General features: G+C 64.2%; 51 protein-coding genes and 1 riboswitch (1 of these 52 cut by a window edge). Of the genes, 26 read left to right on the top strand and 25 right to left on the bottom strand.

Going from position 1 to position 55,696, the window contains the following annotated elements; translation table 11 throughout:
* The 5 genes from WH303_RS04580 to WH303_RS04560 all read left to right on the top strand — a co-directional run.
* Positions 1–44 carry the final stretch of a DoxX family protein gene (locus WH303_RS04580; protein WP_312988189.1) on the top strand. Its footprint begins 421 nt before the window's first position, so the window shows 44 of its 465 coding nt (coding positions 422–465); its start codon lies beyond the left edge, outside the window; its stop codon occupies positions 42–44.
* 12 nt (positions 45–56) lie between these two features.
* Positions 57–626: a sigma-70 family RNA polymerase sigma factor gene (locus tag WH303_RS04575; RefSeq protein WP_339517187.1), complete on the top strand. Its 570-nt coding sequence runs from the start codon at positions 57–59 to the stop codon at positions 624–626.
* Complete coding sequence (locus WH303_RS04570; protein WP_021028913.1) at positions 623–838, top strand: hypothetical protein; 216 nt, start codon at positions 623–625, stop codon at positions 836–838. Before WH303_RS04575 ends, WH303_RS04570 begins: the two co-directional genes overlap by 4 nt.
* A gap of 136 nt (positions 839–974) precedes the next feature.
* Entirely contained in the window at positions 975–1,376 is a 402-nt protein-coding gene (locus WH303_RS04565) for a DUF3224 domain-containing protein (RefSeq protein ID WP_339517186.1), read from the top strand.
* Positions 1,377–1,565: 189 nt separating this feature from the next.
* Entirely contained in the window at positions 1,566–2,051 is a 486-nt protein-coding gene (locus WH303_RS04560; protein ID WP_339517185.1) for a hypothetical protein, read from the top strand.
* Positions 2,052–2,178: 127 nt separating this feature from the next.
* Here the strand turns inward: WH303_RS04560 and WH303_RS04555 are convergent, their stop codons facing one another.
* Positions 2,179–4,503 carry a TonB-dependent siderophore receptor gene (locus WH303_RS04555; RefSeq protein ID WP_339517184.1) on the bottom strand — a complete coding sequence of 775 codons (2,325 nt, stop codon included), beginning with the start codon at positions 4,501–4,503 and terminating at the stop codon, positions 2,179–2,181.
* A gap of 132 nt (positions 4,504–4,635) precedes the next feature.
* Here WH303_RS04555 and WH303_RS04550 point away from each other — a divergent pair, with 132 nt between their 5' ends.
* Both WH303_RS04550 and WH303_RS04545 read left to right on the top strand, forming a co-directional pair.
* Positions 4,636–5,379: a response regulator gene (locus WH303_RS04550; RefSeq protein ID WP_339517183.1), complete on the top strand. Its 744-nt coding sequence runs from the start codon at positions 4,636–4,638 to the stop codon at positions 5,377–5,379.
* Positions 5,369–6,829: an ATP-binding protein gene (locus WH303_RS04545; RefSeq protein WP_339517182.1), complete on the top strand. Its 1,461-nt coding sequence runs from the start codon at positions 5,369–5,371 to the stop codon at positions 6,827–6,829. The genes WH303_RS04550 and WH303_RS04545 overlap by 11 nt, the downstream gene beginning before the upstream one ends.
* Before the next feature lie 84 nt (positions 6,830–6,913).
* Here WH303_RS04545 and WH303_RS04540 read toward each other — a convergent pair whose 3' ends face one another.
* Together WH303_RS04540 and WH303_RS04535 are read right to left on the bottom strand one after the other, a co-directional pair.
* On the bottom strand, positions 6,914–7,321 hold the full coding sequence (locus tag WH303_RS04540; RefSeq protein ID WP_339517181.1) for a BLUF domain-containing protein: 408 nt from the start codon (positions 7,319–7,321) through the stop codon (positions 6,914–6,916).
* Positions 7,322–7,525: 204 nt separating this feature from the next.
* Positions 7,526–8,092, bottom strand: a complete 567-nt coding sequence (locus WH303_RS04535) for a hypothetical protein (RefSeq protein ID WP_021028906.1) — start codon at positions 8,090–8,092, stop codon at positions 7,526–7,528.
* Positions 8,093–8,453: 361 nt separating this feature from the next.
* On the opposite strand from WH303_RS04535, the gene WH303_RS04530 reads away from it, so the two are divergent.
* Entirely contained in the window at positions 8,454–8,960 is a 507-nt protein-coding gene (locus tag WH303_RS04530) for a DUF6314 family protein (protein ID WP_339517180.1), read from the top strand.
* Positions 8,961–9,327: 367 nt separating this feature from the next.
* Here WH303_RS04530 and WH303_RS04525 read toward each other — a convergent pair whose 3' ends face one another.
* Positions 9,328–9,873 (bottom strand): MarR family winged helix-turn-helix transcriptional regulator, encoded by a 546-nt coding sequence (locus WH303_RS04525; protein WP_339517179.1) that lies wholly within the window; start codon positions 9,871–9,873, stop codon positions 9,328–9,330.
* Between the two features lie 64 nt (positions 9,874–9,937).
* Here WH303_RS04525 and WH303_RS04520 point away from each other — a divergent pair, with 64 nt between their 5' ends.
* Entirely contained in the window at positions 9,938–10,810 is an 873-nt protein-coding gene (locus tag WH303_RS04520; RefSeq protein ID WP_312990105.1) for an EamA family transporter, read from the top strand.
* A gap of 45 nt (positions 10,811–10,855) precedes the next feature.
* A complete protein-coding gene (locus WH303_RS04515) occupies positions 10,856–11,473 on the top strand; it encodes a nitroreductase family protein (protein WP_339517178.1) in 618 nt (205 codons plus the stop codon).
* 92 nt (positions 11,474–11,565) lie between these two features.
* On the opposite strand, the gene WH303_RS04510 is transcribed toward WH303_RS04515, so the two are convergent.
* The 6 genes from WH303_RS04510 to WH303_RS04485 form a co-directional block, all read right to left on the bottom strand.
* The gene (locus tag WH303_RS04510; RefSeq protein ID WP_339517177.1) at positions 11,566–17,319 is read right to left on the bottom strand and encodes a PilC/PilY family type IV pilus protein; all 5,754 of its coding nucleotides are present in this window, start codon (positions 17,317–17,319) and stop codon (positions 11,566–11,568) included.
* A gap of 80 nt (positions 17,320–17,399) precedes the next feature.
* Positions 17,400–17,960 carry a pilus assembly PilX family protein gene (locus tag WH303_RS04505; protein ID WP_339517176.1) on the bottom strand — a complete coding sequence of 187 codons (561 nt, stop codon included), beginning with the start codon at positions 17,958–17,960 and terminating at the stop codon, positions 17,400–17,402.
* A 35-nt stretch (positions 17,961–17,995) separates the two neighbouring features.
* Entirely contained in the window at positions 17,996–19,129 is a 1,134-nt protein-coding gene (locus tag WH303_RS04500; protein WP_339517175.1) for a PilW family protein, read from the bottom strand.
* 26 nt (positions 19,130–19,155) lie between these two features.
* Positions 19,156–19,629: a hypothetical protein gene (locus WH303_RS04495; RefSeq protein ID WP_339517174.1), complete on the bottom strand. Its 474-nt coding sequence runs from the start codon at positions 19,627–19,629 to the stop codon at positions 19,156–19,158.
* A gap of 68 nt (positions 19,630–19,697) precedes the next feature.
* A complete protein-coding gene (locus tag WH303_RS04490; RefSeq protein WP_339517173.1) occupies positions 19,698–20,204 on the bottom strand; it encodes a GspH/FimT family pseudopilin in 507 nt (168 codons plus the stop codon).
* A complete protein-coding gene (locus WH303_RS04485) occupies positions 20,204–20,620 on the bottom strand; it encodes a type IV pilin protein (protein WP_339517172.1) in 417 nt (138 codons plus the stop codon). Before WH303_RS04485 ends, WH303_RS04490 begins: the two co-directional genes overlap by 1 nt.
* Positions 20,621–21,696: 1,076 nt before the next feature.
* Between WH303_RS04485 and WH303_RS04480 the strand changes: the two genes are divergently transcribed.
* A complete protein-coding gene (locus tag WH303_RS04480; protein WP_339517171.1) occupies positions 21,697–23,163 on the top strand; it encodes a hypothetical protein in 1,467 nt (488 codons plus the stop codon).
* A gap of 53 nt (positions 23,164–23,216) precedes the next feature.
* On the opposite strand, the gene WH303_RS04475 is transcribed toward WH303_RS04480, so the two are convergent.
* Together WH303_RS04475 and glmS are read right to left on the bottom strand one after the other, a co-directional pair.
* Positions 23,217–23,507, bottom strand: coding sequence for a putative quinol monooxygenase (locus tag WH303_RS04475; protein ID WP_339517170.1), 291 nt, complete (start codon positions 23,505–23,507; stop codon positions 23,217–23,219).
* A 44-nt stretch (positions 23,508–23,551) separates the two neighbouring features.
* On the bottom strand, positions 23,552–25,441 hold the full coding sequence (gene glmS / locus WH303_RS04470; protein ID WP_339517169.1) for a glutamine--fructose-6-phosphate transaminase (isomerizing): 1,890 nt from the start codon (positions 25,439–25,441) through the stop codon (positions 23,552–23,554).
* Between the two features lie 124 nt (positions 25,442–25,565).
* On the opposite strand from glmS, the gene WH303_RS04465 reads away from it, so the two are divergent.
* The 4 genes from WH303_RS04465 to WH303_RS04450 all read left to right on the top strand — a co-directional run bounded on the left by WH303_RS04465 (position 25,566) and on the right by WH303_RS04450 (position 31,464).
* Complete coding sequence (locus WH303_RS04465; RefSeq protein WP_339517168.1) at positions 25,566–26,087, top strand: Lrp/AsnC family transcriptional regulator; 522 nt, start codon at positions 25,566–25,568, stop codon at positions 26,085–26,087.
* Between the two features lie 311 nt (positions 26,088–26,398).
* Entirely contained in the window at positions 26,399–27,499 is a 1,101-nt protein-coding gene (locus WH303_RS04460) for a GGDEF domain-containing protein (RefSeq protein ID WP_021028894.1), read from the top strand.
* Between the two features lie 109 nt (positions 27,500–27,608).
* The gene (locus tag WH303_RS04455) at positions 27,609–28,919 is read left to right on the top strand and encodes a sigma-70 family RNA polymerase sigma factor (RefSeq protein WP_339517167.1); all 1,311 of its coding nucleotides are present in this window, start codon (positions 27,609–27,611) and stop codon (positions 28,917–28,919) included.
* Between the two features lie 109 nt (positions 28,920–29,028).
* Positions 29,029–31,464 (top strand): TonB-dependent receptor, encoded by a 2,436-nt coding sequence (locus WH303_RS04450; protein ID WP_339517166.1) that lies wholly within the window; start codon positions 29,029–29,031, stop codon positions 31,462–31,464.
* Positions 31,465–31,498: 34 nt separating this feature from the next.
* Here the strand turns inward: WH303_RS04450 and glmU are convergent, their stop codons facing one another.
* Complete coding sequence (glmU, locus tag WH303_RS04445; protein WP_339517165.1) at positions 31,499–32,917, bottom strand: bifunctional UDP-N-acetylglucosamine diphosphorylase/glucosamine-1-phosphate N-acetyltransferase GlmU; 1,419 nt, start codon at positions 32,915–32,917, stop codon at positions 31,499–31,501.
* 274 nt (positions 32,918–33,191) lie between these two features.
* Entirely contained in the window at positions 33,192–33,614 is a 423-nt protein-coding gene (locus tag WH303_RS04440) for a DUF2917 domain-containing protein (protein ID WP_312989409.1), read from the bottom strand.
* 272 nt (positions 33,615–33,886) lie between these two features.
* Between WH303_RS04440 and WH303_RS04435 the strand changes: the two genes are divergently transcribed.
* Positions 33,887–34,861, top strand: coding sequence for a LysR substrate-binding domain-containing protein (locus WH303_RS04435; protein ID WP_021026894.1), 975 nt, complete (start codon positions 33,887–33,889; stop codon positions 34,859–34,861).
* 156 nt (positions 34,862–35,017) lie between these two features.
* Positions 35,018–36,001: a Bug family tripartite tricarboxylate transporter substrate binding protein gene (locus tag WH303_RS04430; RefSeq protein ID WP_339517164.1), complete on the top strand. Its 984-nt coding sequence runs from the start codon at positions 35,018–35,020 to the stop codon at positions 35,999–36,001.
* A 130-nt stretch (positions 36,002–36,131) separates the two neighbouring features.
* Here the strand turns inward: WH303_RS04430 and tyrS are convergent, their stop codons facing one another.
* Positions 36,132–37,364, bottom strand: a complete 1,233-nt coding sequence (tyrS, locus tag WH303_RS04425; protein WP_339517163.1) for a tyrosine--tRNA ligase — start codon at positions 37,362–37,364, stop codon at positions 36,132–36,134.
* 220 nt (positions 37,365–37,584) lie between these two features.
* Between tyrS and WH303_RS04420 the strand changes: the two genes are divergently transcribed.
* Positions 37,585–38,976 carry a M23 family metallopeptidase gene (locus tag WH303_RS04420; RefSeq protein WP_339517162.1) on the top strand — a complete coding sequence of 464 codons (1,392 nt, stop codon included), beginning with the start codon at positions 37,585–37,587 and terminating at the stop codon, positions 38,974–38,976.
* A 104-nt stretch (positions 38,977–39,080) separates the two neighbouring features.
* Positions 39,081–40,202 (top strand): anhydro-N-acetylmuramic acid kinase, encoded by a 1,122-nt coding sequence (locus tag WH303_RS04415; protein WP_339517161.1) that lies wholly within the window; start codon positions 39,081–39,083, stop codon positions 40,200–40,202.
* Positions 40,203–40,225: 23 nt separating this feature from the next.
* Here the strand turns inward: WH303_RS04415 and mdtD are convergent, their stop codons facing one another.
* The 4 genes from mdtD to rplM form a co-directional block, all read right to left on the bottom strand.
* The gene (gene mdtD, locus WH303_RS04410; protein WP_339517160.1) at positions 40,226–41,650 is read right to left on the bottom strand and encodes a multidrug transporter subunit MdtD; all 1,425 of its coding nucleotides are present in this window, start codon (positions 41,648–41,650) and stop codon (positions 40,226–40,228) included.
* 98 nt (positions 41,651–41,748) lie between these two features.
* Complete coding sequence (erpA, locus tag WH303_RS04405) at positions 41,749–42,114, bottom strand: iron-sulfur cluster insertion protein ErpA (protein WP_021026899.1); 366 nt, start codon at positions 42,112–42,114, stop codon at positions 41,749–41,751.
* A 172-nt stretch (positions 42,115–42,286) separates the two neighbouring features.
* Positions 42,287–42,679: a 30S ribosomal protein S9 gene (rpsI, locus tag WH303_RS04400; RefSeq protein WP_021026900.1), complete on the bottom strand. Its 393-nt coding sequence runs from the start codon at positions 42,677–42,679 to the stop codon at positions 42,287–42,289.
* Positions 42,680–42,690: 11 nt separating this feature from the next.
* On the bottom strand, positions 42,691–43,119 hold the full coding sequence (gene rplM / locus WH303_RS04395; RefSeq protein WP_021026901.1) for a 50S ribosomal protein L13: 429 nt from the start codon (positions 43,117–43,119) through the stop codon (positions 42,691–42,693).
* 332 nt (positions 43,120–43,451) lie between these two features.
* Between rplM and WH303_RS04390 the strand changes: the two genes are divergently transcribed.
* A complete protein-coding gene (locus WH303_RS04390) occupies positions 43,452–44,339 on the top strand; it encodes a 23S rRNA (adenine(2030)-N(6))-methyltransferase RlmJ (protein WP_021026902.1) in 888 nt (295 codons plus the stop codon).
* Between the two features lie 105 nt (positions 44,340–44,444).
* Here WH303_RS04390 and WH303_RS04385 read toward each other — a convergent pair whose 3' ends face one another.
* The 5 genes from WH303_RS04385 to WH303_RS04365 form a co-directional block, all read right to left on the bottom strand.
* Positions 44,445–45,308 (bottom strand): septal ring lytic transglycosylase RlpA family protein, encoded by an 864-nt coding sequence (locus WH303_RS04385; RefSeq protein ID WP_339517159.1) that lies wholly within the window; start codon positions 45,306–45,308, stop codon positions 44,445–44,447.
* A 70-nt stretch (positions 45,309–45,378) separates the two neighbouring features.
* Positions 45,379–46,206, bottom strand: a complete 828-nt coding sequence (gene metF, locus WH303_RS04380) for a methylenetetrahydrofolate reductase [NAD(P)H] (protein WP_312989418.1) — start codon at positions 46,204–46,206, stop codon at positions 45,379–45,381.
* A gap of 24 nt (positions 46,207–46,230) precedes the next feature.
* Positions 46,231–47,442: a TlyA family RNA methyltransferase gene (locus tag WH303_RS04375; protein WP_339517158.1), complete on the bottom strand. Its 1,212-nt coding sequence runs from the start codon at positions 47,440–47,442 to the stop codon at positions 46,231–46,233.
* Positions 47,443–47,576: 134 nt separating this feature from the next.
* Positions 47,577–49,007, bottom strand: coding sequence for an adenosylhomocysteinase (ahcY, locus tag WH303_RS04370; RefSeq protein ID WP_339517157.1), 1,431 nt, complete (start codon positions 49,005–49,007; stop codon positions 47,577–47,579).
* Between the two features lie 73 nt (positions 49,008–49,080).
* Positions 49,081–49,179, bottom strand: a riboswitch (S-adenosyl-L-homocysteine riboswitch).
* 18 nt (positions 49,180–49,197) lie between these two features.
* Positions 49,198–49,902 (bottom strand): response regulator, encoded by a 705-nt coding sequence (locus WH303_RS04365; protein WP_182344951.1) that lies wholly within the window; start codon positions 49,900–49,902, stop codon positions 49,198–49,200.
* A 112-nt stretch (positions 49,903–50,014) separates the two neighbouring features.
* Here WH303_RS04365 and cobG point away from each other — a divergent pair, with 112 nt between their 5' ends.
* Genes cobG through cobJ form a run of 4 tightly spaced genes read left to right on the top strand, consistent with a single transcriptional unit; the run spans position 50,015 to position 53,457 of the window.
* Positions 50,015–51,280 (top strand): precorrin-3B synthase, encoded by a 1,266-nt coding sequence (gene cobG, locus WH303_RS04360; protein ID WP_339517156.1) that lies wholly within the window; start codon positions 50,015–50,017, stop codon positions 51,278–51,280.
* The gene (locus tag WH303_RS04355) at positions 51,280–51,909 is read left to right on the top strand and encodes a precorrin-8X methylmutase (protein WP_116927860.1); all 630 of its coding nucleotides are present in this window, start codon (positions 51,280–51,282) and stop codon (positions 51,907–51,909) included. The genes cobG and WH303_RS04355 overlap by 1 nt, the downstream gene beginning before the upstream one ends.
* Positions 51,899–52,660, top strand: a complete 762-nt coding sequence (cobI, locus tag WH303_RS04350) for a precorrin-2 C(20)-methyltransferase (protein WP_339517155.1) — start codon at positions 51,899–51,901, stop codon at positions 52,658–52,660. Before WH303_RS04355 ends, cobI begins: the two co-directional genes overlap by 11 nt.
* A complete protein-coding gene (gene cobJ / locus WH303_RS04345; protein WP_339517154.1) occupies positions 52,654–53,457 on the top strand; it encodes a precorrin-3B C(17)-methyltransferase in 804 nt (267 codons plus the stop codon). Before cobI ends, cobJ begins: the two co-directional genes overlap by 7 nt.
* On the opposite strand, the gene WH303_RS04340 is transcribed toward cobJ, so the two are convergent.
* Positions 53,427–54,185 (bottom strand): cobalt-precorrin-6A reductase, encoded by a 759-nt coding sequence (locus WH303_RS04340; protein ID WP_339517153.1) that lies wholly within the window; start codon positions 54,183–54,185, stop codon positions 53,427–53,429. The two genes, cobJ and WH303_RS04340, sit on opposite strands and share 31 nt — an antisense overlap.
* Here WH303_RS04340 and cbiE point away from each other — a divergent pair.
* Both cbiE and WH303_RS04330 read left to right on the top strand, forming a co-directional pair.
* Entirely contained in the window at positions 54,184–55,377 is a 1,194-nt protein-coding gene (cbiE, locus tag WH303_RS04335) for a precorrin-6y C5,15-methyltransferase (decarboxylating) subunit CbiE (RefSeq protein ID WP_339517152.1), read from the top strand. The genes WH303_RS04340 and cbiE overlap by 2 nt on opposite strands.
* On the top strand, positions 55,374–55,696 hold a 323-nt coding region (locus WH303_RS04330), incomplete at its 3' end, for a cobalamin biosynthesis protein (protein ID WP_339517151.1). The genes cbiE and WH303_RS04330, both read left to right, overlap by 4 nt.

The raw sequence follows: 55,696 nt of genomic DNA, 5'->3' as shown, positions 1-55,696 counted from the left end.
AGGGGCCGGGCCGCTGGTCCCTGGACCGTTGTTGCCACCGTTAAGCCAAGGAGTGTATGCACACCATCGCAGCAGAGATCACCGTCCAATGGCGCAGCGCCATGCTGCGTTTTGCACAGCTGCACCTGCCCTCGCGCGAAGAGGCCGAGGATGCCGTGCAAGATACCTTGGCGGCGCTGCTGCAGCTGGACCGCAGCAGCTTTGACGCTGCCCAGGCCAAGAGCTACCTGTTTGGCATCCTGCGCAACAAGATCAGCGACCGGCTGCGACAGAAATACCGCGCGCCCGTGAGCTATGACGAGGCTTTCCAGGACGACCTCGACCAGATCCTGTTTGACAAGCGGGGCCATTGGGTCGAGGGCGTTGCGCCCACCACCTGGGTCAACCCCCAGCAGCAGCTGCAAAACGACCAGTTCTTCATCATCGTCGATCTGTGTGTGCACAAGCTGCCGGCCAAGCCAGCGCGGGTGTTTTCCATGAAGGAGTTTCTGGAATGCGAGGCCGAGGAGATTTGCAGCACCTTGGGCATCACCAAGGCCGATTACTGGCAGTGCATGAGCCGCGCGCGCAAGCAGCTGCAGCTGTGCCTGCACCAAAACTGGTTTGACAAAGAGACTGCTTCATGAAATGCCGTGACTACATTTTTCAACTCACCTCCGGGCAAATGGAGGAGGCCGGCACGGCGGGCAAAATCGCTGCCTGGCAGCACCGCATGATCTGCTTTCGCTGCCGCGCCTTTACCCGCAATGACCAGGCGCTGCAGGACATGCTCAAGGGCTACAGCGAACATCTGCAAACGCCACCGACCCCACCCGCCAAGCCCTCTTCGGAGAACTAAGGTCCTGGCATGATCGCCGGGCCATCGTCCCAACGACGGGTTGCCCCGATCCACCCGGCATCATCGCTGCGGCAATCAAAATACTGTACATAAATACAGCACCGTGCCAGAATGGCGTTTTTGCCTGGACTCTGCCATGGACCATATCGCCACCGGACGCTTTGACATCAAGCTGCAACCCGAAAGCCTCAGCCCGGTTGCCGAGGCCACCGGCCTGGGCCGGCTCTCGCTGGACAAACAATTCAGCGGCGATCTGCAGGCGGCCAGCCAGGGCGAGATGCTGTCGTTCCGCAGCACGACCCCCGGCTCGGCCGGCTATGTGGCGATGGAACGCGTGCAAGGCAGCCTGCATGGCCGCAGCGGCAGCTTTGTGCTGCAGCACAGCGCCAGCATGGCGCAGGGCGAATCCACGCAAAGCATCAGCGTCGTGCCCGACTCGGCCACCGACGCACTGCAGGGCCTGCGCGGCAACATGCAGATCACGATCGACAACGGCCAGCATTCCTACCGCTTTGTGTACCAACTGCCTGAGGCTTGACGAGCCCCCAGCACCTTCGGCGACTGAAAAGTCCCGGGCCTGCAATCGCATGCAGGCCCGGGACTTTTTACATGGGGCATCGTGGCCATGTTCCGAATACGTAGCCGCCCCGTAGAATCCAGAGCCAAGCCTGTTCCCCTGGCCAAGGCATTCAGGGAGCAACCACACACCAGCGTATAGAGGCATGACATGACCCATGGCTTCCGCGACTCGCCCGACGGCCTGCGTTACGAGGAGCACATCAGCTGGCCGATGCGGCTGTTTGTGGCCGTGATTGGGCTGGCGATGTTTCTGATCCCGGTGCCCTTTTTGCAGCATGGCCACTGGGGCCTGCCCTGGTGGCAACTGCTGCTGCTGGCCGCCTGCATCACGGCGCCGGTGGTGCTGGGGGTGTTTTTCCTCTGCCTGGCAGCTGGGCGCTGCCTGCGGCTGCATTTTGACCAGCGCCAGCGCTGCCTGGTGCGCCATGGGCGCCTGCCCCTGCCCCCACGCGCAATTCCCTACGCCGATGTCGAGCCGCCCAGCGTGCTGGAGCGCAGCGCCGAAGATGGGCCCTACTATGTCGTGCGCCTGCGTGTGCGGGGCGAACGCGCGATGCACCTGAGCAGCTTTGGCCTGCAGGCAGAGGCCCAGGTTTGGTGCCAGCGCATCGCGGACGAGCTCCAGCAGCGATAGCGCAGACGGCCATAAAAAAGGACCCTGCAGCGCCAGCACAGGGCTGGCACTGCAAAGTCCAGGGCTGCAGAGTGGGCTGCAGCATGGCAGATCTTGGCGGATCTGCCTTAGGAACGCGATCCTTGGTTTAGAACGTGGCCTTCAGGTTCAGACGCACGGTCCGGGGCTCGCCATAGATGGCGCCCGAGTAGAAGCCGTACTGGCGGTAGTAGGTCTTGTCGAACAGGTTGGAGATGTTCAGGGTGGCGACCAGGTCCTTGTTGATCTCATAGCGCGCCATCGCATGGAACAGGGTGTAGGCCTTCAGGTCGATATTGACATTGGCGCCCTCGGTCGGGTGGCTGGTGCCGGTGGCGACCTGGTGCATCTTGCTTTGTGCCGTGAGGCCCGTGCCCAGGGTCAGCTTGTTCCAGCTGCCGGGCAGGCGGTAGCTGGTGTTCAGGCGCAGCAGGTGCTTGGGGTCATCCTCTGCGCCGGTAGAGTTGGGGTTGTTCACCGACAGATAGGTGTAGCCGCCATAAACATTCCAGCTCGGCGTGATGCGGCCGGAGAAGTCCACTTCAAAACCCTTGGTCGTCACGCCCGATGCGCCATTGACATAGGCGGTCACACCCTCGTCGCCGGTCACGTAGAGCGGGTCGCCGCTGGCGTCACGCGCAATCGTGGCCACATCCTTTTGCTTGTTGCGGAACACCGCCAGCGAGCCATCGAACTGGCCATCGAGCCATTCGCCCTTGACGCCCACTTCCATCGCGGTGCCGGACTTGGGATCGAGATAGGTGCCATCGACGCGGCGCTGCGACTGGGCTTCGAACACATCGGTGTAGCTGGCGTAGAGCGAGTAGTTGCGGTTCAGGTCATAGACGGCGCCCAGGTAGGGCGTGACCTGGTGGCTGAAGTCCGAGGTGACGACGCCGTTGGAGAAGTTGCGCTGCCAGCTCAGCCGCGCGCCGACGATCACCGACAGCGGATCGGTGATGCTCAGGCGCGTGGCCGCATAGCTGCCATAGGTCTTGATGCGGGTGACGGTGTCCTTGCCGTTGCGGGCGGTGGTCACTTCGCCAATGCCTTGGCCGGTGCGGATGAACTCGCGCCAGTCGCCAATCGCAAAGCCGTTGCTGATGCGATTCATGCAAGCGACGGACTGGCCAGCGCTGTTGAAGCAGTCCAGGCCGTAGGCGGTCGACTCGTTGTCGTTGTAGTTCGCGCCCATCATGAACTGGTGGCGGCGGCCCAATGCCTCGAAGGGGCCGTTGAGCGTCCACTGCAGGTTCTTGGTGGTGCTTTGCGCCTCGGACAAATAGGTGTTCAGGTAGGCACCGCTGCCATCCTGCGCCCAGTAGCCGGCCGATACCGTGCCCCGGTTGGCCTTGGCCACGGCCAGGTGGCTGTCCACCTCGCCACGCGTCCAGGAGCCCGAGAGCTTGGTCGTCCAGTTGTTGTCAAAGCGGTGCTCCAGCGCGCCAAAAATGGTCTTGCTCTCGCGCTCGCTGTAGCTCCAGTCGGCCGACGAATTCAGGCTGCGCTTGAAGTGGGTCTCGGTGCCATCGGCATACCAGATGGGGACGTTCGTGCCCCAGGTGGCACCATCGATGCGGCGGCGCTCGTACTGCAGGCCCAGGGCTGCCTTGGTGTCACGGCTGATGTCGGCAGCAAAGCTGGCCAGCAGGCCCAGGGACTTGTCCTTTTCGCGGTCGCGGAAGGTGCTCGAATCATCGCCGCTGATCACAAAGCGCGAGCGCACGCTGCCATCGGCATTGAGCGGCTGGTTCAGATCGGCAGTCAGGTGGCGGCCGCCGTGGCTGCCCAGGGTCACGCCGACGCTACCAAAGCGCGTCTTGCGCGGCTCCTTGCGCACCATGTCGACCACACCGGCCGGGTCGCCAGTGGCGCCCAGCAGGCCATTGGCGCCGCGCAGAATCTCGACGCGGTCATACAGATCCATGTTGAGCGCCAGGCCCTGGCCGGAGAAGCCGGTCTGGCCGTTCTGCAATGCGCCATCCACGCGGAAGTTGGTGATCTCAAAGCCCCGCGCGCGGTAGCTGGTGCGGCCGCCCACATCGAGCTGGGTGGCCGAGATGCCGGTGGCGTTGAGCAAGGCATCATCCAGGGTCTGTACGTTTTCGTCGTCCATCTGCTGGCGGGTGACGACGCTGACCGACTGCGGGGTTTCGCGGCGCGTCAGCAACAGGCCCGTGGCGCTGGAGACGGCCGGGTTCTCGTACGAGCGCGTGGCCTCGCTGGCGTTGGTGGATTCGGCGCTCACCACCACCTCTTCGAGCTGGGTGGTCTCTGCCGTGCGCTTGGCAGCGGCTGCATCCGCCGGCGCAGATGGTGCGGTTTGCGCCCATGCGGCCTGGGAACAGACCGCCAAGGCGGCACACACCACCGGGCTCAACCGCAGCCAAACCGGCACCCCGGCCACCGCTGCGCGCTTTTGATTCACCACCATGCCAACCACCTTTTTTATTGCAAAGCTGGCACTGTAAAAAGGGTGGCCCCGCGCTATGTATTCGCCGTGTATGGAAATGAAATGAAATGTATTCTCATTCGCATGTCCCGTTTACAATAGCCGGCCACACCCATGGAAAACCTGCCCCTGATCCTGGTGGTCGAAGACGACGCCGACATGCGAGAGCTCATCGTGAGCTACCTGGCCAAATCGCGCCTGCACAGCCAGTGCGCGGGCGATGGCGAACAGATGGCCACCGCGCTGGCCGAGCGCCTGCCCGATCTGATCCTGCTCGACATCATGCTGCCCGGCACCGATGGCATGGTGCTGTGCCAGCAGCTGCGCGCCAACCCGGCCACGGCCCACATCCCCATCATCATGCTGACGGCGCGCGACAGCGTGCTCAACCGCGTGGTCGGCCTGGAGCTGGGCGCCGATGACTACCTGAACAAGCCCTTTGAGCCGATGGAGCTGCTGGCCCGCATCCGCGCGGTGCTGCGCCGCGTGCGGCCCCAGGCCCAGCCCATGCCCGGCATGCCCGAGCCGCCAGCACCGATGCTGCTGCGCTTTGGCAGTTTTACGTTGGACCTGGCCCAGCGCCACCTGCTCTCGCCCAGCAACGTGCTGATCAGTCTGGCCAGCTCGGACTTCCGCATTCTGGAGCACCTGCTGCGCCACCCACACCAGGCCGTGAGCCGCGACCAGCTGATGGACCTGGCCTTTGGCCGCGAGCGCGCCGCCTCGGACCGGGCCGTCGATGTCTGCATCAGCCGCCTGCGCGGCCATATCGAGCTGGACAGCCGCAAGCCGCAAATCATCCGCACCGTGCGGCATGAGGGCTATATGCTGTTGCCGCCGCCTGTGCATGGCGACTGATGCCCCCCATGTGCAGGCCAGCGGCTGGCGCAAGCGGCTGGCGCGCTGGCTGCCCGATACCTTGTTTGGCCGCCTGGTACTGGTTCTGGCCGTTGGCATGCTGGCCACGCAGTTCCTCACCAGCAGCATCTGGCTGGACCTGCGCCATACCCAAACCCTGGAAACCCCCACGCGCGTGGCCGCTGAGCGCCTGGCCGATGCGCTGCAGGTGCTGGCCCAGAACGACCAGGACCCGCAAGCGCTGCGCTACCTGGCCAGCCCCGGCCTGCAAGCCCGGGTGCTAGATCAGGCGCAAGCCCGTTACCCAGTGGAAGACGCCGAGCTGCACCAGGAGGCCGAGGCACTGGTCAACCGTGTGCTGCATGCGCGGCTGCCCCAGGCGGGCCAGGCCCAATTGCAGCGGCTGCAGTTGACTGATGCGCATGGGCATGCGGTGCCGCAGTCCAGCTATTTCGGGCTCAGCCCTTTCACGGTGGACTATGGCCTGCAGATTGCACTGGCGCCCGGCCGCTGGCTGGTGCTGGAGACGCAACTGAGCCCCGGCTGGCATGCACAAAGCGGCTGGGAGGTGCTGGCCGATGTGCTGCTGCGCGTCTACCTGTTCCGCATTCTGGTGGTGGTGTTGCTGGTGCTGCTGGCAGTGCGCTGGGTGGTAACGCCGCTGCTGCGCATGGGCCAGGCCGCGCAGGCGCTGGAGCGCGATGTGGTCGCCGCGCCGCGCATGGACGAGGACGGCCCACGCGAAGTGCGCCAGGCCGCCCATGCCTTGAACCGCATGCAGCAGCGCATTGCCGCCAACCTGACCGAGCGCACGCATTTTCTGGCCGCCGTATCGCATGATCTGCGCACGCCCATCACGCGCATGCGGCTTCGCCTGGAGCTGCTGGACAGCGCCGACCTGGACAGCGGCAAGCAAAAGCTGCGCGGCGACTTGAGCTGCATGGAAGGCCTGATCGACAGCACCTTGGCCTTTATCCAGGCGCGGGAGCACCAGGGCCCGCTGCAGCAGATTGACCTGGATGCATTGGCCCGCAGCATCTGCCAGGACCGGCAGGAGCTGGGCCAGCCCGTCGATATCCGCGGCCATATCCGTGTGCCAGTGATGGGCCAGCCTGTGAGCCTGCGCCGCGCGCTGGACAACCTGATCGACAACGCGCTGCGCTATGCCGGCAGCGCCAGCCTGGTGCTCGATGAAGATGAGGACTTTGCCCAAATCTGCGTGGAGGACCGGGGCCCGGGCATTGCGCCCGCGCAGCTCGAGCGCATGCGCCAGCCTTTTGAGCGCGGTGAAGCATCGCGCAACCAGGACACCGGCGGCCATGGCCTAGGCCTGAGCATTGTCGATGCCATTGCGCAGGCGCATGGCGGCGCGCTCTTGCTGCACAACCGCGAACCGCAGGGCCTGTCGGCCGGCATACGTATCCGCAAAAACAGGGCCAGCGCACAGTGATAGGCCTGGGGCGTCTTGCTGGCCACGGGTCCGCCACCACGATCGAGCGCGTTCGTCATCAGCGAGGGCGGCTAGTCCTGTCCGTCAGAGAATATCCAAGGTTTTGACCGCTTGGGCAAAGCGCTCCAGCGCCTCATAGGCATCGGCCTGGGCCAGCGCCGAGATGTTCAAGCCGCTGCTGTCGATATCGCCATCCGCATAACCCATCACCCAGTTGGGAAAGCGCCGCTCGGGGCCGGACAGCCCCGCATCGATGACCCGGAAATCGGAATGCCGGGGGTCTGCCTGCAGATGGGATTCGAGCACCCGCATGGCATCAGGTGCGCCCTCCACATACTGCGCAAACCAGTCACCATCGAACACCAGCACACCGGTGATGCCATGGATGGCGTTCAGCTCCCGCGCCTGCTTGACGATGCGCCCCACCTCGGTGGGCCCATAGCCGGGAGCCAGCCTGCTGGTGTAGAGAAGGGATCGGAGGGAAGAAGGCATGGCTGGGCTCTCGCTGTCAATATGTATGCAATGTACTGCTTGCCTCGGCGGGTGGATGCCGGTTGAGGTCTTTTTTCTGCTTCAGAGCCCGGCAGCGATAGCAGGCACTTGCTATCACCGCACAAAACCAGCCCCTGATGGCCATCGCAGATGGTGCATCAGGGGCTGGTGACAGCGCCTTGGCAGGCGCAGCATCAACGCGACTTACTGGCCAAATTTGCGCTTGGCATCGGTCACGCAGGCATCCTTGGCATCACCGGCCATGGCATCGCAGCGCTCCTTGGCAGCCTTGTAGTCGGCTTCACGCGACTTGTCGGCAGCGTCCTTGCGCGCATCGGCCACATCCGATGGATTGGACGATGGCTTGGCGCTCACCTCCGCGACCTTGGCGGCTTCCAAGGCCTTCACATGGGCTGCCTTGGCTTCCTTCTGGCAGACGTCCTTGGTATTGCCGGTGGCGTCGTCGCACTTTTCCTTGGCCACGTCGTACTCGGCATCTGCCTTGGCCTTGGCCAGGTCGTGGCGGTGGCCTTCGGTAGGTTCTGCACGGTGCTTCAGATCCGCCAAGGCGACCTTCTTTTGGCCATCGGCCTGCTTCTTGCAGACATCCTTGGCATTGCCCTTCATGGGCTTGCACTGGTCGCTGGCAGCCTTGTGCTCGGCTTCGATACGGTCCTTCTCAACCTTCTGCTCGGCAGAGGTCATGGCGAAAACGCCACCGGAGAAGAAAGCGGCTGCACACAGGGCGGCGATGGTAGGTTGGAGCTTCATGGTGTTGTTCCTTGGATCGTTATGGTGAAAGAGCTGACTATTTTTTGCACCCATCAATGAAGCGCAAAAAATAGTCTCCTGGCATGTCATTCATGCAATACCGCCACAATGGCTGCGTTGCTGGCCTCAATGGCGTGAATGAATTATCAGCAGCCCCAAGCGCGCAGGCTGTGGGTGGCAGGACGGACACATGGTCAGATTTCACCTACCGCGCCAAAGCCTTGCGCCAAGCCGTTTGCAGCGCTATGGCGGCTGAGAAAACCCTGGCAAAATCGCCGCAGCCCACCGCATCTCAGCACCCGGGCAGCAGGGTGCTGACAGGGCCTGCGGCAGAGATGCTCCGCCTATGGAAAACACCGCAATGACTACCGAGCACCAGCCCCTCTGGGTGGCAGAACACCTGCTTGCCGCGCTGCAAGGCGAATGGCGTTTTTCGCGCAGCCTGCAGGATCTGGTGACCCGCAACCCCATTGGCACCGTGCAGGGCCAGGCGCGCTTCACCCCGGAGGGTTCCTGCGGCGCCCACTATGCCGAGAGCGGCCAGATGGTGCTGCAAAGCGGCGGCGCGTTTCGCGCCAGCGGCAGCTATTTTTTCAGCCAGCAGGGGACGGATTTGTGCATCTATTTCGATGCCCAGCAGCAGCGCCTTTTTCACCGGCTGCATCCCGCCATCGACCAGGACGGGCAGCTGAGCGCCAGCAGCTCACACCTGTGCATTGCGGACCGCTATGACAGCAGCTATGCGTTTCTGCGCAGCGGTGCCTTTGTCATCGAGCACCAGGTGCGCGGGCCGCACAAGTCCTACCGCAGCTATACCTTGTATGAGCGGCTGGCGGGCGCCCCGACCACCAGCAGCACAGCGGTCTGAGACGCCTGGGAGGCAGCCTGGACCAGCGGATTGAAATTCCGTTGATCCAAGAACCTGTTCAATGTCTCCTCGCGCCGCGACAGTGTCTTTGCGGGATGGGATGCTAGGCGCAGTGCGCAGCCAATAGCCCGCTATTGGCAAGCACTGCAACGCCGCAGACCGCCCCTGCCCGGGCGGCCCTTCCCGGGCAGCGCAAAGCCACTGTCCCTGTGGGTTGGAGTGAAATCGGGCGATTTCTGCGCGCTGGCCCTTGCTTGCACCCCGGTGCAAGCTGCGTTCCATCCCTTCGAACTCATCCCGATTGCACTCCAACGCGGCTGCGTAGAGACTTTGAACAGGTTCTAAACACTGAACCCTCAACAACGCATCAACTGCCCTGCTCATCCTCTGAGCTGCCTGCGCCGCGTTCCAGCACCGCCAGCAACACCGACAGATGCGTATTGAGCGCCGCCAGGCTTGCAGCGGGCAGGGGCTGCAGCAGCGCGCGTTCTTTTTCCACATGCGCTGTCACGGCTTCATCAATGAGCTTGAAACCGCGCTTGGTCAGCTGCACCAGCATGCTGCGCGCATCTTGCGCATGGGGCACCCGCTCGATCCAGCCATTGGCTTCGAGGCGCTTGAGCCGGTGGGTCATGGTGCCCGAGGTCACCATCAGGGTGGAGAACAGCTCGGTGGGGCTGAGCCGGTAAGGCGCGCCCGAGCGCCGCAGCGCGGCCAGCATATCGAACTCCCAAAAGCTCAGGCCGAACTGCGCAAAGTTGGCATCCAGGCTTTGCTCGATCAGCGCCGCACAGCGCTTGATGCGGCCAATCGGGGCCATCGGGCTGGCATCCAGATCGGGCCGCTCGCGCGCCCATTGCGCCAGGATCGCGTCCACGGCATCACCCGCAGGGGACAAAGGTTTTTTTGGCATTTGTCTTGATATCAAGATATTTAAGCGTTAGCATCCATTTTATCTTGATTTGAAGATAAAACCCATGCAAGCCCTCCCACGCCCTTCCCGCTGGCAAGACATCGCCCTCACCGCGCTGGCCCCCATGGTCTGGGGCTCCACCTATATCGTGACTTCGGAGCTGCTGCCGCCGCACCGCCCTTTCACCGCCGCGCTGATCCGGGTGCTGCCCGCAGGCCTGCTGCTGGTGCTGGCCATGCGCCGTCTGCCCGCGCAGCAGCACTGGCTGCGCTTGCTGATCCTGAGTGCGCTCAATATCGGCGCCTTCCAGGCGCTGCTGTTTGTGGCGGCCTACCGCTTGCCGGGTGGCCTGGCCGCCGTGCTGGGCGCCATCCAGCCGCTGATGGTGATGGGCCTGGCCTGGTGGGCCGATGGCCAATCCCCCGCCCGCAGCACCTTGGCGGCGGCCGTGGCCGGGGTGCTGGGCATGGCGCTGCTGCTGATCTCACCGCAGACCGTATTCGAGCCCATCGGCATTGCCGCGGCCTTCTTGGGCGCCGCCTGCATGGCCAGCGGGGTCTGGCTTACGCGCCGCTGGCAGCTGGACCTGCCGGTGATGGCGCTCACCGGCTGGCAGCTCTTGCTGGGCGGCCTGATGCTCGCCCCGCTGGCCTGGTGGCTGGATGCACCGCTGCCCTCACTCAGCGCTGTACAAGGGCTGGCCTATGCCTATCTCTGCCTGGCAGGCGCGCTGCTGGCCTATGCGCTGTGGTTTCGCGGCATTGCACGTTTGCCCACCGTGGCCGTCGCATCGCTGGGCCTGCTCAGCCCCCTCACCGCCGTCGTGCTCGGCTGGGCGCTGCTGGGCCAATCGATGACCGGCATGGCGCTGGCCGGACTGGTGGTGGTGCTGGTCAGCGTGCTGGCCGTGCAGTGGACGGCGGCGCCTTCTCGCTAATGCCGACCTGTCCGTTTTTTCAGCCCTTAGCCTCTTAACCTGACCATGACCAATCCCGTACAACAAGCCATTGAAAACCGCATCTCCGTCCACCGTTATGTCGATGGCCCGCCGCTCGGTGACGCCCACATCCAGGCCCTGATCGAACAGGCCACGCGTGCCCCGTCGGCCTACAACATGCAGAACTGGCGCTTTATCGCCGTGCGCTCTGCCGAGGCCAAGGTCCGCCTCCAGGCCGTGGCCTATGACCAGCAGAAGGTGGTGGATGCGGCGGTGGCCTTTATCGTCTGCGGCACGTTGGCGGCACACCGCCAACTGGCAGCTGCACTGCAGCCCAGCGTGGATGCAGGCGCCCTGCCCCAGCGCACCGCCGATGCCTGGGTCGCCCAGGCCATCCAGGCCCATGAGGGGGATGCGCAATTGCAGCGCGATGAAGCGGTTCGCTCGGCATCGCTGGCGGCGATGACCTTGATGCTGGCAGCGCAAGGCGCGCAGCTGGGGTCTTGCGCGATGGTGGGCTTTGATGCGCTGGCCTTGCACCATGCGTTTGGCCTGGCGCCGGACGAGGTGCCAGTCGTGCTGGTCACCGTGGGCTACCCGGCCAAAGAACAAGGACCTCAGAAACCGCGCAAGACGGTGCATGAGGTCCTGGAGATCATCTGACAGCATTGCGCCAGGCAACGCCGGGTAGGCCATACCGGAGGGCAGAGCAGGACGGGGGCAGCAATCCACCGCCGCCCTGCTTCTCACTGCCTTTACTTGTTCACCAACTCGCGCCAGCTGATGCGCTTGCCCAGTGGCTTGGGCGTGGCGACCGGGATCTTGATGTCGATCGGGTTCTCTGGCACCTGGCTGGGCGATACGTGGCTGGTAACATCGCCGTTTTGGTTGGCGCTCAGGTCGTTGCCAGAGATCAGGCCATCCACGGACTCACCAGCCATGTTGGTGCTGGTGTTCACAGCACGCCCCGTCTGGAAGTCCAGGTAGTTGATCCAGCCCTTGCCGCCGGCCACGCAGGGTTCGTTCGACGGCACATTGCTCGCGACCACCAAGGTGGTGTTGGCCAGGCGCAGATCGACGTTGACGCGCTCACCGGTGTCGGGCAGGTTCACATACCAGCTCTTGGTGGCATCGTTGCACACAGCATCAGACACAGTCGAGGCACATTGGAGCGTCCGTGTCAGCTTGCCGTCTGCGGCAGTGACGTTCTTCAGCACCGACTGCTTCAGGCCTGCCAGAAATGAAGCGCCACTGTTGCTGTAACCATCGGCTACATCATCAATGCCATAGATGGTCTGCTGGCCCGTTGTGCTCAGATCCCCCATACCCAGCAGCTTGCCGGTGGCAACCAGGATACGTGGCAGCGCGCTGAGGTTGGGGCTTTGCACCAGTTCCAAACGGGTGGTGATGGGTTGCTCATTGCCGCCCTCGTCCTTGAGCTGCACGACCTTCTTGGCCTGGTAGCTGCCACTGCTCCACTGGTAGCGCCAGATATTGCCCTGGATGTCGCCACCGTAGAACAAGGTGCTGGTGTTATTGCCGCCGGGGTCTTTCATGAAGTTGTTCAGGTCCTTCATGCCCGCGCCATCGGGGTTGGTGATGGTCTGGATCACCGCACCGGTGCCGGCATTGAGCACATAGACATAGCCCTTGCCATCGGCATTGTTGTAGCCCGAGGTCAGCAGTGCCACCCAGGTGCCGTCCGGCATCTTGGTGATCAGCGGCTTGCCATAGCTTTGGCCCATGGTCGAGGCACTGGCTTCCCAAAGACCTTTGGGCGATTCAGGGTCGGTGATATCGAGCGCATAGTAGCCATTGCCGCCCTTGTTGAAGCCGCCCACCAGGATGGTTTTCCAGGCGCCATCGTGGAAGATATCGGCCATCACCGGCGATCCATCGACAAAGTAGCGGTGGTTGCCGTCATAGTTATTGCTGGCCAGAGCCGGCATCGCAGGCATGACGGCCTTGGGCACAAAGGCCCAGGCTTCACGCGCAGCAGGGTAGACCAGCTTTCCGCCAATCGTCTGTTGCTTGGTCAGATCGGTGTCCGCATAGAAAGCATGCAGCATGCCGTCATTGCCGCCCACATAGACCATGGCACGCCGGTCCTTTTGTGCCAGGCGGAAGGCGGCGTAGCCAGCATCGCGGTACTTGCGCTGGGGCTTGCCCACATACAGCGGCTGCGAGCCGATGATGTCACCCAGGCGGCTTTCACGGCTGCGGTAAAGCTTGGTGTCGTCGCCTTGAACATAGCCCTCCTTGGTGCGCTCCCCTCGCAGGAACTTCACCAGGTTCTCACCCAGCGCTGCGGTCTTTTGCGTGTCGCTCATCGCGCTGTACTGCGACAGCAGTGCTTGGGCCGCCGTGCCATTGAAATGGCTTTGCAAACCGCCCAGTGTTGCCCAGTTGAAGCTCTTCAATGCCGCGCCGTCCATGAAAAAGATACGGCGGTCGTCACTGGCCAGATCACGCGCATCCAACTTGGTCTTGGCAGACCAGTTGGGGATCAACGTGCGCACACCCGAGCTGACATTGATCTCATAGGCCTGCACCTCGCCCGACCAGCGCCCGCTGCGGTACAGCGCGCCGTAGGCGAAGTTGTTGTCCGTCTCGACCACGGCCGACGACACCGCCACACCGGCGCCCGAACCCACGGCTGCGCGGATATCGGAGAACACCTGGCCCAAGCCCGACTTGATGGCCTGGGGGTCGTTGGCGCTGAAGTAGAGTCCACGGCCATTGACGGCGGTATGCCAGAAGTCATCGATGGACTGGGGCTGCTCGTAGTTGGTGACACCGGGCGCGGGCCAGACCGGCCAGGTCTTGGTGCCATTGCGGATGCCCGCGAAGTCACCCGCGCCATTCTTGTAGTCCTTGTCGAACTTCAAGGTGCCCGAGACGCCCATGCCGATCACATAGGTGGCCATGTGCTGCCAGGTCACCTTGTCATCTTCCGCACCAGTGCCAGCTGGCTTGACCAGGTTGGCCAGTTCAGGGCGCAGATCGGTGCCGTAGTAGTACTGCGCCACATCGGCCAGCGAATTGCGGCTGCCGCCAGTGACATTGCTTTGCTCCACGGCATCGCAAGGCAGCTTGGTGCAGGCCTGGTGGCCGGCGGGCAGGCTGCCCCACACCACCGTGTTGGCTGGCACAGGGCGGCCATTGCTGGGCAGCGTCATACCGGCAGCCTCCGTCGCGCTGTAGCACTGCGCGGGCGATTCCAGCTCCGTCACAGGGATCGTCACGGTGGAGATCAGCTGTGGTGTGCTCTCCGTCGACCCCAGCAGGTTCACGCGATGCGTGGTCGCCGTACCGGAGAACACCTTCTTCTTGCCCATCACCTGCGAGCAATCGGTCGTGGCGCAATTGGCGGGTTTGTCCGGGGTGAAGACCGCCGTACTGCTCTCGACATTGCAGACCGTGACCTTGTGGGTCAGCGGATCGTAGCCGGCAGCACAAGCCTGGCCTTGCGGCACAGTGATGGTCGTGGGGCCTTCTTGCTCGCAGATGGTTTCCACACCATTGGCAGCGGTGCCGTTGGTGCAAGCGGCGTAATCAGCAGCGCTGCTCAGGTAGGTCACCTGTTCCACCTTCTGGCAGGTCGTCGTCGTCCAGCCGTTGTCGCTGGTCGGGCCCGATTCCACACAGGCGCCGTAGCCCATGTCCGTGGCCGTGCTCTGGGGATTGCAATTAGTCACCCCGGTCTGCGGGCAGCTTTGTACCGGCTGGTTGTAAAGGTTGTTGGCCACACATTGGGTGGTCACCCAGCCATTGGCCGCAGATGGGCCAGGGGTTGTGCTGCAGCTGGTGGTTTCGACCGGATCCGTGGTCTTACTCTCACAGGTCACCAGGAAGCAGCCGTTGGCCGGCGTCGGGCCCGCCGCCGTGCAGCTTTGCACGGCGCCATTGGCCATTGAAGTGGGTGAACCCGTGGCGGGTGTGCAGGTGCCCCCTCCCGTACTGCATTGGGTCCCCGTCCAGTTGTTGCCCGCAGAAGGTGCTTGCGCGGTGCAGCTTGCGGCATAGCCCCAGTCCGAATACTTCATCTCGCAAACCCTGTCGCCCGTACAGCTGGCAGGGTTGACTGCCGTCGTACCAAAGGTAGTGGTATAGGGCTCTTCGCAGGTGGTAATGGTGGGTGACGAGGAGGCCACGCAAGTGCTCAGTGCGACCGCTGAACTGGTGCGCTGCTCAGGAGCACCACAGACCTGGTCCATCTTGGTCGCATTGTTGGACAGATCAGCAGGGCAGGAATTGACAAAGCTGGTGCTCGCCTTTTTCGCACTGCAGACGGTGTACACATTGCTACTGCTTACCCCTGCGGAGCAATAGTTGTTGGTCGAAGACGAACCATATGTCTGCTTGGCAACGCAAGTCGAGCGTTTGAAGTTCGGCGCCACCGGGCTGGTGTTCACGCACTGCGCATCGGTGACATAGGTGGTTTCGCTGTAGCTGCTGTTGCAACCGCTGAACAACACCATGCTGGCGGTCACGCCACTGGCCACCAAATCAGGGTGCAGCGTTCCACAAGCGGGTACAGGCCCGTTGATCGCTGCCACACCGGGCTTGCCTTCGCAGTAGATGGTGCCTTGGCCGGGAACGAACTGCCCATTGTTGCTGCAGTTCGAGGCACTGATGGGCACTTCGCTCTCCTGGCACTCGACCTTGTAGTCGCCATCCATGCCAGGCGTACAGCTGGCGTTCACCAACTGCCACTGGTCATAGCCCACCAGGTTGCAGCCATAGGGTTCGCAGACACTCTTGTCGGTGGTCTTGAAGGGAATCTCGCCAATCGCCTGGTTGATGTAGGAATAGAAGTAGCGCTTTTGCTGCACCCGCTTGTACACGGCCTTGCCAAATGGCTCCTGCTTTTCGGTGGCCCAGGTGGTGATCAAGGCATTGCGGTACTGGCTCTGCGTGATGGAGTTCCAAGTGTATTTGTGTTGGTAGGTACGCTTGTAGACCATCTTGGTGGCAGCGACCGTCCAGTAGGTGCGCATGGCATTGGCAAAGCTGAGCTCCAGCTTGGCTTTTTGCTCGGTCCACAACGTGCTCTTGTAAAAACCCAGCACGGTGCCATAGGTCACCGCCTGGGTCTTCACACTCTTCTTGGTGATCTTCTTGTAGGTGGTCTCGGTCTTGGTGCCACCGCCAGGAACAATGGTTTGCCAGCCCAGGCCGCAGGCGCTCCAGTCATAACCGATGCTGGCATCCCGGCGCAGCAAGGAGCCACTGGTGGAGCCGTCATAGATCGGGCGTGGGGTGAGGCCATCGGGCCCGGTAAGAGGCCGGTTGTAAGCCGGATCACTGTCAGGGCCGTCTTGCTGCCCAACCAAGGTGGTGCCATCGAGCTGCATGGGGCCCTTGGTTTCCTGGCCGACGTTCCAGTAGCCGTCGGTGGTCACAATCGCATAGTGGCGCTGGCAGGCAGAGACGACCGGGTCCACAAAGGGCGCCATGGCCGTGTTGATGCTGTCATCCTTGTTGGCGTAGTAACGTCCCACGCGGGCCAGTGCTTCACGCGTGGGCGAGCTGCCGCCTGTCTTGGCCGACTGGATGGTCTGGAACCAGTTGGCCTTGTCGGTGCTTTCAAAATCCTTGACGGGCATGAACTTGAAAGTACTGGTGTCGGGCTTGGCGGCTGTCAGAAAGCCGATCCGGAAGTTGTTGTCCAGTGCATTGAAGGCCAGGCTGATGGAAGACTTGGCCATGTTGATACGCGTGCGGTAGAAGCTGTACCAGTTGGCGAAGTTCTGTTGCTGCGCAGCGGTCGTGATGCCCCGGCGAATCCAATAGCCATCGGGGGCCGTCGTGCTGCCGGTATTGATATTGGCACTGGCCTGGTTGAGCAGCAAGCTGCCGTTGTCGGCCTTGATGGTGCTGTTGGTCACCTTGTTGCAGGCGCCAGCTGTCACATCCGCACCTTCGAACGAAGGCTGCACCCCGCCAGTCACGCGCGGCACCCATTCAAAATAATAGGCCGCTTGCGCAGGGTCGTTGTAGATAGACTCCTGCCGCAGGCGGGTGGAGATGTCATAGGCCTGAAAGCTGGTTGCCAGATTCACCACGCCTTTGCTGGTGTCATAGCCGTCAATCCAGGCACCGGCAAAGCTGGGCTCAGGGTAGGCCGTGCCATCGGGCTGGGCAGGCAGCTCGTACTTGGTGGCAGGGTTGTAGTACAGGCTGTTGCACAACGAACTCTTGTATCCCATCGGGAAGAAGGTCGCCGAATAGGTGATGGGATCCCAATCGTCAGGCATGTGGGTCCACTTCATCGAGTCCGACGTGTCCATCAACAGCATCACATTGGGCTTGTCCTGCTGTGCAAAGGTGTTGACTGGCACGTCCGAGATGTCGACCGGGTTATGGGGCGTGTCGGCAATGGCCATGCCGCCGCCCACAGCCCCAGCCAGCGAGACCGCCAGGCCCAGCGACCACAGCAGCCTCGGGCTCCAGGCGCGCGCCGGACTCCGGTGTTTCTCTCTATCTGCGAAAGCTATATTTTTCATCTATTCGCACTCCTCTTATTAATCTAGAATTTTTTGCCTGACCCAACGCAACCATGCCCGGAGGGTGATCCGGGCAGGTCTCAGTAGGTGCTCATCTGCACATAGCTTTCGGTGTCTCGGGGACCGGACACCTTCGCGGTGATGCGGTACATGGGCCGCTGCGTGCAGCTGGAGACGCTGCCTATCGATTCGCTGGAACCCGAGCAACCTTCACCCTGGGGCATGACACAGCTTTGCCCGGCAGCGTTGAGCGCTTCTGCCTTGCTGCAGAGCCGATGGATCAGGTAACGCACCTCGTTGCCCAAGCCATCGTTGGTGGTGACCACAGGGGCACTGCCCCAGGCCAGCGATTGAGCGGATGCCTTCGGATCAACGCTGGCGTAATAGCCCAAAGAGCTGTTGTTGGCATCGAGTGCACTGGTGCCCGTGGCTGCCAAGACTTCCAGCTTGGCCAGGCCAGTTTCCAGCCCCAAATCAGCGCCTGATGTGGCCGCCTGCTTGAGTGCCAGACTGCCTGAGACGCCGGCGCCCAAGGTGCTGGTGCGCACGAGGGCCAGGCCGGTGATCGTCATCACCAGCAGCACGACCAGGGCGACCAGCAAGGTCACGCCCTGCTGTTGATGCCGTGGAGCGAGAGCCATGGGCGGCATTGCACGAAGGCATGGCAAGTGTTTGGTCATTGTTGTTGTCCCCAAATCGTGTTGCGCAGCGGGATCACGCTTTCGTATACGCGGTAGCGGTAATGCGGCCATTCGTCACCCGTACCCATCTCGAATGACTTGCTGCCATTGGCCCACTTGGGTGCAGCAGAGGTCACCGCTTCGCGCTCATACTGCGAGCTACGCACCAGGATGGCGACACGCACCGCCATCAGACGCCCCAGCTTGGTGGCGACCAGATCCGCATCGGAAGATGTCCACTCATCCTCCTTGTCGATCTTGCCGCTTCCATCCTTGTCAAAACCGTATTCAGCCACCATTTGCAGCACGTCCTCGGCGACGGCCACGCTCTTGGTATCGGTCTCATCCAGAAAGTTGTAGCGCATCAGCTGGTTGTCCTTGACACGCCAAACGTTGCGAGTGGGCTGGTTGCCCAGGCTGAACAGCCAACCCTCACCCAGGCTGGTGGCGCCGCCATCGAGCATGTCGACCGAGGAGCCGCCATTGCGCTCAGGCGTTACTGAGGCAGCGGTGTAGAAACTGGTGTAGCCACCGGTCATGTGGCGCACCGTCGGATCCTCTTCTGCAACACCTCCCGGACCGGTGATGGACGAGCCAGCGCCGGCCGTCACTTCCATCAGCAGGCACTTGCTGGGATCCGTGTCGCTGGTCCCCACAGCCACATCGCCGGCCTGAAAACCGGCATTGCTGCGTTCCATCGTGAAGACGCCGCTGGCACTGGCGCTATAGCGCGCGCCGATAAACATATTGGGCGATGAGCCGGTCAGCACCCGCAGCTCATTGCCGCTGACGATCTGCACCGGCATCAGCGGAAATGTGTACTGGGCCGGGTCGCGGCCCGTGCGCTTGTAGGCCTGCACTTCGCAGCCCAGGTAGGCGGAATCCATGCCTGCAAACCCCAGTCCGGCCGAGCGAATATCGCGCTCGATGGCAAACAGCGCCAGGGACCCAGCCGTTTGCGCCTGGCTGACTGCCGAGGTCGTGCGTCGCCGCCCCTCCGATGTGGAGAACAACTGGTAGATGGCCAGCAAAGTCAGCAGGCCAATGGCCAGCCCGATCATGATTTCAATGATCGTGAAGCCCTGCATGCGCCCATCCGGCGGCGATCTTCGCGGCGCAAAACCTTTCATGGCAATGGTCCTCTCTTGGTATTTTTCTAGTGCACGAATGCCTGTATTTCGTAGATGCGCTTGGCTGTGTCACTGGGCCCTTGCCAGCACAGCCGCACCGTAACCTGGTTGAGATCGTTGCCGGTATTGACGACCACTTGCTGACCACTTTCGGTAGCACCTGGCAGCCCCAGCCAGGGGTTGGCCGTGTCTGCCCCCCGCGCCGCCTTCAGAACCTTGCCCAGTTCCGAGGTCTCGCTCAGTTCAGTGCCGCTGTAGGCACAGCGTTCCGTGCCGTCTGGCTGGTGCTCAAAGGCCTTGAGCGACTGCGCCAGCGTGCTCGCTGAGCTGCGGTCCACACTCAACGACACCAGCTGGATGATCTGGGCGGCGTAGATACCCGCTTCGGTGCGGTACTGCGCCTGGCCACTGAGCGCCATCGATTTGGCCGTCAGTCCTGCAATCCCCAGGATTCCCAGCAGCAGCAGCAGGATGGAGACCATGGCCTCGATCAGCATCATCCCGCGCTGCGGGCGGGCACCTGGCCTTTGCACGGGAGAGCGCCTGCGCCGCGTCAAAGAAGGAGTGCTCAGCATTTGCGGTTGTCTCCAGCGGCAGTGATGGTGGGATCGCAGAGGCGCACCTGGCCGCCAGGCGAGACCAGGATGTTCAGGCAGCGCTGGGGACCACTGGCCAGGCACTGCGCACTGTCGCCCGGCATGAACTTGACGGTGTTCGCTGCCGAGGCATTGCCCAGACCATTGAAGGTCACATCGGCCGCTGTGGCCGTGATCGTGAGCGAGGCGGCAGATTCCGCAGGCTTGGCAGCAAGCGTGGTGCCGCCGGTCACAATCGACCATCCCCGGTTGGAGTCACTGAGGCTGATGGTCACATCGCCATTGCGGCGCAAGGCTTCTGAGCGTGCCTGCTGCGCGCCGTCGTAGTAAGCCTGGGCCGCTGCACGGATCTTGGTGTCCAACAGGTACACGCGGATGCTGGGCATCACCATCAGCAGCAAAAAAGCGATGATGCCAATCCCCACCAGCAGCTCAAGCAAGGTGAAGCCATGGGCACGCTTAGCCACAACAGGCAGCATCAGCAGCTCCCATCCTTGCGGGCCGACCAGCAATTGGTACCGGCTGTCCAGCCTGAAGGCGTGCCTGTGGTGGCGCGCTGGCCTTGCTGGTTGAGTGTGAACACAAAGCCGGACATGCTGCCAATACCGGTGGCGGTCACCGTGTAGGTCTTCACATCCAGCGCACAGGTGTATTTGAAGCGGGCGGTGGCCGCCGGCGCCGGCGCCAAGCCGCTCGTGCCGCACGCGTCTTCGTAGGTCCGGTTATCCTGAAAATACTGCTCCAGCTTGCCGCCCATATCGGCTAACGGCACCAGACCATCCACAATCTGGCCTCGCTTGATATATTCTTGGTACGCAGGCATGGCAATGGCAGCGAGGATGGCAATAATCCCCACCACGATCATCACCTCAATCAAGGTAAAGCCACGCGACATACCTCGCCGCATGCAAGCACCCCTCTGCTTCGCAGAAAGATGCGACCAGCGACTACTTCCCCACCCCCCACCACTGCACGCTTGGCACAGGCGGTCGATATTTTTTTGAAGCATTTTGGACCAACGCCTATTATTAAAATTAATACACCGGCATCCCCCAGATCTGTTGGTCAGTTATTTTTATCAATCAGTGGAAACACCGTCAAAAAAGCAAAAAATCTTGCAAAATCAAAGATGAAATTTTTCTAGATTTCCTTATCGCGCACCAGGCACAGCACCGATAAGCAGCCACTTACTCATCTTCAAAAATGATCCATCCGCCGCCCTCATGCCGATCACCCCCAAGCATGACAATGCAAGGCCAAGCGCTATAGATAAACGGATCGCCCTCCAGAGATACCAATTCATCATTCCTGCGCTTGCACCCCGCGCAACAGGCGGCAGATTATGAATTCATATTTCTTATGGTTTCTTATTTTTACTCAATGAAATCAGCAACCGGAGTGTAGCCGCTTACCCAAAGAAACATTCAATCCAATTGTTAACATAGTTTCTACCAGGCACTAATTGACATATTTACAACAATTCATTCCGACTATCCTTGAGATTAATTTGGATCAAGGAATCGGGCCAAACCCTGTGCGCAACAGCGCCAAGACAGAGCAGGCGGACTGCGAAGCCGTCATGCCTCCCTCCCCAAGATGGGGGCTTTGAAGAGAGCCAAGAGCTCCTCCACCACCATGCACAACAGGGCCTCAGAATTGCTTGGATACGAGGTTGAAAATACGGAGCCATCAACAAAGGACTGACCACAGGCCAAGCCGCAGCAAGGCTGTGACCAGAGGCCCAGAAGTTGAGTCGCTTGGGCCAGCAAGACCTGCTCAAACACCAAGCCCACAGCGCAAAACGAGGCGACTTTTCATCGCAGCTCCCGGTGGATGCGAAGCCAAGGTGACTGGGCAAACCCCTGGAAGGCCGGAGAATCGTTTTGATAAATAACGACATCTCTTCTATGCCAGGCATAACCCTAAAAGCGTTCCGTTTGCAGCCAGCCGCCCCACAGCAACAGCGCGGCGATGCATAGCTACCTACTGTGGGCGACGCCCACCTTGGTGGTGGCGCTGGCCATTGCCTTTCTGAAGTGGAACGCGACCCGGGCGGCACTGCTGGGTCTGGCGCTGACGGTGCCCATCGCGTTTTTCAGCGGCCCGATTCCTTTTTCCATCGACAAGCTCGGTGAGTCGCTCATGCGGGGGGCCTGGATTGGCGGGACCATCGCGCCCTATATCCTGGGCGGCCTGCTTTTTTGGCGCGTCGCGTCCAGCAAGCACGCGCTCGACGGCGCTGATGGCCCCTCTGCGGGTCTCGACCCCTATGCGCGTCGCAGAAGGCTTTTCTTTGCCTGTTTTTTGGTCGGCCCTTTTGCCGAGTCCGCGACCGGTTTTGGCGTCGGCATGGTGGGCACGGTGGTGATGCTGCGCCACCTGGCCCTGGCGCCTTGCCATCTGATGGTGTTTGCCTTGCTCAGCCAGACTTTCATTCCCTGGGGTGCGATGAGCAGCGGCACGCTGCTGGGTGCTGCCTACCTGCGCGTGTCGCCCACGGACCTGGCTCTGTATTCGGCCGTTCCTGTCGCGACCTTGATGCTGCTGTGGCTGGCCCTGTTCTGGGTCACTTTGCGCCAAGCCAAAGAGCACATGTCGCTCCGCGAGTGCGCATGGGAGTTGCTCTGGGTGGCGGCAAGTCTGGCCAGCCTCGTGGCCTGCACCTACTTGCTGGGTCCGGAGACGGCTCTGCTTGCCGCCTTCAGCCCGCTTATCATTCTTCGCTACCTGGTGGATGAGCGCCCCGATGGGCAGCAAGTTCGCCAACGTGCCATCGCCTGCCTGCCCTATGGCTTGATCATTGGATGGCTGGCCGCGACCAGGCTCTTTCCCAGCCTCAGGGAATGCCTGTCGACCCTGCTATGGTTCCGGCCCTTTCCCGACCTGCCCACCTTGCTGCCGTTGATGCATTCCGGCCTGTGGTTCCTGGTGGCCGCGCTGTTGACCGCTGCTTTGCGCCGGCGCACGCACACGCTCAAGGCCGAGGTCCTGGCCTCCTGGTCCACCGGCAAGCAAGCCGTGTGGACGGTGTTTCTGTTTGCGATGATGGCGGAAATGCTCAATAAATCGGGCATCGCGCAAGGGCTGGCCAACGGCCTCTTTGCCGCCTTGGGGCCTGACGCCATGGTGCTCACCCCAGCACTGGCGGGCGCGCTAGGGATCATTGCCAATACCGGAAACGCCGGCAACAGCCTGCTGCTGCCACCGCTCTCCACGCTCGCGTCTCAGGCCGGTATCAGCCTGCTGGCCACGGGCGCGGTGGTGCATGTCTCCGGTCTGGCACTGGGCTTTTTCTCACCGGTGCGCATGTCCATTGCGGCCAAGCTCAGCCATGGGGCTTCAGAGGAGCGGTCGGTCTACCTGTTCCTGCTGCCGTTTGCGCTGGCGGCATTCGCGGTGATGATCTGTTTTGCCTGGCTCAGCACCTGGTACAACTAGCACCCGCCCAGTGCAGCCGTTTCAGTAGTGAAGGAGATGGGGACCGAGGCCGGCTAGCCTGGCCCCTGCCACTCGACAAATTCCACTCTTTGGGATTCACACAAGCGGTTCAGCGCAGCGACGCCCAGCACAAAGTGTGCCTCCTTCTCATGCGCCGCCAAAGCCTGGCGGTCGGTCCATACCTCAAAGAGATAGACCAGCTCCTTGCCCACCGCCACGTCGTAGCGCAGGCAGCCGGCTTCTTGCCGGCTGGCCTGCGCCAAGGTTGTGAGTGTCGAGACGACATCCGGCAAACAGCCCGCGCGGGGCTGCAGCGTGACGATCAGGTTCAGGGCTTCCGTCAAACCAGGGCTCCTGGGGTGCGCTGAGCAAACCATGCCGGCATGTCTTACTCCACCGTGACCGACTTGGCCAGGTTGCGCGGCTTGTCCACATCGGTGCCGCGTGCCACGGCCGTGTGGTAGGACAGCAGCTGCAGCGGCACCACATGCAGGATGGGGCTGAGCACGCCGTAGTGCTCGGGCATGCGGATCACATGCATGCCCTCTTCGTTCTCGATATTGGTGTTGGCGTCAGCCAGCACATAGAGCACACCGCCGCGCGCGCGCACTTCCTGCATATTGCTCTTGAGCTTTTCCAGCAGCTCGTCATTGGGGGCGACGGTGACGACGGGCATCTCGCTGTCCACCAGCGCCAGCGGGCCGTGTTTGAGCTCGCCGGCCGGGTAGGCTTCGGCGTGGATGTAGCTGATCTCCTTGAGCTTGAGCGCGCCTTCCAGCGCTATCGGGTAGTGGATGCCACGGCCCAGGAAGAGCGCATTTTCCTTGCGCGCAAAGTCCTCGGCCCAGCTGACCACCTGGGGTTCGAGCGCCAGCACGGCTTGCAGGGCCAGCGGCAGGTGGCGCATTTTTTCCAGGTAGGCATCGGACTGCGCTTCAGTGATGTGGCCCTTGCTCTGGCCCAGGGCCAGGGTCAGCAGGAACAGGCCCGCCAGCTGGGTGGTAAAGGCCTTGGTCGAGGCCACGCCGATTTCCATGCCCGCACGGGTGATGTAGCTCAGCTTGCACTCGCGCACCATGGCGCTGGTGGCCACATTGCAGATGGTCAAGGTGTTGGTCATGCCCAGGCCCTGGGCATGGCGCAGTGCTGCCAGCGTATCGGCCGTCTCGCCCGATTGGCTGATGGTGACGACCAGCGCCCGGGGGTTGGGCACACTCTTGCGGTAGCGGTATTCGCTGGCCACTTCCACATTGCAGCGGATGCCCGCCAGGCCTTCGATCCAGTACTTGGCGGTGCAGCCGCTGTAGTAGCTGGTGCCGCAGGCCAGGATCAGTACCTCGTCGATCTCCTTGAACACGCGCCAGGCGGCATCGCCCTCCACGCCATCAAACAGCTCGGGCACCACGCTTTGCACGCCTTCGAGCGTATCGGCAATCGCGCGCGGCTGCTCGAAGATCTCTTTTTGCATGTAGTGGCGGTAGGGGCCCAGCTCCACGGCGCCACTGTGCGCATGCACGGTCTTGACCGGGCGGTCGGCCGCCTCCAGCGTCTTGCCGTTGTGGTCCACCACCCAGTAGCGGCCAATCTGCAGGTCGACCATGTCGCCTTCAGCCAAGTAGACGATCTGGTCGGTCACGCCGGCCAGCGCCATCGCATCGCTGGCCAGGAAGTTCTCGTTGTTGCCCACGCCCAGGATCAGCGGCGAGCCGGCACGTGCGCCGACCACGCGGTGGGGTTCGTCCTTGTGCATGACGGCAATCGCATAGGCGCCGCGCAGGGATTTGATGGCCTGCTGCAAGGCCGTGAACAGGTCGCCGTCGTAGTGGCTGTCCACCAGGTGGGCAATCACTTCGGTATCGGTCTGGCTCAGGAACTGGTAGCCCTTGGCCTGCAGCTCGGCGCGCAGCGCTTCGTGGTTCTCGATGATGCCGTTGTGCACCAGGGCCACGCGGCCCACGGCTTGCACATCGGCCACGCCCGGGCCAGCGCTGAAATGCGGGTGGGCATTGTGCACGGCGGGCGCACCATGCGTGGCCCAGCGCGTGTGGGCAATGCCGGTGGCGCCTTGCAGCTGCTCGCTCGCTACCTGCTCCACCAGCTCGGCGACGCGGGCCGTGCTGCGGGCGCGGCGCAGGCCACCGGGCTGGCGGCCGTCGAGGCTCGCTTCATGCACGGCCACACCGCAGGAGTCATAACCCCGGTACTCCAGCCGCTGCAGGCCTTGCACCAGCACCGGGACGATATTGCGCGTAGAAACTGCACCAACAATGCCGCACATAGCATTCACTCCTTGATCAACAATGGCTGCAGTGTAGACAGGTCAGCATTGTATTTTCTTTCCATTTTTGCAAGTTTTTGAAATAATATTTCTCATTAAATATCTATTGAAATAAAATTTCACAATGAACGATGATTTGAATGATTTCACGCTGGATATCATCGACCTGCAGCTGCTCGACGCTCTGCAAAAGGATGCCTCGGTCAGCAACCACGCGCTGGCCGACAAGGTACATGTCTCGCCCCCCACCTGCCTGCGGCGCATCAAGCGCCTGCGCGAGCTGGGCCTGATCGCCGCCGAGGTCGCCTTGCTCTCGCACGATGTGCTGGCCAAGGTGCAGGGCTTTGGCCTGTTTGCGCTGGTCGAAGTGAGCCTGGAACGCCAGGGCGCCGAAGAGCTCGATGCCTTTGAGGCTGCCGTGGTGCAGAATGACCAGGTGCAGCAATGCTGGCGTGTCAGCCCGGGGCCGGACTTTGTGCTGGTGGTCTACGCCCATGACATGCCCGGCTACCTGGCGCTGACGCAAAAGCTCTTCACCTCACAAAGCAATGTGCGCAATGTGAAAACCTACTTCGCCACCAAGCGCAGCAAGTTCATCACCCGCATCCCCCTGCCCAAGGGTCCGCACCTGTCGCACCACGGCTAAAGCCTGCTAGCGCCTCAACAGCAGGCTTGGCGGTGCCAACACCCTCTGAGCCCTGCGATTACCCGCTTGGTAAAAACGGGCATTGCGCTACGGCCTTGTTGCCCAGCCCTCCGCAGCCACCGTGCATGGCTGCGATGTGCATGACCACTCTCAGGCAGTCGTTGTGGACGAAAACATTCAACAAATGTAACAAGCCCGGACTGGCTTGTCTTGGCGGTGGTCCGGCCTCATACTTACACCGGGAGTATCAAACAGTAACATTGACAGCTATGCCTGCAACGACTGTGACCCACGGCTAGGAGAGGCTATACATGGTGCATATCAAAATGGACAGCACCCAGCAGCGCAGTGACTGGGGCCGCATTGTTTTTCTGGCGTCCTGTGCGCTGGCCGCCGCAGGCGCGCTGTGGCAGCGCAATGCCTCCTGGCCCATCTGGCTGGCTGTGGCGCTGCCGCTGCTGGCCTGGCCCCTGCTGGCCCGCTGGCGCACCCGCCGCACGGGCGGGTCGGACGTCAACGATGTCATCCTTAGCTTTGTTGACGGCCTGGTCATTGGCGTCTGGGTGGCGCTGGTGCATTTCCACCTGCTGACCAGTGCCATCATGCTGATGGTGCTGGTGCACTGCACCTACGCCATGCAAAGTGTGCGCCATGCGGCCCTGGCCGTCGTCGGCGCCATCGCGGGCCTGGCGGTCACCGGTCTGCTCACCTCGTTCGAGGTCCAGCGCCACACCAGCACCTTCACCATTGTCGGCAGCCTGCTGGCCGTCGCCCTGTACCTGGCGATGCAAGGCATTGCCACCGGCCACCTGCTGCGCAGCCTGGCCCACAAAGAGCAGATGCTGATGGTGATGCGCCGCGTCGATGCGATGACTGGCTTTTTTGGCCGCATGTACTGGCAGGATCTGGCGACCCGCCTGTTCGCCTATGCCAAGCAAAAGGACATCCCGGCGTTCCTCATCGTCGTCGATGTGGATAACTTCCGCGAGCTCAACAGCCGCCATGGCGAGACCGCTGGCGACGAGGTCATCATTGCCGTGGCCAACACCTTGCGCACCTGCGTGCGCCCAGGCGATGCCACCTGCCGCTTTGGCGGCGACTCGTTTGCCGTGTTGCTGTCGGGTGTCAACCTGGACATTGCCAACCAGATTGCCGACCGCATCCACAGCCAGGCACTCAACCGCCGCCTGCGCGACTGGCCCGATGTGCAGATCAGCGTCAGCATCGGCATTGCCAGCCTGGCCAAGTACCACCAGTCGGTGGACGACTGGATCGTGCAGGCCGAAGCGGCGCTGGAACAGGCCCGGGGCGCCCCGCGCATGTACGGCAGCTATGCCGAGCTGGAACCGATCTCGGCCGCACACCTGGCCGAGCTGGCCAATATGCCGGGCCCGGCAGCAGCGGCCAGCTGATCCTCTCCCGCAGGCAGGCCATCCCCGCCTGCCTGCCCCCGCATCGGCATGGCGAAGGCCTAGAAACTAGAATGATAGTCATTCTCGTTTTCAGAGCTTTGCCACCGCCATGCCATCTTCTCTTGCCCCCTGGAGCGCCCAACGCTGGCATGCGCTGTTCTGCGCCCACCAGCCGCAGCTGCTGGCCTACCTGACCGGCAAGACCGGCAGCCGCGATGAGGCCCGTGACCTGGTGCAGGAGACCTGGCTGCGCCTGGCGACCGCCCCCGCGCAATTGCCCGATGGCAGCTCCCCCAGCCAGGAAGCGGCCCGCGCCTATCTGTTTGCCACCGCCAAGCACCTGGCGCTGGACCATTTGCGCCAGCGCGGCATGCAGCAGCGCAGCCTGCAGGATTGGCAGCAGCTGCAGCCCCCCAGCGCCAGCGATGTGGCCGACCAGGCCATGTACCGCCAGGCGCTGAATCTGGTGGCCCAGGTCATCGCCGAGCTGCCCGCACGCATGCAGTCGGCGCTGCTGGCCCACCGCCTGCAGGGCCAGACCCATGCGCAGATTGCGCAGAGCCTGCAGGTATCGCTGAACACCGTGGAGCGCGACCTGATGCAGGCCGATGCCTGCCTGGAGGCCGCCCTGCTGCGCTGGCGCGGTGATGCCCAGGGCACGCAGCAGGCCGCTGCACGGCGCCGCCGCCGGGGCGCGCTGGGCGCTTTGCTGCGGGTTGCGGGCCTGGCCTGCGCCGGCTGGCCCGCCTGGCAGCTGTGGCAGCAGCGCCTGCTGTGGCAAGGCAGCCTCGCCAGTGGCACCGGCATGCAGCGCAGCCTGGATCTGCCCGATGGCAGCCAGCTGCGCATCGATGCCGCCAGCCATGTGGAGTTACGCTACCGCGCCGGCCTCCGCGAGGCCCAGCTGCTGGCGGGCGCGGCCTTCTTCAGCGTGGCGCGCGATACCGAGCGGCCCTTTGAGGTGCAGGCCGGCGCCGTGCGCATCCGCGTGCTGGGCACCAGCTTTGGCGTGGAGCTGGAGCCCGATGCGGTGCTGGTGCAGGTCGAATCGGGCCTGGTGCGGGTGGAGCAACTGGGCAGCCAGCAGCAGATCGTGCTGCAAGGCCAGCAATCGCTGCGCGTGCCGCTGGCCGCTGGCGCAGCTGCCTGGCAGGTACAGGCCCAGCCCCGGCCTGCCGCCTGGCGCGAGGGCGAGCTGGTCTTTGACCAGCAGCCGCTGGGCCAGGTGGTCGAGCGCCTGGGGCGCTACAGCAGCCGCCCGCTGCAGATTGATGCGGGCGCTGCGCAGCTGGCCATCAGCGGCCATGTGCGCATCGTGCAGGCCGAGCGCTGGCTGCGCAACCTGCCGCAGTTGGCGCCGGTGCAGGTCAAGGCCCAGGCCGATGGCGCCTTGCTGATCAGCCTGCGCAAAAAGAGCTGATGTATTTTTCAGGGTTTTGCGGCCTGGTTCGTATTTGCTTTCAGAAGACCGGTCTGGCCCTCCAGGCCTCGGTCTTTGGCCATCCCCTTCGCTCTTGCTGAAAGCCTTTATGCCTCTCGCCCCTGCGCCCTCCGTCTTTTCCTCGCGCTCTTCCCCCCTGCGCCGCCCCTCTACCCTGGCCCGCGCCTGCGCTGCACTCAGCCTGGGGCTGCAGCTGCAGCTGGCCGCTGCCCAAAGCCTGCAGCTGGAGCTGCCCGCCCAGCCCCTGTCCGCTGCGCTGAGCCAATTTGCCCGCCAGGCCTGCCTGCAGCTGACCTATGCCTCCGAGCTGGTGCAGGGCCGGCAGTCACAGGCGCTCAGCGGCCGCTATGAGCTGCAGCAAGGCCTGGCCCAGCTGCTGCAGGGCAGTGGCCTGCAAGGCCGCATCGCAGGCGGCACCTTGACCCTGGAGCGCATACCAGCGCCAGCCACCGCCCCTGCGCCCGCACAGGACCCCACCCTGCCCCAGGTCACCGTGTCGGCCGGCGACCAGTATGTCAACCTGCTGCCGGCGCCCTATGCCGGTGGCCAGGTGGCCAAGGGCGTGCGGCTGGGCGTGCTGGGCAATACCCGCAATATGGATGCGCCCTTCAGCACCACCAGCTACACCGCCCAGGCGGTGCGCGACCAGCAGGCCAGCACCATTGCCGAGGCAGTAAACCGCGACCCCTCGGTACGCTACACCGTGCTGCCCGGCGGCAATGTGGACAACCTCTATATCCGGGGCTTTCCGATCTGGGAAGGCAACTCCGGCGAAATCGCCTTTGACGGCATCTACGGCATTGCGCCCAACTACCGGGTGCGCACCGAGTATGTGGACCGCATCGAGGTCATCAAGGGCCCGGGCGCGCTGCTGTTTGGCATGTCGCCCAATGGCTCGGTGGGCGGCGTGATCAATATCGCGCCCAAGCGCGCCAATGAGGAGGTGGCCAGGCTGACCCTGGGCCACAGCTCCGACAGCCTCTGGAACACCCATGCCGATGTGGGCCGGCGCTTTGGCGACGAGGGCCAGTACGGCATCCGCATCAATGCCAGCAAGTACCAGGGCGATACGGTGGTGGACCAGCAGCGCAGCAATGGCAATGTGCTGGCGCTGGCGCTGGACTACGAAGTGGCGCAGTTCCGCGCCACCTTGGATATCCTGTCGCAGGACGAGCGCATCGATGGCGTGGGCCGGCCCATCATGCCCAGCGGGCTGGCCGCGCTGCCGGCCGCCCCCAGCGGCAAGCGCAATGCCTCGCAGGCCTGGGAATGGTCGGACAACCGCGAGCGCGCCGTGCTGCTGCGCACCGAGTTCGATGTGACCGAGCAGCTCACGGTGTTTGCCAATCTGGGCCAGTCGCGTGCCGATGTGGACCGCCTCTACGACTCCGCACCGCGCCTGACCTCGGCCTCCGGCGCCACCAGCAGCACCCCCACCTATGCGGTGTTCGATGTGGACCGCAGCACCATCGATGCCGGCCTGCGCTCGCGCTTTGCGCTGGCGGGGGTCAAGCACTCGGTCACCTTGCAGCTGGCCAGCTACCGCGAAGAGTTCCACCGCGCGCTGCAAGCGGGCAGCACGATCCAGTCCAACATCTATGCACCCATCGCCAACAGCCCGCAGAGCATTGCCCGGCCGAGCGACATTCCCCGCATCCATGACAACCGCAACACCAGCCTGGCGCTGGTCGACACGGTGGGGCTGCTGAACGACCGCCTGCAGCTGTCCCTGGGCCTGCGCCACCAGGTGATCAAATCGACCAACTTCAATGCGCTGACCGGCGCCACCGCCAATGTCTATGACGAGAGGGTCACCACGCCCGCGCTGGGCGTGGTCTGGCGCCAGGCGCCGCACTGGTCGCTCTACGCCAACTACATCGAAGGGCTGAGCAAGGGCGATATCGCGCCGCCGTCGGCCAGCAACTACGGCGAAGTGCTGCGCCCCTACAAAAGCCGCCAGTACGAGATCGGCAGCAAGTACGACCTGGGCAGCTTCATGGCCACAGCCTCGCTGTTCAGCATCGAGAAACCCAGCGGCGGGCTGAACCAGGGCGTCTACCAAAGCAATGGCGAGCAGCGCAACCTGGGCATGGAACTGTACGCTTATGGCGAAGCCGCCAAGGGCCTGCGCCTGCTGGGCGGCCTGACCTGGCTGAAGCCAGAGATCACCCGCGCCGCCACAGCCTCGCTGGTGGGCAACCGGCCCATCGGCACCTCGCGCCTGCTGGCCAATGTGGGGCTGGAATGGGATGTGCCCGCCCTCCAGGGCCTGAGCCTGATCGCCGACCTGGCCTACACCGGCGCCCAGTTTGCCGACCAGGCCAACCAGCTGCGCATTCCGGCCTGGACGCGCGCCGATCTGGGCCTGCGCTACAGCACCCGCATCGCCGACCGCAAGACCACCCTGCGCGCCACCGTGCAGAACCTGGCGGACCGCAATGCATGGGCAGGGGTCACGTCCTGGGGCGCGGTATCGCCGATGGTGCCGCGCACCTTTGTCGTGTCGGCATCGGTGGATTTCTAAGGCTGCTGGGCAGCGCCGGTTCTAGAAGAGGCGCTTAGCTTTTCTTCTGCGGCCGGTCCCAGTTCGCAATGCTGACCTGCTTGCCGCGCGCCACGCTCAAGGCGCCCGGCGGCGTGCTCTTGGTGATGGTGGAGCCGCCGCCCACGGTGCCACCGGCGCCAATGGTCAGCGGCGCTACCAGCACGCAGTTGCTGCCCACATGCACATCGGCTTCGATCACGGTGCGGTGCTTGTTGGCGCCGTCATAGTTGGCGGTGATGCTGCCCGCGCCGTAGTTGACCCGTTCGCCAACCTCGGCATCGCCCAGGTAGGCCAGGTGGTTGGCCTTGGCGCCATCTGCCAGGCGCGAGTTCTTGACCTCGACAAAATTGCCGATGTGCACCTGCTTGCCCAGCTGGGCACCAGGGCGCAGTCGGGCAAAGGGCCCGACCAGCGCGCCCTCGCCCACCAGGGCGCCCGCAGCCTCGCCATCGATATGGGTAAACGGGTGGATCACCGCATCGGCGGCAATCTCGGCATTGCTGATATGGCAGTAGGCGCCAATGCGCGCGCCATCGCCAATGCGCACCTGGCCGCCAAAGATGCAGCCCACATCGATCTCCACATCCTGGCCGCAGATGAGCTGCGCCTTGCCGCCGCGCGCATCGTCGCGCAGGTCAAAACGGGCCGGGTCGGCCATGCGCACACCTTGGGCCATCAGCGCCTGGGCCTGGCGCATCTGGTGGGCACGCTCCAGTTCGGCCAGTTGCTGGGGGCTGTTGATACCGGCCACCTGCAGCACATCGGCAATGCAATGGCCTTCCACCGCCACGCCATCGGCAACGGCCATCGCCACAATGTCGGTCAGGTAGTACTCGCTCTGGGCGTTGTGGTTGTTCAGCTGGGCCAGCCAGGGCTTGAGCCGGCGCAGTGGCACAGCCATGATGCCGCTGTAGATCTCGGTGATCGCGCGCTCGTCCGCATTCGCATCCTTTTGCTCGACGATGCGCTGCACCGTTCCCTCGGCATTGCGCACAATGCGGCCGTAACCCGTAGGGTCGGGCATGTTGACCGTGAGCAGCGCCATGCGGTCGCTGCCTGCGGCATCAAGCAGGCCCTGCAAGGTGCCCGCCTGCGTCAGAGGCACATCGCCGGACAGCACAATCGCCATGCCCTCATCAGCCAGCAGCGGCACCGCCTGCTGCACCGCGTGGCCCGTGCCCAGCTGCGGCTCCTGGCGCGCAAAGGCCAGCTGGCTGATGCCGGCGCTGGTCTGGCCGATGGCCGCCTCCACCTGGTCAGCGCCATGGCCGGTGATCACCACCGCCGAGCGGGCCTGCAGTTGGGCTGCGGTATCGAGCACATGCTGCAGCAGCGCGCGCCCGGCCAGCTTCTGCAACACCTTGGGGTAGCGGCTTTTCATGCGCGTGCCCTTGCCGGCGGCCATGATGATGATGTCGAGTGGAGCGGTCATGGTGGATCAGCGAGGCGGCGCCGGGCACCGCCTCTAAAAGACAAAACCCTGTGATTATCGCGCTCTACAGGCTTTCAGCTTCCGCCACCGCCACTGTCTTTGGGCAAAAAAAACAGCCTGCGCAAGGCAGGCTGTTGTGGGCAAGTGTTCGAATGAGGGACTTAGACAGCCCAGCAAACCGAAGGTTTGCGGTTGAGACGAGGCGTTCAGCCGCAGGCAGTACAAACGTACGACAAGGCTGAACAACGGCGTATCAAGGGCTGTGTCAGTCACTCTATATGTTGTAGAGCATGCTGCCGTCGGTCTTCCCCCATTGGAAGCGCGTGAACCAGCGTGCGGGCTGCTCGTCCAGGTTGGGCTGGCCGCCCTGGTTCTTGGGGAAGTGGTAGACCAGCGCATCCTGGCGCTTGCTCTCGATGACGACCGATTGGCCGGCCTTGAGCACAACCGTGTGGCCGGCGTGCAGCACCAGGTCACCGGCTTGCAGGCTGGCTTCGTTGCTCAGACCCAGGCCCAGGGTGACCCAGGCGGTGCCTTCGGAGATGCGCAGCACGGTATCGCGCTGGGGCACAAAGCTGATGGCCTTGCCGGTGGGCAGAATGCGCATCTCGGCAGCGGCCGAGGCAGCGCGGCTGGCACGCGCGGGGCGCGCAGCGATGGAGCCAGCAGACAGAACATGAGATGCAGACATTGCCATGGTGTTTTCCTTTGCAGGGCCCTGGTCTCGTTTCGATCCTAGGGTTTACCCGATATGCATATCTTGCGCCTGGGCAGCGCCTGCGTCCAATGAATAAAACAAGGCCGATCGATGCAGCCGCAGCATTAATGGTTTACCCTAGGTTTTGGTCTTTCCGCAGCCCCAAGGCCACACCAAGCCAGCGGCAGCTATCGAAGCAGGAGCATGATGGTTAGCCTGCCCCGGGCATACACCCTGGCGCAGTGTGTACTTCTTGCTACAGTGCCTCCACCATGCCAGACCTGCCTCTGCCGCCTTCCCTGCTCCGCACCCGGCCCATCGCCGTGGGCCATCTGCGCGCTTTTCTGGCGGTAGCTCGCTACCTGAACTTCCGCGCCGCTGCCGAGGAGCTGGCGTTGACCCAATCCGCCGTCAGCCGGCAGATCCAGGCGCTGGAAGACGAGGTCGGCATTGCGCTGTTTTTGCGCCATACCCGCGCGGTGGAGCTGACCAGCGCTGGCGCCCAGCTGCAGCGCGCCGTGTCGCCGGCCATCGAGCGCATCGACTCGGCCGTGCGCCTGATCCGCCAGACCAGTGGCCGCAAGAGCGTGGCCATCACCACCTGGGCCAGCTTTGCGTCGATGTGGCTGATCCCGCGCATGGAGGCTTTTCAGCGCGACAACCCCGAGATCGACATCCGCATCGATGCCACCGACAACGTCCTCGACTTGGAAACCTCGGATGTGGACCTGGCGCTGCGCTACAGCCTGCCCCAGCATGCCACCGCCAACGCGCAGCGCCTGTTTGGCGAGCAACTGGCCGTTGTCGCCAGCCCCTGGCTGCTGCAAAGCCACCCGCGCATCAGCCAACCCGCCGATGTGGCTCGCCACACCTTGATCGAGGCAGGCGACGCCCACCGCCTGCAGCACCTGGACTGGCTGACCTGGGAGCGCTGGCTGGAGCTGCACGGCTGCGGCAATCTGCAACCCAAACGCTGGCTGTACCTCAACTACGCGCACCAGATCGCACAAGCCGCCCTGACCGGCCAGGGCCTGGCGCTGGCACGCATGCCACTGGTGGCCGATGCGCTGGCCAATGGCGATCTGGTCGAGGTGCTGCCCGAATACCGCATGGATTCACCGCTCGCCTACTGGCTGATCATTGGCCCGCGCAGCCAGCAACGCCCCGAGGTGACGGCCTTCTGCGCCTGGCTGCAGCTGCAGGCCGCCGCTACGCGTACGGCCATTGGAGATACCACCGGCAGCTGATTGCCGCTTGGATAAGACGCGCGCTGATACGCCTGTGCTCTCAGCCCCGGCCAATTCACTATTAGACAAGCCAGAGCACCCTCCCTACAGTCAAAGCGGCTGCATGCGCGTTCCACGCCCGCAGGCAGCCACCTATAACGACACAAGGAGACAGCCATGTTCAACCCTCGCTTTGGCCGCCGGCAGGCGCTGGCGCTGTGTGCGGCGCTGCTCGCGGGCGCCGCCAGCCCGGCGCTGCAGGCCCAGGACTTTCCCAGCAAGCCCATCAAGTTCATCGTGCCCTTTGGGCCAGGCAGCGGCACCGATACGTCGGCGCGCTACTACGCCAAAAAGCTGCAGCAGCTCAGCGGCCAGCCGGTGGTGGTGGAGAACCGGCCAGGCGGCAATGGCTTTATAGCGGTCAAGCAGGCCTTGGCTGCTCCGGCCGATGGCTACACTGTCTTTATCGGCAGCAACTCCACCCTGGCGGTGAACACGGCGCTGTTCAAGGAGCTGCCCTATGACCCGCAAAAGGACTTTGCACCGCTGATGATGATGATGCGCGCCCCGGCCATCGTCGTGGCGCCGGGGGATGCCGATACCAGGCAGCTCAAGGATCTGGTGGCCAAAGCCCAGGCCAGCCCCGGCAAGATCAACTTTGGCGCGGGCTCGGCCGGCTACCAGCTGATGGGGGAGCTGTTCAACGATGTGGCCAAGGTGCAGACCGTGCATGTGCCCTTCAAGGGCGCGGGCGAGGTCGCCACCGCCGTGGCCGGCCATACGGTGGATTACGCCTTTGCCGAGGCCACCTCGGTGCAGGAGCTGATCAAGGCCGGGCGGCTGACGGGCCTGGCCGTCGCCTCCGACAGCCGCGTGGCCGCCCTGCCCCATGTGCCCACCGCCCGCGAAGCGGGCCTGCCCGGCATCGAGGCCTACACCTGGGTGGGCGCGATGGTCAACAGCAAGACGCCGGCGGACACCAGCGCCAAGCTGGCGGGCTGGTTCATGCAGATTGCGGCCGAGCCCGAAACCCAGCAGTTCTATGCCAACCTGGGCGCCACGGCGATGAGCGGCGGCCCGGCGCAGATGCGCCAGTTCCAGGCCGATGAGATTGCGCTGTGGAAGCGCATTGCGACCCAGGCCAAGATTGAGCTGCAGTAGGCCTCGCTGCTGACTGGCGCGGGCCAGCAGTCAAAAGAGGCGATCAGAAAAAAGAGCCGCCCCCCCACAAAGGGAAGCGGCTCTTTGATCAAACAGCCAGCCGGGCCAGACCAGCCCGGCCAACCCCGCTTTAGGCCAAGGTCACGCGGGCGAACTTGCGCTTGCCCACTTGCACGACAAAGCTGCCAGCGGGCAGCTTCAGGCCCTTGTCTTCGATCACCACACCGTCCACACGCACACCGCCGCCGTCGATCAGGCGGTTGGCTTCGCTGCTCGAAGGGGCGAGGTTGGCCTGCTTGAGCAGGGCGCCAATGCCCAGCGGCGCGCCGCTGAGCGCGACTTCGGGGATGTCGTCCGGGATACCGCCCTTGCTGCGGTTGATGAAATCCTGCTCGGCCGCCTCGGCTGCAGCGGCGCTGTGGAAGCGTGCGGTGATTTCCTTGGCCAGCAGCACCTTGGCGTCCTTGGGGTTGCGGCCGCCTTCGATCTCCAGCTTGAGCGCGGCGATTTCCGGCAAGCCCATGAAAGACAGCAGGGTGAACCAGTCCCACATCAGGTCGTCCGAGATCGACAGCACCTTGGCGAACATGGTGTTGGCGTCTTCGGTGATGCCGATGTAGTTGTTCTTGGACTTGGACATCTTGTGCACGCCGTCCAGGCCCACCAGAAGCGGCATGGTCAGCACGCACTGCGATTCCTGGCCGTACTCGGCCTGCAGGTGGCGGCCCATCATCAGGTTGAACTTCTGGTCGGTGCCGCCCAGCTCCAGGTCGCTCTTGAGCGCCACCGAGTCATAACCCTGCAGCAGCGGGTAGAGGAACTCGTGCAGGCTGATCGAGCTGCCTTCGTTGAAGCGGGTGTGGAAGTCGTTGCGCTCCATCATGCGCGCGACGGTGTACTTGGCCGACAGCTCGATCATGCCGCGCGCGCCCAGCTTGTCGCACCACTCGCTGTTGTAGCGCAGCTCGGTCTTGCTCGGGTCGAGCACCTTGTAGGCCTGCTCGCGGTAGGTCTCGGCATTCACCTGGATCTGCGCCGCAGTCAGCGGCGGCCGGGTGCTGTTGCGGCCCGACGGGTCGCCAATCAGGGTGGTGAAATCGCCGATCAGGAAGATCACGGTATGGCCCAGATCCTGCAGCTGGCGCATCTTGTTGAGCACCACGGTATGGCCAATGTGGATGTCCGGAGCGGTGGGATCCAGGCCCAGCTTGATGCGCAGGGGCACGCCCGTCGCCTCGGATTTGGCCAGTTTTTTGACCCATTCCTCCTGTGGCAGCAGCTCATCCACCCCACGCAGACTTACCTGCAAAGCCTCTTGCACACGGTCGGTAACAGGGTAAGTTGTAACAGTCGATTGATTCATATGGGGTTTCTCAGGTTGCCAGCAAAGCCGAGGGCGTTATACTGCGTCCCTTGCGTTGCAGCGTTTTATTCTAGCCGCGTCTGTCAGACGATGTCCCAAGGGGACTTCATCCAGACCCGCGAACGCTGCTCATGAAGTTTTTTTGTGCCATCTTGTTAAAAAACACCCTACCGCGCCTGCAGACGCGGTTTGTTTTGGCTCCGACTGCGCAGCCGGCAAGATGGCCATCCATAACCGGGATGGAACATTGAACAACGGATTCATCACCGCTGGCAGCCTCGTCATTCGCCAGCTGGTCAATACCGCCCAAGCACACCCCAAGCGTCTCGCTGCAGCCCTCGCCGTCATGTTGATGACTGGCGGCGGCGCCGCTTTTGCCGTGGCTGAGCTGGGCCCCAATCCGTCCGACATGCCTGTGCAGACCGTGGAATACCCCGTCGAGTCGCTGGCTTCGGACATTTCGATCGCAGACCTGGTCGACGGACCAGGTTTTTCTTTGTACCGCACCGATGAGGTGCGCAGCAACGACACGCCCGAATCCCTGCTGCGCCGCCTGGGCGTGGCGGACCCGGCAGCCGCGGCCTTCATCCGCAGCAATGCCAAGGCGCGCAGCGCCATCATTGGCAAGGCCGGCCGCCAGATCACCGCCGAGACCACCCAAAGCCATGAGCTGACCACCCTCACGGTACGCTGGGCCGGTGACAGCAGCGATGTGTTCCAGCGCTTCAGCATCCGCAAGGCCGATGGCAAGTTCGACACCCTGACCGAATTCCTGCCGCTGACCCATGGCACGCGCCTGTCGGGCGGCATCATCCGCAGCTCGCTGTATGCGGCCACCGATGCAGCCAGCCTGCCTGACAACGTCTCGAACCAGATGGTCGAGGTGTTTGCCGACAAGATCGATTTCCGCCGTGCGCTGCGCGCCGGTGACCGCTTCTCGCTGGTCTACGAAACGCTGGAAGCCGATGGCGAGGTGCTGGGCACCGGCCGCCTGCTGAGCGCCGAGTTCCGCAACAACGGCAAGACCCATGAGGCGCTGTGGTTCCAGGACTCGCCCAAGGACAAGGGCGCCTACTACAACTTCGCCGGCGAAAGCGGCGAGCGCAGCTACATCGGCTCGCCGGTCAAGTACACCCGCGTCTCCAGCGCCTTTGCGATGCGCGTGCACCCCATCCACAAGACCTGGTCGGCCCACAAGGGTACCGACCTGGCAGCCCCGCAAGGCACGCCGGTGCGCACCGTGGGCGACGGTCTGGTGACCTTTGCCGGCGTGCAAAACGGCTACGGCAATGTGATCTACATCGACCACGGCAACAAGCACGAAACCGTCTACGCCCACCTGAGCCGCATCGCCGTCAAGCAAGGCGCGCGCGTGGGCAAGGGCGACGAGATCGGTGCCGTCGGCCAGACCGGCTGGGCCACCGGCCCGCACCTGCACTTTGAGTTCCGCGTCGCTGGCGAGCAGCGTGACCCACTGGCCATGGTCGCCGAGAGCGAAACCAGCAAGCCGATCAGCCGCCAGGCCCGCGCCAAGTTTGACAACCTGGCCAACAGCATGCGCCTGGCCCTGAACGACCAGATGCTGATGCTCGAGACCAGCGCCAACCAGTAAGCGGTTACGCCCGTCCGCCGGTAAGCAGCACGTAACAGCCGCTGCCCCCAGGCCCCCACAATCTTGGTATTGTTGGGGCCTTTGCTTTTGCACCTTTGAAGACAATGACTGAACGCTTTATGGGCCTGATGTCCGGCACCTCGCTGGATGGGGTGGATGGGGTGATTGCCCAGTGGCAGGACGGCCGCATGGAGGTGCTGCAGTACGCCAGCACCGGCTTTGCCCCCGAGCTGCGGGCCGAGCTGCTGGCGCTCAACAGCGCCGGCGAGCAGGAGCTGCACCGCGCCGCGCTCGCGGGCAATGCGCTGGCACGCAGCTATGCGCAGGTGGTCGATCGGCTGCTGGCGCGCAGCGGCCTGCAGCCGAGCGACATCACGGCCATTGGCGCCCATGGCCAGACCGTGCGCCACCAACCAGGCCTGTGGGATGGCACTGGCTATACCTTGCAGCTCAACAACCCGGCGCTGCTGGCGGAGCTCAGCGGCATTGCCGTGGTGGCCGATTTCCGCAGCCGCGATGTGGCCGCTGGCGGCCAGGGCGCGCCGCTGGTGCCCGCCTTTCACCACAGCGTGTTTGGCGGCGGCGACGCGGCAGGCAGTCTGCGCTGGGTGCTCAATATCGGCGGCATCTCCAACATCAGCCGCCTCGACGGCGACGACATCCGCGGCTGGGACTGCGGCCCCGGCAATGCGCTGATGGACCACTGGTGCCAGCTGAACACCGGCAACCCCTATGACGATGGCGGCCACTGGGCGGCCAGCGGCCAGGTGATTCCGGACTTGCTGGCGGCCTTCATGGAAGAGCCCTTCTTCCAGCTGCCTCCGCCCAAGAGCACCGGGCGCGACCTGTTCAACCCCGCCTGGCTGGCCCCGTTGCTGGAGCGCCATGCGCCCGGCGCCGCGCCTGCCGATGTGCAGGCCAGCCTGACCGCCTTTACCGCGCTGGCGATTGCGCAAGACATGCAGCACCACGGCGCTGCCGAGGGCCAGACCTTGATCGTCTGCGGCGGCGGCGCGCTCAACCAGCAGCTGCTGCAACGCCTGGCGGGTCTGCTGCCCGGCATCGCCGTGGACAGCTCGGCCGACCATGGCCTGCCCCCGCAGCAGGTCGAGGCCAGCGCCTTTGCCTGGCTGGCCCGCCAATGCTGGCAGCGCCTGCCCGGCAATCTGCCGGCGGTGACCGGTGCACGCGGGCCCCGGGTGCTGGGGGCGATCTACCCTCGCTGACAAATGGTTAGCCAGCTAGGCGGTCAAGCATCCCCGCCATCGGGCGCCGGCTTGACCGGCTCATCCTTGTCGAGCTGGCTGAACACCAAGGTCGCGGCCAAGGTCATCAAGGCCACGGTCAAAAAGGTGGCGTGGATGGCGCGCAGCGACTTGTCCGGGTCGGTAATCCAGCGGTCGGCATAGCCTGACAGCAGCGCGCCGGCCAAGGCCACGCCAATGCCCATGGCCAGCATCTGCACCATCGACAAGAGGCTGTTGCCGCTGCTGGCAAATTCGCCGTCCAGGTCTTTCAGGGTGACCGAGTTCATCGCCGAGAACTGCATGGAGTTGAAGCCGCCAAATACAAACAGCTGCAGCAGCAGCAACCAGGGCGGCTGCTGGGCGCTAGTCAATGCAAAGCTCGCCAGCATGAAGGCGACCATCACCGAGTTGACCTGCAGCACGCGGCGGTAGCCAAAGTGCTGCACCGTCTGCACCGCAAAGCGCTTGACCAACATGCTGCCCATGACGGTGGCCAGCATCATCATGCCGGCGTTCATCGGTGCCATGCCCAGGCCCACCTGCAGCAGCAGCGGAATCAGAAACGGCGCAGCCCCGGTGCCGAAGCGGGCAAACAGATTGCCCAGCAGGCCCACGCGCAGCGAGCGCACGCGGAACAGCTTCGGCGGAAACAGCGGCTCGGGCACTCGCAGCGCATGCATCCAGTAGCTCGCCAGGCTGGCCAGGCCAAACACCATCAGCACCACGACCATCGCTATGCCCAGGCCCATGCCGGACATGCCATCCAGGGCCACCGAAATGGCCACCATGCCGAATGACAGCAGCGCATAGCCCAGGCCATCGAACTTGCGCGGCACCGACCAGGTGGTCTTGGGCATCCAGCGGCGCGCGGCCCAGACGCCAAAGAGACCGACCGGCACATTGATCCAGAAGATCCAGTTCCAGGTCGCCACCTCCACCAGCCAGCCGCCCAGGGTCGGCCCCAGCAAGGGGCCGATCTGGCCGGGAATGGCGATAAAGCTCATCGCGCGGATGAAATCACCCTTGGGGTGGCTGCGCAGCACCGCCAGGCGCCCCACGGGCAGCATCATCGCGCCGCCCACGCCTTGCACCACACGCGCAGCGATCAGAAAGCCCAGGCTGGGCGAGAGCGCGCAGAGCACCGAGCCCAGCACAAACAGCGCAATCGCCCACATGAAGACGCGGCGCGTGCCAAAACGGTCAGCGATCCAGCCCGATGCGGGAATCAGCATGGCCGTGGTCAGCGAGTAGGCGACGATCACCGACTGCATTTTCAGCGGGCTTTGGCCCAGCGAATGGGCCATGGCCGGCAGCGCGATGTTCAGGATCGTGGCATCGAGCGACTGCAGAAAAAAGGCAATCGCCACCAGCCAGAGCAGGCGCTCCTTGTGGGGCGCAACGGGGCGGGGGGTCAGTTCAGCGGACATGGACAAAACAAAAGCCGCTGGTCAACAGCGGCTTGTGGCAAGGTGGTGGACCAGAAGGCAAGCACAGGAGCAATGCCTTCCATCACAGACTGCGCGGCTTATACCGAGAAGCTCGATCCGCAACCGCAGGTGGTCGTGGCGTTCGGGTTCTTGATCACGAACTGCGCGCCCTGCAGGTCTTCCTTGTAATCGATCTCGGCGCCCAGCAGGTACTGGTAGCTCATCGCATCGATCAGCAGCGACACGCCATTCTTGGTCATGGTCGTGTCGTCGTCGTTGGCAATCTCGTCAAAGGTAAAGCCATACTGGAAGCCCGAGCAGCCGCCGCCTTGCACGAACACGCGCAGCTTCAGATCCGGATTGCCTTCTTCGGCAATCAGATCGGCCACCTTCGCCGCTGCACTGTCGGTAAAGACAATCGGGGTGGGCATTTCCGTCATGGTGTTTTCAGCAACTTCGCTCATGGGAGACGACTCCTGTCTTATTTGATGTACTGCAAAGAATGGTACTCCAATCGCATGTTTCTCGCAGCCTGGGGGCCGGGTGACGCCAATTGCAGTGTGGGAATAGCCCACCCGTAGCGAGCAGCCATAAAAAAACCGCCCCGAGGGGCGGTTCTTGGCAAGTAGCCAGCAATTAACGCTTGGAGAACTGCTTTGCGCGGCGTGCAGAGTGCAGACCGACCTTCTTACGCTCGACTTCACGTGCGTCACGGGTCACGAAGCCAGCTTGGCTCAGTTGCGACTTCAGTGCTGCATCGTAATCGATCAGAGCGCGGGTGATGCCGTGGCGGGTGGCACCGGCTTGGCCGGATTCACCGCCGCCGTGCACGTTGACCTGGATGTCGAAGGTTTCGACATTGCCGGTCAGCACCAGGGGCTGCTTTGCAATCATGATCGAGGTTTCGCGGCCGAAATATTGTTGAATGTCCTTGCCATTCACAACAATCTTGCCGGAGCCCTTCTTCAGAAACACACGGGCGACGCTGGATTTGCGACGGCCGGTGCCATTGTTCCAATCACCAATCATCTCGGGACTCCTTAGATTTCCAGCACTTTAGGCTGTTGGGCGGTGTGAGGATGCTCATCACCACCGTAGACCTTCAGCTTCTTGATCATGGCGTAGCCCAGAGGACCCTTGGGCAGCATGCCCTTAACAGCCTTTTCGAGAGCACGGCCAGGGAACTTCACTTGCATGTCGCGGAAGTTGGTGGCAGTGATGCCGCCTGGGAAGCCCGAATGACGGTAGTACACCTTGTCCGTGTTCTTGGTACCAGTGACCTTGATCTTGGAGGCGTTGATGATGACGATGTAGTCACCGGTGTCAACGTGAGGTGTGTAAATGGCTTTGTGTTTGCCGCGCAGACGGAGTGCCACTTCGCTGGCGACACGTCCGAGCACCTTATCGGTGGCGTCAATCACAAACCACTCGTGTTGCACCTCAGCGGGTTTTGCGCTGAATGTAGACATGAGTTTTCTCTTTCAATAGAGGGTTTGGCGAATCCTTTTCCGCGGTCGGTGCTTCTTCTAGACGCAACTCTCGTCACGCAGGAAGCCTCTTAGGCGGTACTCCCTCACATGCAGCGCCTGGGCACTGCACGCAAAGTCCTCGCCGCGGGATTCATAAAAATCGCTGCGAAGCTCTCCATTATAAAAGTTTTTCGGTAAGACGTAAAGTGCTTCCTTACATCCCACCAATGGGCTCGGTTCCGGCATTTTTTCCATGTTTTTGGGGCCTGTAGCAGCTGCTGCATGCCCCTTTGGCGCCGTAGCGTGGCGCATATCGCTACCATTGGCGCCCTATGTTCAGTTACCGCCACGCCTTCCATGCCGGCAATCACGCCGATGTGCTCAAGCACACCATCCTGATTGCCTCCCTGCAATACATGACGCAAAAAGAGGCGGCATTGGTTGCACTGGACACCCATGCCGGGGCGGGCCTGTACCGCCTGGACGGCGACTACGCCACCACCAGCGCCGAGGCCGACGAGGGCATTCGCCGCCTTGAAGGTGCCAAGGACCTGTGCCCGATGCTGCAGGACTATGTGGACATGGTCAAAGCCTTCAACACCAGCAACACCTACAAGGTCTACCCGGGCTCGCCCTTTATCGCGCAGCGGCTGCTGGGCGACCGCGACAAGCTCAAGCTGTTCGAGCTGCACCCCACCGACTGCCGTTCGCTGAGCGGCAATATCGCGCAGCTGAAGGCCGGCCGCCAGGTCCAGGTGCTGCTGGAAGACGGTTTTGAGGGCGTGAAGAAATTCCTGCCCCCGCCATCGCGCCGCGCCTTTTTGCTGTGCGACCCCAGCTACGAGATGAAGACCGACTACGGCCGTGTGCTCGACATGGTGGCCGACAGCATGCAGCGCTTTCCCACCGGCACCTATGCGGTCTGGTACCCGATCATTCCGCGCCAGGAAGCCCATGACCTTCCGCGCCGCCTCAAGACCCTGGCCAACAAGTTTGGCAAGAGCTGGCTCAATGCCGAGCTGACCGTCAAGAACAGCAAGATCACCACCGCCATGCGCCAGGGCGAAGAAAAGCGCCCCGGTCTGCCCGCCAGCGGCATGTTCCTGATCAACCCGCCCTTCACCTTGAAGGACCAGCTCAAGGTGGCCCTGCCCCAGATGGCCGAGCTGCTGCAGCAGGACAGCAATGCCGGCTATGTGCTGGAGAGCGGCGGCAAGTAAGCAGCGCAGGCGGGAAACACACCACCGGCCGGGTCAACCCCGGACAGAAAAACGCAGGCCATCGCCAAAGATGGGCCTACGTTTTTGCTTTTGTGTGCTGCGGTTTTACTTTTTGCGCCGTGCTGTGGGCGCAGCCTTGGCAGGCTTGGCCCGGGCCTTGGTGGCGGGGACCACGGCCCGCACGCGGCCAGGGTGTACCGCGGCCTTGGCGTTCTGGTGACTGCGGGGCGCCGCATCACCGGCCAGTGCCCCGCTGCCGCGCCGCCCGGCCAGCACAAATGAGGGGCAGTCGTCGTCATCGTCGTCCAGGGTCCAGAGCTCCACCGGCTTGATACCCAGGCCCAGCATGCCCAGCTCCTGGGCGGCGCCCTGGCTCAGGTCGATGATGCGGTCGCCCGCATAGGGACCCCGGTCATTGATGCGCACCACCACCGCCTTGCCGGTGACCATGCTGCGCACACAGACCTGGGTGCCAAAAGGCAGGGTTTTGTGGGCTGCCGTCAGGCCTTCCTTGTCAAAGCGCTCGCCATTGGCCGTCTTGCGGCCGTGGAACTGGCCGCCATACCAGGAGGCCATGCCTTGCTGGTCGGCCGAGCGGTAAGGGTCTTGCTTGAGGGCGGGAGGAATATCGGGCACATCCCAGGGCCGCGAGAGCCCATCGATGCTGCTGAGCGGCGCCGACGGCGGCAGCACCAGGCCCAGGCCTCGGCGCTCACCGGACAGCGCGGCCAGCTCCTCAGGCGCGGTGGAGGTGATGGCCGACTCGGCGGCCGAGCGCTCGGGTGCTGTGAATGCGGCTTCGGGATGCACAGGGCCTTGCGCTGTGCTCTGCGCCACGCCATCGGGCGCCGCGCCATCGGGCGCCGCGCCATCGCTGTCGCTGGGCACATGCACGCAGCCACCGGCGAGCGCAGCCAGGCTGACAGCGGCCAGCCAGCCTCGGCATCGCGATCGTGTGGATGAGGGCAACAGCAACTCCTGGTCTTTCCGCGTTCGGCACATTCGGGGCCACCGCGCTGCACGACCACAGCGCTGTTGGCTACAGCCCCAGCCGGTCGCAGATCGCCAGTGTGGCTGCGCTTTGGTTCATGGTGTAGAAGTGCAGACCGACGGCACCACGGCGGCGCAGGTCCTCGCACATCTGGGTCACCACATCCAGGCCAAAGGCACGGATGCTGGCAACATCATCTCCATAGCCTTGCAGTCGCAGACGAATCCAGCGCGGGATCTCGGCGCCGCAGGCATCCGAAAAGCGCATCAGTTGCGTCGATCCGGTGATCGGCATAATACCCGGGATGACCGGCAGGTCTACCCCGCGTTTTTGTAAATCTTCTTGAAATCTGCAAAAGGCATCGGCGTTGAAGAAGTACTGCGTAATGGCCGAATCGGCACCGGCTTTCACCTTGGCCAGAAAGGCCTGCAGATCGGCCTCGGGGTTGCGCGCCTGCGGGTGCATCTCCGGATAGGCGGCCACTTCGATGTGGAAATCCTGGCCGAATTCGTCGCGGATAAACGTCACCAGATCGCTGGCGTAGTGGAACTCGCCGCCCAGGCCATAGCCGCTGGGCAGGTCGCCACGCAAGGCCACCAGGCGCTTGACGCCCATGTCCTTGAGCTGCTGCAGCTGCGCACGAACGGTCTGCTTGGTCGCGCCCACGCAGGAGAAGTGCGATGCCGCATCCACCCCCTCGTCGAGGATGGCCTTGACCACGCCAAAGGTGCCCTCTTGCGTGGAGCCGCCCGCCCCATAGGTCACCGAGCAGAACTGGGGCTTGCGCGCATACAGCGCCTGGCGCACCACGCGCAGCTTCTCAGCGCCCTCGGGCGTCTTGGGCGGGAAAAATTCAAAACTGATGGGAAAGGTCATGGCCGTCTTCCAGGTCGTCAATACTCAGCGCTCGTTGCGTTTTTTCTGCTTGCTGCGTGCCGGGCCGGGCTGGCCAAAGCTGGCCGCTTCCGGGTCCACATACAGCTCCTGCAGATCGCGCTTGGCTCGCATATCGGCCCGCGATGGGCGCTTGGCAGCGGCCTTCTTCGCTGGCGCGGCAGGCGCGGCAGGGGCCTCATCGCTGGCATCGGCTGCCGCAGACGCAGGCAGCTTCACCACGGCGCCTTGCTGGGCATGCACAAAGAACTCGTGGTTGCCGTCACCGCCATCGATGGCCGAATCCATCCATTGCTTGACCTCCAGGCCCAGCTCGGCGAGGCAGGCGCGGATGCGCTGCTCCACCTCGGCGTACAAGGCCTTGTCGCGCACAATGCCGCCCTTGCCGATCTGGCCGGGCTGCAGCTCGAACTGGGGCTTGACCAGCATCAGCAGCTGGCCGCCGGGCTTGAGCACGCTCACCACCGCTGGCAGCACCAGGGTCAGCGAGATAAAGGACAGATCGCCAGTGACAAAGTCAAACTCGGGGCGGATATCGACGTTCTCGGTGCCGGCGCGGCGGCGGCGCTCGACCGGAGCCGTGCCTTCTGCCTTGGCGCGCTGCTTGGCATTGCGCTCGGCCTTGAAGTCCTCGATCTCCTGCTCTTTGGCGTCCTGGCTGTCGTCGTATTCCTCATCGACCTGGCCGCCATTGCGCATCCAGGCATAAGGGGCCACCGGCTGGGTGTCGTTGTCCTCTTCTTCGAGCACGATCTCGGTCAAGGCCAGATCGCAGGCCGCCTGCAAGGACTCAGGCGTCAGCGCGCGGGCATTGAAGCCCTCGACACAGACCACGCGCGCATCGGCGCGCAGGCGCTCGTGCAGTTGCCCCGTGCCGACATCGACACCGATCACCTGCTGGGCGCCGGCCTGCAGCAGGCAGTCGGTAAAGCCCCCGGTGCTCTGGCCCACGTCCAGGCAGCGCAGGTCCCGGACCACCAGGCCCGTCGCGGCCAACGCGCCTTCGAGCTTCAAGCCGCCGCGCGAGATGTACTTGGCTTCCGAGTCATCGAGCAGCTCCACATCGGCGCCTGCTGGAATCTCGTCCCCGTTCTTGGCCACCTTGATCCAGGGGGCCAGCGAGGTGGTGCGCCATTGCACACCCGCAGCAATCAGGCGCTGCGCCTGCGAGCGGGTCGACGCCAGGCCCGTTTCCACCAAAAACACATCTGCGCGCATGCGCGTTCCTTCAATCAAAACGACCGGCTGGCCCGCCCAAGCGGAGCAGCCCGTCTTCACAACAAATGCCCAACAGGGCTGCAGCGCCTAGCGGCACACAAGGGTGTCACCAGGCGCTGGGATTACCGCTCCATTTAATAACGGTAGGTTTCAGGCTTGTACGGGCCTTCCTTCTTCACGCCGATGTAGTCCGCTTGCACCTGGGTCAGCTCGGTCAGCTGGGCGCCCACCTTCTTCAGGTGCAGGCGTGCAACCTTCTCGTCCAGCACCTTGGGCAGCACATAGACCTTGCCCACTTCGTAGGCGTCGGGGCGGGTGAACAGCTCGATCTGCGCCAGCGTCTGGTTGGCAAAGGAGTTGGACATCACAAAGCTGGGGTGGCCGGTGGCGCAACCCAGGTTCACCAGTCGGCCCTTGGCCAGCAGGATGATCTTCTTCCCATCGGGGAAGGTGATGTGGTCGACCTGCGGCTTGATCTCCTCCCACTCGTACTTCTCGATCGATGCGACATCGATTTCGTTGTCGAAGTGACCGATGTTGCAGACGATGGCCTCGTCCTTCATCGCGACCATGTGCTCGTGGCGGATGATGTCCTTGTTGCCGGTGGTGGTCACGAAGATGTCGCACTTGTCAGCGGCGTACTCCATGGTCACAACCTTGTAGCCTTCCATCGCCGCTTGCAGGGCGTTGATCGGGTCGATTTCGGTCACCCAGACTTGCGCGCGCAGCGCAGTCAGCGCCTGGGCGCAGCCCTTGCCCACGTCACCGTAGCCAGCCACCACAGCCACCTTGCCGGCGATCATCACATCGGTGGCGCGCTTGATGCCGTCCACCAGCGATTCGCGGCAGCCGTAGAGGTTGTCGAACTTGGACTTGGTCACCGAGTCGTTGACGTTGATCGCGCGGAACAGCAGCGAGCCGTTGGCCGACATTTCGTTCAGGCGGTGCACGCCGGTGGTGGTCTCTTCGGTCACGCCCATGATCTGGGCCGACTTGCGGCTGTACCAGGTGGCATCCACCGCCAGCTTGGCCTTGATCGCGGCAAACACGATCTTCTCTTCTTCGCTGCCAGGGTTGGCCAGCACGGAGATGTCCTTCTCGGCCTTCTTGCCCAGGTGCATCAGCATGGTGGCATCGCCGCCGTCGTCCAGGATCATGTTCGGGCCTTCGCCTTCGGTGTCCTTGGCGCCGAATTCAAAGATCGCATGGGTGTAGTCCCAGTAGTCCTTGAGCGACTCGCCCTTGATCGCGTACACGGGCACGCCGGTCTCGGCGATGGCGGCTGCTGCGTGGTCCTGGGTCGAGAAGATGTTGCACGATGCCCAGCGCACTTGGGCGCCCAGCGCAGTCAGCGTCTCGATCAGCACGGCGGTCTGGATGGTCATGTGCAGCGAGCCGGTGATGCGCGCGCCCTTCAAGGGCTGGGCAGCGGCGAACTCTTCACGCACGGCCATCAGGCCAGGCATTTCGGTTTCGGCGATCTTGATTTCCTTGCGGCCCCAAGCGGCCAGGGAAATATCGGTAATCGCGGAGTCAGCGGGATTGAAGCGAACAGCAGCGTTCATGGTTTTCTCCAAAAATTGAATGAAAAACCACGTTCCGCGGAAGAAGGGAAGGACCATCTCACCGCACAGAAAGCGTGGGTGAGCGTCGTTGCGAGATGAAATCCGAGCCTCACGCCCCATGGTGGTCTGGCGCCTGGCCAGACTGGGAAACGCTGCAACGCTCCTCGGATGGAGTGCGATTATAAGGGCATCAGCCCTGTAACCCCACCAGGCGGTAGCCCACTTGAAGCTCGGTAAGCAGATGGCGGGGCTGGGCCGGCTCGGCCTCGATCTTCTGGCGCAGGTTGGCCATGTGCACGCGCAGGTAGTGCGGCCGGTCCAGGTACTCCGGCCCCCAGACCTGCAGCAACAGCTGGCGATGCGTCAGCACCCGGCCCTGGCCGGCGATCAGCGCTGCCAGCAGCCGGAACTCGATCGGCGTCAGGTGCACGGCAGCGCCCGCCTGGCGCACCTCGTGCGTGGCCAGGTCCACCTCCACATCGCCAAAGTGCACCGTGCTGCCGGGCTGCTCGCCGCCACTGCGCTGGCTGCGGCGCAGCATCACGCGCAGGCGCGCCAGCAGCTCGGGCACGCCAAAGGGTTTGCTCAGGTAGTCGTCCGCGCCCGCATCGAGCGCCGCCACTTTCTCGTCCTCCTGGTCGCGGGCCGAGAGCACCAGCACCGGCAGGCCGCTCCAGCCGCGCAGCTCGGTGATCAGCGTCTTGCCATCGGCATCGGGCAGTCCCAGGTCCAGCACCAGCGCATCGGGCTGGCGGCTGGCCGCCTCGATCAGGCCGCGCCTTGCGCTGTCGGCCTCAAAGACCTGCCAGCCTTCGTCCTCCATGGCCAGACGCACAAAGCGGCGGATATGCGGATCATCGTCCACCAAGAGGATGCGGGGGGCAGCAAGCGTCATGCGCCCGATTGTGACAAAAAACCGGGGTGGTTTGCGCCTGCTGCCCGGCGGCAACCGGGCACTTCGCTACACTTCAGCACCCCGGCATTGCGACTGCGCTGCCGCCTGCTCCATGTTTGCCACCCCACCCTCTCCCCTTCCACAGACCCAAGGCTGGTGCCCTGGCGCCTGGCAGCCCATGGCTTCTGGCGATGGGCTGGTGGTGCGGGTGCGCCCACCGCTGGGCAGGTTGTCGGCCGCGCAGGCGCTGCGCTTGGCCGAGCTGGCCAGCGAGCATGGCGCCGGCCTGCTGGAGCTGACCAGCCGCGCCAATATCCAGCTGCGCGGTGTCGCCCCCAATCAGCACGGCGCCCTGCTCGATGCGTTGGCCGCCCAAGGCCTGCTGGACCCTAATGCGCGCCAGGAGCAGCTGCGCAACCTGGTCATCGACCCGCTGTGCCAGCCCGCTGACGGCGTGCTCGCGCTGGCCGAGGCCTTGCAGCAGGCACTGCTGGCCGATACCGCGCTGGAGGGCCTGCCCGCCAAGTTTGGCGTCTCACTGGCCAGCGGCCGCCATGGCGGCTTGGCCGAGGTCGCGGCCGATGTGCAGTTGGTTCGCGATGGTGCCCAAGGCTGGCTGCTGCAGGTACCTGGCCAAGCGATCGCCTGGCAGGCAGACAGCCCCACGACTGCCGTGCAAGCCGCCCTGGCGCTGGCCCGCTGGTGCGCAGCGCAGGCACGCGCGCGGCGTGCGGCCGGCGAACACCCCGGCCGCCTACCCCAGCTGCTGCGCCAGGCGCAAGCCAAGCCAGGCGCGCAGCCACCACTGGCGCTGCCCGCTGGCCTGCATGAAGCGCCCCCATACCTCCCCGCTGCGAGCCAGCCAAAACCGGGCTGGCAGTGCGGTCTTGGCCTGTTGGTGGCCGCGCCGCTGGGCCGGGTCGCTGCCAGTGCGCTAGCGCGCCTGGCACGCAGCGGCATCACAGGCCTGCGGCTGACACCCTGGCGCATGCTGCTGGTCGAAGGTCTTGCGCCCCAGGGCATGCCAGGGGCGGGCTTGAACGAGCACGACCACTGGATCTGCGATGCGCAAGATGCGCGGCTGCGCGTCTCGGCCTGCAGCGGCGCGCCTGGTTGCCGCCAAGCCTTGGCCCCCACGCAGGATCTGGCGCTGGCGCTGGCCCCCCATGTGCCCGAGGGCGCCCACCTGCATGTCTCGGGCTGCAGCAAAGGCTGCGCACGCCAGCTGCCCGCCAGCGTCACTTTGGTGGCCCAAGCGGGCAGCGAAGGCCCCCTGTTTGGGCGTGCCCGCCATGCCACGGCCCAGGCCGTCCCCGATTCCCGCTGGAGCGAGCGCAGTCTGCGCGACAATCCCGGGCTGTTGTTTGAAGAAATGTAATGGTTCATACCTACGAAACCAATGGCGCCGAGATCTACCGGCAGTCCTTCGCCACCATTCGCCGCGAGGCCGATCTGCAGCGCTTCACCCCCGGTGAGGAGCGCGTGGCGGTGCGCATGATCCATGCCGCCGGCATGGTGGAGCTGGCCGCGCATGTGCAGTTCTCCGCTGGCGCGGTCGCAGCAGGCCAGCGCGCGCTGGAGGCCGGCGCGCCCGTGCTCTGCGATGTGCGCATGGTCAGCGAAGGCATTACCCGCTCGCGCCTGCCGGCTGGCAACCCGGTGATCTGCACCTTGCACGAGCCCGCTGTGGCCGAGCTGGCGCAGCAAATGAACAATACCCGCAGCGCTGCGGCGCTGGAGCTGTGGCGCCCGCACCTGGCCGGCGCCGTGGTGGCGATTGGCAATGCGCCGACCGCCCTCTTTCACCTGCTCAACATGCTGCAGGACCCGAGCTGCCCCCGCCCTGCGGCCATCATTGGCTTTCCGGTCGGTTTTATCGGCGCGGCCGAGTCCAAAGAGGCGCTGATGCAGGACCTGCCAGTGCCGGCGATGATCGTACGCGGGCGCCTGGGCGGCTCGGCGATGACCGTGGCCGCCGTCAACGCCATGGCCAGCCATGTTGAATAAGACCAGCGTCGCCGCACCGGGCATCATCTGCGTGGGCCTGGGCCCGGGCGACCCCGAACTGATGAGCATCAAGGCCGACCGCCTGGTGCGCGGCGCCCGCCATGTGGCCTTTTTCCGCAAGAAAGGCCGGCCCGGCAAGGCGCGCCAGCTGGTCGAGGGCATGCTCAGCGTCCAGGCCGCCGAGTACCCGATGGAGTACCCGGTGACCACCGAAATCCCGGTGGACAGCCCCGCCTATGTGCAGCAGCTCGCCCAGTTCTACGACGACTGGTGCCTGCGCCTGGCCGCGCTGGCCCGGCAGGAACAGGTCATCGTGCTCTGCGAAGGCGACCCCTTTCTCTACGGCTCCTTCATGCACCTCTACACGCGGCTGCGTGCGCGTGGCGATGTAGACCTGCAGGTGGTGCCTGGCATCCCCGGCATGGTGGGCTGCTGGCATGCCACCGGTGAGCCCATCACCTGGGGCGACGATGTGCTGAGCGTGATGACCGGCACCCTGTCTGAAGACGAGCTGGTGCGCCGCATGGACACGGCCGATGCGCTGGTGGTGATGAAGGTGGGCCGCAACCTGCCGCGCATCCGCCGCGCGCTCGCGCGCGCCGGCCGGGCCGACGCCGCCTGGCTGGTGCAAAACGGCACCACCGACCAGCAGCAGGTGGCGCGTCTCAGCGACGTGGGCGACGAAGTCTGCCCCTACTTTGCGATCGTGCTGGTGCACGGCCAGGGCCGCCGCCCGGAGGCCGCATGGTAAGCAGCGGCCAGCTGACCATTGCCGGCCTGGGCCCCGGCGACCTGGACCAGATCACGCCTGCGGTGCTGCAGGCCTTGCTGGCGGCCGACGCGGTTGTGGGCTACTTCCCCTATGTGGCGCGTGCGCAGGCCTTGCTGGCGCGCAGCGCACCGGCTGGCAGCCGCGAGCCGCAGTGGCTCGCCTCGGACAACCGGGTCGAGCTCGACCGCGCTAAACAGGCGCTGGACCTGGCCGCCCAAGGCAGGCAGGTCGTCGTGGTCTCGTCTGGTGACCCGGGCGTGTTCGCCATGGCATCGGCCGTGTTTGAAGCCATCGAAAGCGCCGAGGGACCGCAGGCACAGGACTGGCTGGCGCTGGACGTGCAGGTCTTGCCCGGCGTTACCGCGATGCTGGCCGCCGCCGCCCGCGCAGGCGCGCCGCTGGGCCATGATTTTTGCTGCATCAATCTGTCGGACAACCTCAAGCCCTGGCCGGTGATTGCCCGCCGGGTGGAACTGGCGGCCGAAGCCGATTTTGCGATGGCCTTTTACAACCCGCGCTCGCACAGCAGGCCGCAAGGATTTATCCGCCTGCTGGAGCTGCTGCGCGCGCATTGCGAGCCCGAGCGCCTGCTGATTTTTGCCCGCGCCGTCTCCACGTCCGAGGAATCGCTGCAGGTTTGCAGCCTGGCCGATGCCCAGCCCGAGATGGCCGACATGCGCACCGTCGTGCTGGTGGGCAATAGCCTCACCCGCCGCGTGGGGCGCTACACCTATACGCCACGCTACTACGGCGCAGTGGCTGGCAAGGCGCCATGACGGAGCCAATGCATGACCGCCGCCACGCTGTCGGTACGCGGCCGCAGCGGCAGTGCCGGGCGCTGCACCATCAGGACCGGCAGACCCAGCGCACGGGCGGCATCGATCTTGCCGCGCGTGGCGGCGCCACCGGCATTCTTGGCCACCAGCCAGGTGATGTGGTGCTGCTGCAGCAGGGCCAGGTCGTCCTGCATGCCAAAAGGCCCCCGGCCCAGCACCACCATGTGCCGGGGCAGCGGCAAGCTGCCGGGCAGGGGCGCATCGACCAGGCGCAGCAGGTAATGGTGCTGCGGGTAGGCGGCAAAGGCATCGAGCTGTTTGCGCCCCACGGCCAGAAACACCCGGCTGGGCGCCTGGGGCAGCGCGCTGGCGGCATCGGCCATGCTGGCGACCTCGGTCCAGCTATCGCCGGGCTGCGCCTGCCAGGGCGCACGCTCCAGCGCCAGCAAGGGCGTGCCGGTAGCTTCGCAGGCCGCGCAGGCATGGCGGCTCATCTGCGCGGCAAAGGGATGGGTGGCATCCAGCACATGGCTGATGCCCTGGGCGCGGATAAAGGCGGCCAGGCCTTCGGGCCCGCCAAAGCCGCCGCTGCGCGTGGGCAGCGGCTGGGCCAGTGGTTGCTGGGTGACGCCGGCATACGAGAAGCAGGCGCGCACCCCCGCCTGGTGCAGGGCCTGGGCCAACTCGCTGGCGCCGCTGGTGCCGCCCAGCAGGAGAACATGCGTCATGGCTGATCCGTGGTTGACATTGATAGGGTTGAACGAGGATGGATTGTCAGGCCTGAGCGCTGCGGCCAAAGACGCATTGGACCAGGCCGAGCTGGTATTTGGCGGCCCCCGCCATCTGCAGCTGGCTGCCATCAATGCGCGCGGCCGCCCCTGGCCCCAGCCTTTTGATGTGGCCCCGGTGCTGGCCGCGCGCGGCCGGCGGGTGGTGGTGCTCGCCTCGGGCGACCCCTTCTGGCATGGCGTGGGCGGCAGCCTGGCGGCGCACCTGCAGCCTGAGGAATGGCGCTGCCATGCCCAGCCTTCGACTTTTTCGCTGGTCGCCGCCCGGCTGGGCTGGCGGCTGGAAGCCTGCGACTGCCTGGGCCTGCATGCCAGCCCGATTGCGCAGTTGCTGCCCCGCCTGGCGCCTGGCCGCCAGCTGATCACCCTGCTGCGCGATGGCGCGGCCGTCGTGCAGCTGGCCGATTGGCTCAGCCAGGAAGGCTGGGGCCAGAGCCCCTTGTGGGTGATGGAAGCGGTGGGCGGCCCGCGCGAGCGCTGCCGCATGCTGCGCGCCGATGAGGCCGCCGCTGCGCTGCAGGCCGAGCCGGCGCAGGCGCCCGTGACCGTCGCCTTGATCGCCCAAGGTGGCCCCGCCCTTCCAGCGGTGCCCGGCAGGCCCGACAACTGGTATGCCCACGATGGCCAGATCACCAAGGCGCCTGCGCGTGCGCTGACCCTGGCCACGCTGGCCCCCCGGCCGGGCGAGCGGCTGTGGGACATCGGCGGCGGCTCGGGCTCGGTCGCCGTCGAATGGTGCCTGGCCGGCGGCCTGGCCACCAGCATTGAGCAGCATGCTGCGCGCGTGGCCAATATCCGCAGCAATGCCGCGCGCTTTGGTCTGCAGGCCCGCATGCAGGTGGTGCACGGCCTGGCGCCGGAAGCTTTGCAGGACCTGCCCGCACCCCAGGCCATCTTTGTTGGCGGCGGTTTTGATGCGGCCCTGTTTGCCGCGCTGCGCGCCCACATGCCGGCGGGCTGCCGCCTGGTGGTGAATGCGGTGACCCTGGAAACCCAGGCGCTCTTGGTGCAGCTGCATGGCGAGCTGGGCGGCCAGCTGCTGCAGCTGGAGCTGTCCAGCGCGGCAGCGCTGGGCCGCATGCGCAGCTGGAAGGCCGCACGCCCGCTGGTGCAATGGAGCTGGCAGGCATGACGCAAGCAGCGCCCCACCGCTGTGTGGTGTTGGGGCTGGGCTTGCGCGCGCAGGCCCAGGCGGCCGACCTGCAGGCGCTGTGGCTGCGGGCCCGGCAGGACCAGCCCGCGCTGGCCGAGTTTTGCGCGGTAGCCGTGCTGCAAGGCAAGGAGCAGCGGCCGGCGCTGCAGCAGTGGGCCGCGCAGCTGCCGTTTGCGGTGGCGATGGTGGCGGTGGCGCAAGAGGCCCTGCCCGCGCAGCCGGTGGTCACGCAGTCGCCGCGCCTCTTGGCGCGTTACGGCACCGGCAGCGTGGCCGAGGCCGTGGCCCTGTCTGCGGC

This window comes from Comamonas sp. MYb69 (genome assembly GCF_037479315.1).
In the GTDB taxonomy this organism is placed as follows: Bacteria; Pseudomonadota; Gammaproteobacteria; order Burkholderiales; family Burkholderiaceae_C; genus Comamonas.
The sequence above is the reverse complement of the archived record's forward strand: the minus strand, read 5'-3'. Positions and strand labels throughout refer to the sequence as shown.

What these genes read in the sequence shown, in the direction of transcription:
- WH303_RS04575 (WP_339517187.1), top strand. Translation starts at nt 57, where the DNA reads ATGCACACCATCGCAGCAGAGATCACCGTCCAATGGCGCAGCGCCATG.
- WH303_RS04570 (WP_021028913.1), top strand. Translation starts at nt 623, where the DNA reads ATGAAATGCCGTGACTACATTTTTCAACTCACCTCCGGGCAAATGGAG.
- WH303_RS04565 (WP_339517186.1), top strand. Translation starts at nt 975, where the DNA reads ATGGACCATATCGCCACCGGACGCTTTGACATCAAGCTGCAACCCGAA.
- WH303_RS04560 (WP_339517185.1), top strand. Translation starts at nt 1,566, where the DNA reads ATGACCCATGGCTTCCGCGACTCGCCCGACGGCCTGCGTTACGAGGAG.
- WH303_RS04555 (WP_339517184.1), bottom strand. Translation starts at nt 4,503, where the DNA reads ATGGTGGTGAATCAAAAGCGCGCAGCGGTGGCCGGGGTGCCGGTTTGG.
- WH303_RS04550 (WP_339517183.1), top strand. Translation starts at nt 4,636, where the DNA reads ATGGAAAACCTGCCCCTGATCCTGGTGGTCGAAGACGACGCCGACATG.
- WH303_RS04545 (WP_339517182.1), top strand. Translation starts at nt 5,369, where the DNA reads ATGGCGACTGATGCCCCCCATGTGCAGGCCAGCGGCTGGCGCAAGCGG.
- WH303_RS04540 (WP_339517181.1), bottom strand. Translation starts at nt 7,321, where the DNA reads ATGCCTTCTTCCCTCCGATCCCTTCTCTACACCAGCAGGCTGGCTCCC.
- WH303_RS04535 (WP_021028906.1), bottom strand. Translation starts at nt 8,092, where the DNA reads ATGAAGCTCCAACCTACCATCGCCGCCCTGTGTGCAGCCGCTTTCTTC.
- WH303_RS04530 (WP_339517180.1), top strand. Translation starts at nt 8,454, where the DNA reads ATGACTACCGAGCACCAGCCCCTCTGGGTGGCAGAACACCTGCTTGCC.
- WH303_RS04525 (WP_339517179.1), bottom strand. Translation starts at nt 9,873, where the DNA reads ATGCCAAAAAAACCTTTGTCCCCTGCGGGTGATGCCGTGGACGCGATC.
- WH303_RS04520 (WP_312990105.1), top strand. Translation starts at nt 9,938, where the DNA reads ATGCAAGCCCTCCCACGCCCTTCCCGCTGGCAAGACATCGCCCTCACC.
- WH303_RS04515 (WP_339517178.1), top strand. Translation starts at nt 10,856, where the DNA reads ATGACCAATCCCGTACAACAAGCCATTGAAAACCGCATCTCCGTCCAC.
- WH303_RS04510 (WP_339517177.1), bottom strand. Translation starts at nt 17,319, where the DNA reads ATGAAAAATATAGCTTTCGCAGATAGAGAGAAACACCGGAGTCCGGCG.
- WH303_RS04505 (WP_339517176.1), bottom strand. Translation starts at nt 17,960, where the DNA reads ATGGCTCTCGCTCCACGGCATCAACAGCAGGGCGTGACCTTGCTGGTC.
- WH303_RS04500 (WP_339517175.1), bottom strand. Translation starts at nt 19,129, where the DNA reads ATGAAAGGTTTTGCGCCGCGAAGATCGCCGCCGGATGGGCGCATGCAG.
- WH303_RS04495 (WP_339517174.1), bottom strand. Translation starts at nt 19,629, where the DNA reads ATGATGCTGATCGAGGCCATGGTCTCCATCCTGCTGCTGCTGCTGGGA.
- WH303_RS04490 (WP_339517173.1), bottom strand. Translation starts at nt 20,204, where the DNA reads ATGCTGCCTGTTGTGGCTAAGCGTGCCCATGGCTTCACCTTGCTTGAG.
- WH303_RS04485 (WP_339517172.1), bottom strand. Translation starts at nt 20,620, where the DNA reads ATGTCGCGTGGCTTTACCTTGATTGAGGTGATGATCGTGGTGGGGATT.
- WH303_RS04480 (WP_339517171.1), top strand. Translation starts at nt 21,697, where the DNA reads ATGCATAGCTACCTACTGTGGGCGACGCCCACCTTGGTGGTGGCGCTG.
- glmS (WP_339517169.1), bottom strand. Translation starts at nt 25,441, where the DNA reads ATGTGCGGCATTGTTGGTGCAGTTTCTACGCGCAATATCGTCCCGGTG.
- WH303_RS04465 (WP_339517168.1), top strand. Translation starts at nt 25,566, where the DNA reads ATGAACGATGATTTGAATGATTTCACGCTGGATATCATCGACCTGCAG.
- WH303_RS04460 (WP_021028894.1), top strand. Translation starts at nt 26,399, where the DNA reads ATGGTGCATATCAAAATGGACAGCACCCAGCAGCGCAGTGACTGGGGC.
- WH303_RS04455 (WP_339517167.1), top strand. Translation starts at nt 27,609, where the DNA reads ATGCCATCTTCTCTTGCCCCCTGGAGCGCCCAACGCTGGCATGCGCTG.
- WH303_RS04450 (WP_339517166.1), top strand. Translation starts at nt 29,029, where the DNA reads ATGCCTCTCGCCCCTGCGCCCTCCGTCTTTTCCTCGCGCTCTTCCCCC.
- glmU (WP_339517165.1), bottom strand. Translation starts at nt 32,917, where the DNA reads ATGACCGCTCCACTCGACATCATCATCATGGCCGCCGGCAAGGGCACG.
- WH303_RS04440 (WP_312989409.1), bottom strand. Translation starts at nt 33,614, where the DNA reads ATGGCAATGTCTGCATCTCATGTTCTGTCTGCTGGCTCCATCGCTGCG.
- WH303_RS04435 (WP_021026894.1), top strand. Translation starts at nt 33,887, where the DNA reads ATGCCAGACCTGCCTCTGCCGCCTTCCCTGCTCCGCACCCGGCCCATC.
- WH303_RS04430 (WP_339517164.1), top strand. Translation starts at nt 35,018, where the DNA reads ATGTTCAACCCTCGCTTTGGCCGCCGGCAGGCGCTGGCGCTGTGTGCG.
- tyrS (WP_339517163.1), bottom strand. Translation starts at nt 37,364, where the DNA reads ATGAATCAATCGACTGTTACAACTTACCCTGTTACCGACCGTGTGCAA.
- WH303_RS04420 (WP_339517162.1), top strand. Translation starts at nt 37,585, where the DNA reads ATGGCCATCCATAACCGGGATGGAACATTGAACAACGGATTCATCACC.
- WH303_RS04415 (WP_339517161.1), top strand. Translation starts at nt 39,081, where the DNA reads ATGACTGAACGCTTTATGGGCCTGATGTCCGGCACCTCGCTGGATGGG.
- mdtD (WP_339517160.1), bottom strand. Translation starts at nt 41,650, where the DNA reads ATGTCCGCTGAACTGACCCCCCGCCCCGTTGCGCCCCACAAGGAGCGC.
- erpA (WP_021026899.1), bottom strand. Translation starts at nt 42,114, where the DNA reads ATGAGCGAAGTTGCTGAAAACACCATGACGGAAATGCCCACCCCGATT.
- rpsI (WP_021026900.1), bottom strand. Translation starts at nt 42,679, where the DNA reads ATGATTGGTGATTGGAACAATGGCACCGGCCGTCGCAAATCCAGCGTC.
- rplM (WP_021026901.1), bottom strand. Translation starts at nt 43,119, where the DNA reads ATGTCTACATTCAGCGCAAAACCCGCTGAGGTGCAACACGAGTGGTTT.
- WH303_RS04390 (WP_021026902.1), top strand. Translation starts at nt 43,452, where the DNA reads ATGTTCAGTTACCGCCACGCCTTCCATGCCGGCAATCACGCCGATGTG.
- metF (WP_312989418.1), bottom strand. Translation starts at nt 46,206, where the DNA reads ATGACCTTTCCCATCAGTTTTGAATTTTTCCCGCCCAAGACGCCCGAG.
- WH303_RS04375 (WP_339517158.1), bottom strand. Translation starts at nt 47,442, where the DNA reads ATGCGCGCAGATGTGTTTTTGGTGGAAACGGGCCTGGCGTCGACCCGC.
- ahcY (WP_339517157.1), bottom strand. Translation starts at nt 49,007, where the DNA reads ATGAACGCTGCTGTTCGCTTCAATCCCGCTGACTCCGCGATTACCGAT.
- WH303_RS04365 (WP_182344951.1), bottom strand. Translation starts at nt 49,902, where the DNA reads ATGACGCTTGCTGCCCCCCGCATCCTCTTGGTGGACGATGATCCGCAT.
- cobG (WP_339517156.1), top strand. Translation starts at nt 50,015, where the DNA reads ATGTTTGCCACCCCACCCTCTCCCCTTCCACAGACCCAAGGCTGGTGC.
- WH303_RS04355 (WP_116927860.1), top strand. Translation starts at nt 51,280, where the DNA reads ATGGTTCATACCTACGAAACCAATGGCGCCGAGATCTACCGGCAGTCC.
- cobI (WP_339517155.1), top strand. Translation starts at nt 51,899, where the DNA reads ATGTTGAATAAGACCAGCGTCGCCGCACCGGGCATCATCTGCGTGGGC.
- cobJ (WP_339517154.1), top strand. Translation starts at nt 52,654, where the DNA reads ATGGTAAGCAGCGGCCAGCTGACCATTGCCGGCCTGGGCCCCGGCGAC.
- cbiE (WP_339517152.1), top strand. Translation starts at nt 54,184, where the DNA reads ATGGCTGATCCGTGGTTGACATTGATAGGGTTGAACGAGGATGGATTG.
- WH303_RS04340 (WP_339517153.1), bottom strand. Translation starts at nt 54,185, where the DNA reads ATGACGCATGTTCTCCTGCTGGGCGGCACCAGCGGCGCCAGCGAGTTG.